Raw genomic sequence first — 53,932 nt, forward strand, 5'->3', positions numbered from 1 at the left:
GCCGACCGCGTCGGGCAGGCGCACGAGCCGTTCGGCGGGCAGCACGGTGTACTCCTGCGCGGTTCCGGATGCGGGGGAGTGGGCCGCGGCCAGCAGCACCCACACGCGGTCGCCCGGCGTGAACTCCGTGACACCCGGCCCGACGGCGTCGACCACCCCCGCGCCGTCCTGGTTGGGCACGGCTGGGCCCGCGAGCTCACCGGGGCCGCGGCGCGACTTCCAGTCCGTGGGGTTCACCGCCGACACCACGATCCGCACGCGGACCTCGCCGGTGCCCGGCTCCGGGACCTCCCGCTCCGACAGCGACAACACTTCCGGCCCGCCGTGGCGGGTGAACGTGACAGCCTTCATCTCTCGTGCAAGCCCCGGCCGCGCCCGCGTATTCCGGGTGGGCGCGCTGCGGGGTTTCGTGGGTACGGTAAGGGGCGTCCGGCTCGCTGACCTCGACCGGAGGGTGCCGTGGAACCTCCTCGCGCTCTGCTTGAGCTGATCCTGGACACCGTGCCCCAGCCGGTGTGGGTCGTCGACCACGCGGGTGTGATCGTCTTCGCCAACCCGGCGGCGGTCGCCGTGCTCGGGTACGACGACCTGGCCGAACTGCGGGGCCGGCCGAGCCACCAGACGGTGCACCACCACCGCCCCGACGGCTCGGAGTTCCCCGCGGCCGAGTGCCCGATGCTGCGCCCGCGCGTGACCGGCGAGACGCTGCACCGCGACGAGGACTGGCTGTTCCGGCGCGACGGCTCGAAGTTCCCGGTCGCGTGGCGCTCGGCGCCGGTGGACCTGCCGGACGGGCGGGGCGCGGTCCTCGCGTTCGTCGACACGACCGAACGCCGCGCGGCCGAGCGGGCGCTGCGCGAGCGCGACTCGGCAGAGATCCGCGCGGCCGCGTCGCGCGCCTCCGGTCGCCGCATCGTCGAGAGCACCACCGCGGCGCGGCGCCGGCTGGCCCGCAACCTGCACGACGGCGCGCAGCAGCAGCTCGTCAGCCTGCTGCTCGAACTGCGGGTCGCCCGCGCGGAGCTCGATACCGACCCGGTGCACGCCCGGCAGCTGCTCGACGAGGCCGTCGAACACACGCTCACCGCCCTCACCGAGCTGCGCGAGCTCGCCTCGGGCGTCCACCCGGCGATCCTGGCCTCGCGCGGCCTCCTCCCCGCGGTCCAGGTCCTCGCCGCGCGCGCCGCCCTGCCGGTCGTCGTGACCGGTGCGGTCGATGTCGAGCCCACCGAGGGCGTGGCGGCGTGCTCGTACTTCTTCGTCGCCGAAGCCCTCACCAACGCGGTGAAGCATTCGCACGCCTCCCAGGCCACCGTGACCATCACGGCCCACGCCCGCCACCTCACCGTCGAAGTCCGCGACGACGGCGTCGGCGGCGCCGCCCCCGGCGCGTCCGGCTCCGGCCTGGCGGGCCTCGCCGACCGCGTCAACGCCCTCGACGGCCACTTCACCCTCACCTCGCCTCCCGGCGGCCCGACCACGCTGAGAGCCGAGTTCTCCCTCTGAGCCGGGAACTCGCGCACATCTCGAACGCAGCGAGCACCCCAGCCCGGCTCTCGACCGAGTCGGGCTTCCCAACCGTGACCGCGAACCCCCTTGAACTCTGGCTAACGACGAGTTACCGTCCGCCTAACCAGTATTCACCTCCCGCAAAGAAGCAGGTGGCCCATGTCCGAAGTGGCGACCAACGCCCCGGCCGGCGTGGCCGGGTCCGCCTACACCCGAAGAGAGCGCGGTCTGATCATCGCGGCCGCGGTCAGCGGCTGGGGGATGGAGTACTTCGACCTCGTGATCCTGTCGCTGGTGGCCGGCGACGTGGGGAAGACGTTCGGCGTCTCCACGGCCGCCGTGGGCGCGGTCTTCACGGCGCAGCTCGCGGCCACGGCGATCGGCGGCATCCTGTTCGGCCCGCTGGCCGACCGGTTCGGCCGCCGTCGCGTGCTCACGTGGACGATCTGGGTGTTCGCGATCGGCACGGGGCTGGGCGCGCTCGCGCCGAGCTTCGGGCTGTTCGTGGTGTGCCGGATGATCGCCGGGATCGGGATCGGCGGCGAGTGGGCCATCGGCTTCGCGCTGCTGAACGAGGCGTGGTCGCCCAAGCGCCGCGGCCTCGCGGGCGGCATGGTGCAGGCCGCGATCTGGCCCGCGTACGCGATCGGCATCTTCGTCGCCGGGGCCGTGCCCAACTGGCGCTGGGCGTTCGCCATCGGCGCGTTGCCGGCGCTCGCCGCGGTCGCAATCCGGCTCGCCTGCCCGGAGTCGAAGCAGTGGCTGGAGCTGCAGCGGGCCAAGGCCGAAGGCCGGCAGGCCGGCACTGTCGTCGCACGGGAGTCCGCGACCGCCGGGCTCGCCATGCTGTTCAAGAAGAACGCGCTGAAGATGGTCGTGCTCGGCACCGTCGTGGTGTTCGGCGCGCAGTACTCCTACTACGTCTACTCGTCCTGGATGCCGACCTTCCTCAAGACCGGCCTGCACCTGGGCGCCGGACCGACGCAGACGGTGCTCTACGTCAGCGCCGCCATCTCGCTCGTCTCCTACATCGCGGCCGGCGCGCTCGGCGACCGCTGGGGCCGGCGCAAGGCGCTGCTCGCCTTCGCCTCGGTTCAGCTGGTCGCGTTCATCGCCTTCGCGGTGCTGATCGCCACCGGCGCCGCGACCGGGGCGGTGATCGCGATGTACTTCGTGATCTCGTTCGGGCTGGGCTACTTCGCCGTGTTCGGCACGTGGTTCGGCGAGCTGTTCGCCACGCCGATCCGGGCCACGGGCTCGAGCTTCTGTTACTCGGTGGGCCGCGGCATCGCGAGCTTCGGGCCCGGGATCGTCGGCCTGCTCGCCGCCCGCTACGGCCTCGGCGGCGGCATTTCGACCGGCCTGTTCGCCGTGGCCTTGATGATGATCACCGCGCTGTTCCTGGCCGACCGCTCCGGCCGGGCCATCACAGCCGTGGAATGAGTCGGGAATGAGGAAGGGGAACGACTTGCAGCACCTCTGGAGGGACCACGTCGACGAGCGCCTCGCGCTCGAGGCCCGCGAGTTCACGCGGGAGCACGTGGCCCCGGTCGCGGACGCCCTCGACCGCGACGACCGCTATCCGCTCGACCTCGTACGGCTCACCGCCGAACGCGGCTGGAACTCGATGACCCTCGACCCGCGCTACGGCGGCGAGGGCCGCCCGATGACCGACCTGCTCGCCGTGCTGGAGGAGCTCTCGGTCGCGAGCGCGATCCTGGGTATCTCGCTCATCACGATCTTCCAGAGCCAGCGCTGCATCGAGCTCTACGGCGAGGAGTCGCTCAAGGAGCGCTACCTGCCGCGCTACGCCGGTGGGCTGCCCGCGTCGTTCGCGCTGACCGAGGACGGGCACGGCAGCGACATCCGCACACTCGACACCAAGGCACACCGCACGGACAAGGGCTGGGTCCTCAACGGCGAGAAGGCCTTCATCACCTCCGGTGCGGCCGCGGAGCTGTTCGTGGTGCTCGCCGAGACCGACGTCGGCGTCTCGACGTTCGCGGTCACGAAGGACACCCCGGGCGTGTCCAGCTACCAGGGCCACGAGGCCGAGACGTTCGGGCTGCGCAACGGCCCGCACGTCAACCTGGTGCTGGAAGACGTCGAGGTGCCCGCCGACCACCTGATCGGCACCGAGGGCCGTGGCCTCAAGCAGGTGATGGTCACCCTCGCCAACTCGCGCACGCTCGCCGCCGGCATCAGCCTCGGCATCGCGCGCGCGGCGTTCGAGGGCGCGCTGCGGTACGTGGACAAGCGCTCCGCGTTCGGCACGAAGGTCCTGGATTTCCAAGGGATCCAGTGGTACTTCGCGGAGCTGGCCGCGCAGATCGACGCGACGCGGCTGCTCACCTACGAGGCCGCGCGCGATCTCGACGCGGGCCGCGACATCGCGCGCTCGTCCTCGTCGGCCAAGCTGCTGGCGGCCTCGCTCGCCACGAAGGTCGCCTCCACGGCGGTGCAGGTGTGCGGCGCCCACGGCACGCGCGAGACCCAGCCGTTCGGCCGGTACCTGCGTGACGCGAAGGCGTACGAGGTGGCCGGGGGATCGGCCGAGGTGCTCAAGAACACCGTCGCGAAGAGTCTGGTCAAGGCCGTCAGGGTGGAGGATCGGTAGATGTTCGCGGCAACACTGAAGCAACGGTGCGAGACCAGCGGCGACGCTCCGTTCCTGCTGCAGGACGACAAGGTGATCAGCTGGGCCGGGCTGCTCGACGTGGTCACCCGCACCGCGACGTTGCTGCAGAGCAACGGCGTGCGGGCCGGCGACCGTGTGCTGCTCGCCTGCGGCAACACGCCGACGTTCCCCTACCTGTGGTTCGCGCTGCGCTGGCTCGGCGCCACGTGCGTGCCGCTGCACAACCAGGCGACCGGCGCGCACATCCGCCAGGTGGTGGCCGACGCGGGCATCGAGTTCGCCGTCGGCGACACCCCGAGCATCGCGCGCCTGGTCGCCGACGCGGGCTTCGACCCCGGGCACACGCTGGGCTTCACCACGGCCGACGAGCTGGAGCACGCCGTGGCCGGCCTCGCGCCGCACCCGATGCACGAGGCGGAGCTCGACGCCGAGAGCAGCCTGCTCTACACCTCCGGCACCACCGGCCCGCCCAAGGGCGCGGTGCTGTCCGACGGCGCGTTCCTCGCCGGCGGCCGGGAACTGGCCGACGCGATCGGGATCCGCGCCGACGACCGGATCATGGTGGCGCTGCCGCTGTTCCACACCAACCCGCAGGTGTACGCGGTGATGACCGCCATCGCCACCGGCTGTTCCCTGGCGCTGCTGGAGAAGTTCGAGCCCGCGAAGTTCCTGGAACAGGCGATCCGGTACGAGGCCACGGGATTCACCTACGTCGGCACGATGCTGGCGATGCTCGTGCGCAAGCTGCCCGAGCACATCCCGCCGCACAAGCTGCGCTTCTGCACCGGTGGCGGCGCGCCGGTCGGGCTGTGGACCACGATCGAGGACCACGTGGGCGTCGAGGTCCACGAGCTCTACGGCATGACCGAGACCGGTGGCTGGGTCACGGCCAACCGCTCCGGGCAGCGCCGCCGCGGGACCTGCGGTACCGTCCGGCCCGACATGGACCTGGCGATCCTCGACGTGAACGACGTGCCCGTGGCACCCGGCGAGCCGGGGCAGATCTGCGTGCGCCCGCGTGAGGCCTTCGTGCTCTTCGACGGTTACCACGGCAAGGCCGAGCTGACGCTGCAGAAGTTCCGCAACCTGTGGTTCCACACCGGGGACATGGGCGCGGTCGACGACGAGGGCTACCTGGTCTTCCACGGCCGGGCCGACGACATGATCCGCCGAGCCGGCGAGAACGTGCGGCCCGCCGACGTCGAGGCGGCGATCGCCGAGCACCCGGCGGTGGACGAGGTGGCCGTGGTCGGCGTGCCCGACGAGGTCGTGGGCCAGGAGGTCCGCGCCGTCGTCGTGCCGCGCGGCGAGTTCGATCCGCTTGGGCTGCCCGCGTTCCTCGACGGCAAGCTGCCGAAGTTCGCCTGGCCGCGCTACATCTCGGTGCGTCCCGCACTGCCCAAGACGGCGACGCAGAAGGTCCGCTCGGCCCTGCTGCGCACGCACGAATCCGACGACGTCGACCTCCGCGGAGCCCGCCCATGACCGAACCCGTGCTGTTCGAGGTGACCGACGGCGTCGCCGTGCTCATCCTCAACGCCCCGCGCAAGCGCAACGCCATCGATGGCGAGCTGGCCGGCGCGCTGATCGACGCGTGCGAGCGCATCGACGCCGACCTCACCATCGGCTCGGCCGTGATCCAGGGCGCCGGCGGGTACTTCTGCTCGGGTGGCGACCGCGACGAGCTGGCGGCGATCTCGGCCGCACCGGCTTCGGACGAGGGAATCCGCGCCACGCAACGGATCTACGACGCGTTCCTCCGCTTCGGCGCGCTGAAGGTGCCGACGGTCGCCGCCGTGCGCGGCGGGGCCGTGGGCGCCGGGATGAACCTCGCGCTGGCCGCCGACGTGCGCGTCGTCGCCGAAGACGCGGTGCTCGCGTCCGGCTTCACGCGCCTGGGCGTGCACCCCGGTGGTGGGCACTACACGTTGTTGACGCGGGTCGTCACGCCGGAGGCCGCGACGGTGCTCGGCGTGCTGGGCGAGTCGGTGAACGGCCGCCGCGCCGTGGAGCTCGGGCTCGCCTACGAGGCGCGGCCCGACGAGGAGGTCGAGCCGCGCGCCCTCGCGCTCGCGGCTCGTGGTGGCGGCGACCCGGCCCTCACGCGGGCGGCGATCCGCAGCCTGCGGGCGGAGGTCGGCCCGCCGGCGTTGAGCTGGCAGGCGGCCGTGCCGCTGGAGCAGAGCGCGCAGCTGTGGTCGTTCGCGCGCAAGGGTTCCGACCGCTGGAAGGGCACCGAGCGCGCGAGCGACTGAGCCGCGCGCAGAACCTGTGGCCGCGGAACCGGACGGGCGCGGCCACCGGAGAAAGCCGAAGGGCGACCGGCTGAGAACACCGATGGCGGGGAAGGACTTCCGGAGGGGGAGGGTCCACCCCGCCATCGGTGTCCGTCCACGGTGTTCGTCCACTGTGTTCGTCCACTGTGGCTGTTCAAGACAGAGGGTCCGCGTCAGACCGCCACGCTCGTCAGTGCCGCCAGCGCGAGTCCGACCGTCCACTCGGGACGCTCCGGCACCGCTGCGAACCGCCTCGACCGCGCCACGGCGTCGATCAGCTCCATCACCGCGAGGCTCGCGGTCTCCGCCACCGCTTCCTCCACGCCCGGGTTCACCGCCAGCACCGCGCCCACCCAGTAGTCCAGGTAGCGCTTGCGGTCGCGGCGCACGGCCTCGCCGAGGTCTTCGGGCACGTGGTGCTCCTCGGTCATCCACACCGCGATCAGGTCGCTCTTCGCGATCGCCGTGCGGACGTGCGTGGTCACCAGCCGTTCGAGCACCTCGTGCGGGGTCCCGTCCGAGGCCATCGCCAGCGCGCCGCCCCAGCACAGCTCGTCGGCGATCTCCTCGACCACGGCGGTGAGCACGGCCGCCTTGCTGGGGAAGTGGCTGTAGATCGACGGGCCCGCGATGCCCACGCCCGCGGCGATGTCGTCGATGCCCACGGCGTGGTACCCGCGTTCGCGGAACAGTTTCGCCGCCTCGTCGAGGATCGCGCGGCTGCGCGTGTTCTCCGCCGCGGCCGGTGACTCCCGGTCCACCACGCGGATTTCCGGCAGGCTCTTCGGCGGTTCCGGCGCGAGCAACGTGGCCAGCAGCACGGTTTCCAGCGTCGCCGCGTGGGCCGAGAGGCGCCGCCGCGGCAGCGCGGGCACGCTGTTGAGCAGGCCCAGCGCGGCGCGGATCCGGAACTCCGCCTGGCTCGTGGTCAGTTCTGCCCGTGCGTCCACCAGCACCCGCAGCCACAGGCCGACCCCCTCGACGCGCACGGCCACCAGCTCTTCGCGGACCTCGCTCGTGAGGTAGTGGGCCTCCTGGTGCCACAGGCGCACCACGTCCGGGCGCTCCAGCACGACGCCGACCACCGACGTCGCCAGCCGCCGCAGCACGTCGTCGGTGTCGCCGCCCTGGGCCAGCGCGAGCACCTCGCGGTTGCGCCAGGTGAGCACCATCTCCCGGATGGGCTCGGCGAGCAGCGCGCGCTTGTCGGGGAAGTGCTTGTACACCGCGCCGGCGGTGATGCCGACCTGCTCGGCGATGTCCGCCACGGAGACCCCGCCGTAGCCGCGTTCGCGGAACAGCCGGGCCGCGGCCGCGAGCAGCTCGGCGCGGCGGTTGGGACGCGCGGACGGCGAGGACTGCCGCTTCGTCCCGCGAACTTCCGCCCGGCTCACTCGTTCTCCTCATCGCGTCAGCACCGTTCCCACCAGGTTAGCGGGCGCGCGCCGGGATGGCTTCCACAACCGGGCTTCGCCGAAGCGCCGCTACGGCTGCTGGTTCTGGAACTGGAACTGCACGCGCGGTAGCGGTAGCGGAAGGTCTGTCCCGGCGCAGCCGGCAGCGCGGTCTCCTCGATCCCCGGGCTGCGCAGGAACAGCCGCTCCTTCGTGTCCACGATCACGCTCGGCAGCTGGTCCAGCGAACGCGCCCGCGCCATCGCGAGCCCGCACCCCGACCACTGCGCGACCGTGGCCGTGGTCCAGAACAAGCTCACGGCGACGACCACCAGCACCAGGGCCGGCGACACGCGCCGCACGGCGGAGGCGGCCCGCGGGGCGCTGCGGTCCAGGCGGCGCGGGACGCGGAAGCCGTAGACCACCAGCACGCCGCCGGCGGCGATGAGCAGGGGAGTGACCATCAACCACGTTGAGTCCGAAGTGGACCCAGGGTCCCATGGTCACTTGCCGGTGAGCCGCTCCACGACCGGGGCGAACTCCTCGACGAACGCGCTGTTCACGGTGAAGTACGACACCCCGAGCTCGTCGCGGCGACGTTCGAGCTCGGCGGCCATGGTGTCGAGGTCACCGTTGAGCACGGTGAGCGAATCGCGCTCGATGAGGGTTTTCGCGTCGAGGCCGCCGAGGAACCGGCTGATCCACGGCGGAGCTTCGTCGCCCACCACGAAGATGTTGTGCGACAGCTCGAGGTCGTCGGCGCGCGTACCCGCGGCCGCGCGGATCTCCTCGACGTGGCCGGCCATCTCGGCGCGCGTGGTCAGCGCGCCGCCGGCGAGCGTGACGATGTCGGCCTTCGCCGCGGCCAGCCGGCGGGCCTTGGGGCCGCCGGCCGCGATCATCACCGGTGTGTGCGCGGCGCCGTCGAGGCGCCGGACGTGGTCGATGGTCTCGGACACCTGGTCGAGCCGGTCCTGGCCGGAGCCGTAGGGCAGGCCCAGCTCGTCGGCCGCCTGGCGCATCGTGGGCAGGCCGGTGCCGAGGCCGAGCTCGAAGCGGCCGTCGGTGAGCTGCGTGAGGCTGTGGGCCTCCCACGCGGCCGCGCGCGGCGTGCGCAGCGGACTGGCCAGCACGAACGACCCCACCCGCAACGTCGTGGTGACCGCCGCGGCGATCGCCAGCGACGCCGTCGGCGAGGGCAGGTTGAGGTTGTCGGGTGAGAGCAGTGTCGAGTAGCCCAGCTCCTCCGCACGCCGCGCCGTGGCCTGCCACTTCGCGCCGCTGCCGTCGGCCGCCGCGACCACTCCGAACCGGAACGCCTTGTTCGCCATGGAAACACCCCCGTAGTCGATGATCCCGATACAACCACCGCCGAGGGTGCGGGTGCCACCACGGCACGTCCTCGCCGGCTCTTGCCGAACCGGCGAGGACGCCGCGGTCAGCCGCGCTGGTACTCCTCCCAGGTCTTCTTCGGGTTCACCGCCGGGCCGTCGTCCGCGCCGCGTCCGGCCAGGCCGTTGAGGCCCAGGTAGTAGTCGCCCGTCTGGTGCTGGGCGCCCGAGGACAGGTCCGGGTCGGAGATCGCGACGGCGTGGATGTGGTAACCCCAGTCGGCCTGCTCCGGCGTGCGTAGCCACGCCGCGAACCCGACCTGGCGCAGGGTTTTGACCACGCTCGTGCGGGTCGCGGTGGACAGGCCCGACACCGAGACGTCGAACGTGCCGCCGCCGTCGTGGGTGCCGGCCGACGCGTCGACGCCGCCCGGGTTGTACGAGCCCTGCGTGAGGCTCAGCTGCCGCCCGAGCAGGCCTTCGGCGGCCACCAGCATGGCCTTGGTGCGGGTGTTGAGCGTGACGCCGTGGTAGGTCACGTGGCTGCCCGCGGCGATCACGGCGGTGACGGTGTAGCGGCCGGCGCCCAGCTTCTCCAGCGACGTGCGGCCGGGCAGGCCCGAGGCGTCGATCCCGGTGTAGCCCAGCGACTTCTGGTACTCCGAGTACCCCGTGATGGTCGTGGTGCCGAAGTACCCGTCCACGTACTTCGCGTCGAGCAACCCCTTGGCCTGAAGTGCCTGCTCGACCAGCAGCACGCTGTCGTGCGCGCCGGGGGTCTGCGTGCTGTCGGCGCGGCGCGGGTCGATCTGCGCGGCCTTGAGCACGGCCTCCATGCTCGCCGCGGGCAGCGCCTGTGTGGCCGCACCGGCCGAAACCGGTGCGGCCACGCCGAGCGCCACCGCCGCGAGCGCGGTCAGTGTGACGACCTTCCTGAGCATCCCTGGTCCTCTCGTCCGCGGATGAATCCGGGCAAAGAATCATGGAACGGGATACAAGGGACGTACAACTCGAAGGTCCAGGCCGGGTTCAGTCGGCGATCAGCAGCCGGTTGCGGGCGAGGGTGACGCCGCGCTCCTGCTGGCGGCGCACGAGCCACCGGCCCGGCGCCACGCCGCTGCCGCCGTGCTCGGGGTGGATCAGGTACGCGGGCGCGGTGTTCTCGAACACGACGATGCCCAGGCGCAGCGGGTCGTGCACCGAGATCCACCGGCAGGTGCCGGGATCGGCCACGAGCGTGTGCGGGTTGCGGCCGTCCACACCGCGCACCAGTTCGAAGCCGCTGGGCGGCACCGGCTGCCAGAGCGCCCAGCCGTTCAGCTCCACAGTGCGGGCCACGAGGGCATGCGGGATCACGATGAGGTCGCCCTGGGCCTGCGGCCCGTCGAGCACGGGGACGGCGACCTGGCGTTCGAGGTGGTCCAGCACGTCGAGGCCGGAGCGGTCGAGGAGATCGGCGAGGCTGATGGTCTGGGTGTCCATTGTGGATGTTTCAGTCATGGTGATCACCCTGGGGGGTCTCGAAGGGCTGGAATTTTGAAGTGCGTCAGGTGCGGCGCAGCAGGCCGGTGTACTGGGCTCCGGTGAGCCCGTAGGACCAGCCCGCGGCGTCGACGGGGTCGTCGAACCACGGCGGCACGGAAAGTCCGTAGCGGCGGCGCGTGCCGTCGCGTTCCACGGATCCGTTGACGGTGAGCAGCAGCCGGCGCGCGATCGTGCCCGGCGCCCGGGGCACGTCGTAGAGCAGCAGTTCGGCGTCCCCGTTGCCCGGGTCGGGTGCTCGCGCGACGAACGTGAGGCCGGCCCGTTCGATGTAGCCGTCCCAGCCCAGGCGCTCGACGGCGCAGCGTCGGATTTCGACGTTGCGTTCGGTGTTGATGGCTTCGGCTGTCACGTCTTCGATCACCCACGCCGGCACCGGCGTGCCGTGCCACGCATACGCGCGCCAGCCGTCGGGATAGGCGATGGCCGGTCCGTCGGCGGCGTGCGCCCGCACCTCGCCGTACTCCGAGCCGGGCACGGGTTCGGTGCGGACGACGACCGGGCGTTCGGTGAGTACGCAGACGTCGTCGAGGGGCCACCACCAGCCGCACGAGCGCACGGTTTCCGCCCACAGGTCCAGCTGTCGTTCGACTTCGTGTCCGAAGTGGACACCGATCCGGCGGTGGGCGTCGTAGTGCGCCACCCAGTGGGCTTCGTGCTGGCCGTACCAGCCGATCCCGGTCGGTGCACGCAGTTCGGCCTTGATCGTGCCGGCGACGGAATCGAGGATGCTGCGCCGCACCGACCGTCGGACGCCGGAGGCCAGCAACGAGTCGAGGGAGCCACGATCGAGCGCTTCCTGGGGTTCTTCGGGCCAGGTCGGCCGTGGCCACGCATTCTCGGAGAAGCCGATCCTGCGGTTGAACCGGGCACGCAGATCCGAAAGCGACCCGGCCAACCGGTTTTCCAGCCGGGTCATTGACGCGAGGGACAACGCGGGGCTCGGTAGTACGACTTTCGTTGCCGCACCAGGGGAATCGACCCACACGAACGTCGGGGGAGGCTGGTCGACGAGCTCGTAGAGCGCACTGATCGCCGCTTCCGCGGCCGGCCGGTCGGCAGGCTCGCAGGACAGGGCGTGGCCGAGCCATTCCGCTCGGGCGGCCTCGGCGAGCTGCCACCGGGACCGTTGCGGATCAAGGAATTCGGGAGGTGCGGGAACGCGGGCTCCGGGCCCGCCGGGCGCGGTCAACGCGCGAGGGCGAGCACGCCCTTTCCATCAGACATACCGCGATCATGACAGCAATCGTGGTGACCGCGCAAGCGTTTTGGCCGCCACCGCGTCCTTGGGCGCGCGGCAGCGGCCGGCCGGCGTCACTCTTTCCAGTCGGAGTTCTCGATCACGTCGACGAAGTCGGTGTGCTTGAAGCCGGGCACGAAATGCTCCAGTACGTCGGCGTTCACGGTGCCGAAGGTCGAGTCGGGACGGTGGGCGAACCCGTCCTTGAACGCCTGCAGGATCTGCCGCTTGAAGTCCGGCCGCGGGTGCGCCGCGGTCACGGCCGCGCGGTCGTCGGCGGAAATGCGGTCGAGGTTCAGGCCGAGCACGTCGGTCTCGACGCCCGCGGTGGTCGCGGCGATCTCGGGCGCCATCCGGTAGGGCACCTCGGGCGTGGTGTGCAGCGCGATCGACGTCCACACGAGGTCGGCGTCGGCGGCCGAACGGCCGTGCGCGAGCAGGAACTCCCGGGCCTGGTCGGCGCCGTCGATCTCGAAGCGCTGCTGCTCGCTGCGCCACGGCGGCACTAACCCCGTGTCGTGGAACAGCGCGGCCACGTACAGCAGCTCCGGGTCGGGGTCGATGCCGAGGGCGCGCGCCTGCAGGCTGCCGAACAGGAACACGCGGCGCGAGTGGTTGAACAGCAGCTCGGTGGACTTCTCGCGGATCAGCGATGTCACCTCGGCGACGAGCTGAGTGTCCGGCACGGTGATCCCGGCGATCGTCTCGGTCATCACGACTCCTTGTTTGAAAGCGGCGTTGAGAAACGGTGTGGTCCTCACAGCCTGTCGCGCGAGGGCCGCTGCGCGCTGTGGCCGGACCGGCCACGAACCCCACCGATAGGGACATCGCTCAGGCGTGCGCGATCCTCCGCAGCACGTCGGTGAACGCCGTGCGCTGCTCCGTGCTCAGCCCACCCAGCAACGTGTCCTCGGTCTCGGCGACCAGCGGCGCGACCCGGCGCAGCACCCCGGCCCCGTCCTCGGTGACCCGCAACAGCTTGCGGCGGCGGTTGCCCGGGTCGACGCGCCGCACGACGTAGCCGCGCTCCTCGAGCCGGGCGAGCAACGGGGTGAGCGTGGCCGTGTCGATGCGCGTCGCCTCGGCGAGCGCCGCCTGGTCGAGATCGGGGGAGGACCGCAACACCCGCAAGGCGACGTACTGCGGCGGCGTCAGCTCGCGCACGGTCTCCTGCCAGCGCGCGGTGTAGGTGCGCAGCGCCTGGCGCAGCAGGTACAGCGGAGCGTCGTCGAGCGGACGTTCGCCGCTCTCGGTGTCGTGGTCCGATCCGGTGTCCATGGGTCAAGGCTGCCTCATGCGGCGCGGGCGTACGCGGGTGCCAGGGCGAGGTCCACGGTCGCGCCGCCACTGGCCGGCACCGTCAGCGCCCGCGTCTGCGGCAGGAACCCTTCGGCGACGGCGGTCAGCGTCACGTCGCCGGGGGCCAGGCCGGTCAGGTGGAACCGGCCGCGGCCGTCGGTGTCCGATCGCGCGGTGACGGCGCCCTGCGGATCCGTCACGACGAGGACCGCCGGGGCGCTGACGCGACCCGAGATCTCCCCGGCCGGCCCGGCCTGTTCTGCTTCATCGGCCCCGGTACGGCTGCGTTCCCGCACGTGGATCAGGAAAGCGGCACCCGCGGACCACGCCAGCAGCGTGAGAACGGGCACGAGCAGGTGGGCGCCGTGGAAGTAGTCGAGGTCCGACAGCGCGCGCACCGCGGCGCCCGGTGGCAGCACGGCCGACACCCACCGCGCCGGCTCGGGCAGGAGGTTCACCCCGAGCACGCCGCCGCTGGTCGAGTTGCCGATGGTGAGCAGCAGCAGCGTCGACATCGGGATGCCGATCGCGCCGAACCACGTGCCCAGGGCCTTGGTCGCCAGTGCCGTCGCGGCCGAGAGCAGGCCGAGGGTCAGCGCCAGCGGCACGAACGGCGCGGGCAGCGCGCCGAGCACCGGCCCGGCCAGCGTGGCCGCGACGATCCCGGACAGCACCGCGAACCCCGCGAGCGCCGCCATGCGGTGGCGCAGCCGGACGCGCCGCGCGGCCGCGAGGAGGTTCTGCGCCAGCGCGAACGACGCCAGCGTGACGCCGAAGGCCACGTAGAAGCCCGACATCCCCTTGGTGTCGAACGCCGAGAGCGGCAGCACGTCCGTGATCACCAGCGGTTGCCCCCGGTGCTGCGCGAACGCGCTCACCAGCTTCTCGGCCGCGGACACGGTCGTGGCGCCGCTCGCGCCGGCGACGTCCAGCCGCAAGTGCCCGGCCTGGTCCGTCAGCGTCGCGACGGCGTCGCCGTGGCGCAGCAGCGCGTCACCCGCCGCCTGGTCGGCGACGGGCACGACGGCCACGGCCTGCCCGGCCGCCCCGGCGAGCTGCGTCTGCAGCTGGGTCCCGGCCACCGCGACGGGCACCTGGTAGGGCCGCGGGCTGCGCTGGAACCCGACGTAGAGGCCGATGAACACGAGCACCAGCAGCAGCGAGATCCTGTGGCCGCCCCGCACCACCAGCGGTGCCGGGCGAGCACGGAAGTCTTCATGTTCGGCTCAACTATTCGTGCACGAATAGTATTCCGGTCGGGTGGTGGCGGTGACCGCGCGCACACCTCTTCCCGTAGTGAAAACTACCATGTACTGTCACCTGTCATGAACGCTACAAAGAGGTTGGACGGTCCACAGTGGACGCGGTGACCGTCACCGACTACCACGCGGCGGGGGAGCCCTTCCGCATCGTCACCGGTGGGGCGCCGGAGATCCCCGGCACGACGGTGCTGGAGCGGCGTGAAGCCGCGCGGTCGACGCCGGGCATCGACGCGGTGCGCGAGCTGCTCGTGCGCGAGCCGCGCGGGCATTCGGCGATGTACGGCTGTTTCCTGGTGCCGCCGCAAACCGAGGGGTCATTGTTCGGCGTGCTGTTCTGGCACCGCGAGGGTTACTCCACCGCCTGCGGGCACGGCACGATCGCGCTCGGCGCGTGGGCCGTGCGCACCGGCCGCGTCGAAGCAGTGGCCGACGGCGTGACCGAGGTGCCGATGGACGTCCCGTCGGGCCGCGTCATCGCCGCTGTGACGTGCGAAGGCGGCGAGGTGCGGAAGGTGGCATTCCGCAACGTCGACACGACCGTGCTCGGCCGCGGCGTCGAGGTGGCCACGAAAAGCGGGCCGGTCAAGGTCGATCTCGCTTACAGCGGCGCGATCTACGCGTGCGTGCCGGCTTCGGCGTTCGGCCTCGAAGTGGTCCCCGAGCACCACACCGAGCTCGTGGCGGCCGGCCGCGAGGTCAAGGCCGCGCTCAGCGGCACCGAATGGGCGCGGTACTCCGGAGACAGCCGGCTCAGCGGTGTCTACGGCGTGATCCTCTACGACGACCTCGGCGACACCGCGACCGGGCCGCACCAGCGCAACGTGACCGTGTTCGCCGACGGTCAGGTCGACCGTTCCCCTTGTGGCTCAGGAACTTCCGCTCGGCTGGCGCTGCTCGCGGCCGAGGGCAGGCTTCGCGAGGGCGACGTGCTCACCCACGGCTCGATCATCGGCACCACCTTCACCGGCCGGATCTTGCCGACCGGCGTCAACGGCACTGCCGGCGGCGTCGCCACGGAGATCGAAGGCACCGCACACCTGGCCGGTGAGAGCGTGTTCACGCTCGACCCGGCCGACGAACTGGGAACGGGGTTCACCCTGCGATGACGAAACTGGCCATCATCGGCGGCGGCAACATGGGCGAGGCGCTGCTCGCCGGACTGCTCGCCGGCACCGAACCGAGGTTCACGGCGGCCGAGGTCGTCGTGGTCGAGCTCGCCGAGGAGCGCGCGGCGTACCTGCGCGAGCGCTACGGCGTGGCCACCACGGCGGAAGCCGGGCCCGCAATCCGCACGGCGGAAACCGTGCTGCTCACGGTGAAGCCGTACCACGTCGACGACCTGTTCGCCGCGGTCGCGGACGACGTGAACGACAACCAGCTCTTCGTCTCGGCCGTCGGCGGCGTGCGCATCGCGCGCCTCGAAGCGCTGCTGCCGGGCAAGCCGCCGGTCGTGCGCTGCATGCCCAACACGCCCGTCTCCGTCGGCCGCGGGGTGGTGGCGATCAGCGCGGGCACGTACGCGGGCGACGCCGAGCTCGACTACGCGCAGTCGCTGTTCGACCCGGTGGGCAAGGTCGTGCGGGTCGAGGAAACCCGCATGGACGCCATCACCGCGCTGTCGGGCAGCGGGCCGGCGTACTACTTCTTCCTCACCGAAGCGCTGATCGAAGCCGGGATCCTGCTCGGCCTGCCGCGCCCGCTGGCCGAGGAGCTCGTGAAGGCCAACGCCGCCGGCGCCGCCGAGATGCTCCAGGTCCCGGACGCCGACGCGGTGCGCATGCGCGCGGCCGTGACCAGCCCGGGCGGGGCGACGATCGCCGCGATCCGGCAGTTCGAGGAACGCGGGGTGCGCGCGGCGGTGATGGCGGCGATCGAGGCGGCCCGCGACCGGGCGGCCGAGATGGGACGCTGAGCCCAGGTCACTCGCGGCCGGCCCGGCGCGCTCGCATGTCGCGGGGCACCAGGGCGGTGCGCAAGGCGGTCAGCAGGTCGGTGTTGTCCGAAACGGCCGCCGGGTCCTTGCGCGCCAGCCCGGCCAGCAGGCAGTCGACGACCAGCGTCGCCCCGAGTCCCTCGTGCGTCAGGCCGCTCACGGAGTGCACGGCCGTGAGGACGACGTCGACCTGGTCGCCGAGCGTGGGCCGCAAGGAGTTGGTCACGAGCAGCACGCGCGCGCTGACCGAGCGCGCGTGCTCGACGAGCGTCTTGACGTCGTGCAGGAGCCGGTCGGGCACGCACAGCACCACGACGTCGTTCTCCTTGAGGCGCAACAGGTCGTCGGCGAGCCGGAACCCCGTGGCCGACGTGCTCCAGGCCCGCCGGCCGAGCCGGTGCAGGCGGGTCACCAGGTACTGCATCGGCAGCTCGGAAGGGCCGAGGCCGTACCCGAGCACCTCGGCCGCGGAGTCCAGCAGGTCGACGGCCGCGGTGAACTCGGGGTCGGCCAGCAGCCGGCGCGTCTCCGTGAGGCGCTCGACCGACTCGGTCAGCACCTGGTCGAGCAGGGCGTCGGTGTCGCCGCCGGTCCGCTCGATGCGCTCGCGCAGGCGCGTGGCCGGGTTGGTGTCGCCGACGACGTAGCGGCCCACCACGCGCTTGAGCTCCGGCAGGCCGGAGTAGCCGAGGGCCTTGACCGCGCGGACGACGGTCGCATCACTCGTGCCGCTGAGCACGCCGAGGTCGCCGGCCGTGGACAGCAGGATCGCCTGCTGGTGGCTGCGCAGGTACTCGGCCACGCGCTGCTCGGCCGGCGACAGCCCGGCGAGCCGTTCCTCGACACGAGCGCTGAGCGAGTCGGTCTGGTCGTCGTGGGCGGTCACGACCCGACAGCCTACCGAGCAGCGGTTTCGATCCGCCGCACCGGACGGTCAGTGCACAGTGGACGGTGGCGGGTGCTGAATTTTCAGTGTCGCGTTCAGGCGAGCGGCCGGCTGCCCAACGCGGCCCGTACGGCGCGCTCGACCAGGATCGGCACGAACGCCTGGATCGGCGCGTCGGTGAAGCGGGCTCGTTCGCGCTCCACGAGGTCGTGCACGGACTCGGCGCCGACGGTCGCGAAGTCGCGGGTGAGGCGGTCTTCCAGGTGCCCGAAGTGGGTGTCCGGCGTCAGGGCTCCGAGGGTCTGCGTGCTCATGAAGCCTCCTGCTGTCACCCGATGGAGGTTTCATTGCAGTACACCCAGGTAAACGAAAGGTAAACGAAGGCCGTCGCCACGGTGTCGGCCGTCGGTGTCATCCCGGGGGTGTCATCCCGCGGTGGCGGCCGGCAGGTCCAGCAGCGTGTCGAGCTGCTCGGAGGTGAGCAGGCCGGCGTCGACCACGAGCTCGTGGATCGAGCGGCCGGTGGCCGAAGCCTGCTTCGCCAGCGCGCTCGCCGCTTCGTAGCCGATCACCGGATTCAGCGCCGTGACGAGGCCGATGGACTCGCGGACCTGCCGGCGCAGGTACTCGGTGTTGGCCGTGATGCCGGTGACACAGCGGCGCGCCAGCGTCTGCGCGCCCGTACGCAGGTGGTGCAGCGACTTCAGCAGCGAGTGGGCGATGATCGGCTCGAACGCGTTGAGCTGCAGCTGCCCGGCCTCGGCGGCGAGCGTGACGGTGGTGTCGTTGCCGATCACCTCGAACGCGATCTGGTTGACCACCTCGGGGATCACGGGGTTGACCTTGCCCGGCATGATGCTCGACCCGGCCTGCACCTTCGGCAGCCGAAGCTCGTTGAACCCGGCCTGCGGACCCGAGGACAGCAGGCGAAGATCGTTGCAGGTCTTGGAAAGTTTCACCGCCACGCGCTTGAGCACGCCGGACAGCTGCACGAACACCCCGACGTCGGCCGTCGCCTCCACGAGGTCGGTGGCAGTGACGAGCGGCGTGCCGGTGAGCCGCGAGAGGTGCTCGCACGCCAGGCGCGCGTAGTCGGGGTGCGCGTTGAGCCCCGTGCCGATCGCGGTGCCGCCGAGGTTGATCTCCGTCAGCAGCGTCAGTGCTTCGGCCAGCCGCTGCTCGTCCTCGCCGAGCGTCACGGCGAACGCGGTGAACTCGCGGCCCAGCGTCATCGGCACGGCGTCCTGCAGCTGGGTGCGCCCGATCTTCACGACGTCGCTGAACTCGCGGCCTTTCTCGTGCAGCGCGCCGCGCAGCTCGGCCATGGCGCCGAGCAGCTCGGTCGCGGCCGCGTGCACCGCGAGCTTCACGGCGGTGGGGTAGACGTCGTTGGTGGACTGGCCGAGGTTCACGTCGTCGATCGGGTGCAGCCGCGCGTAGTCCCCGCGCGAGTGCCCGAGGAGCTCCAGCGCCCGGTTCGTCACGACCTCGTTCACGTTCATGTTCGACGACGTGCCCGCGCCGCCCTGGATCACGTCCACGGTGAACTGCTCGTGCAGCCGGCCGGCCTCGATCTCCTCGCACGCGGCGACGATCGCGGCGGTCTTGTCGTCGGACAGCAGGCCGACGTCGTGGTTGGCCAGCGCGGCCGCGTGCTTCACGCGGGCCAGCGCGACCACGAGCTCGGGGTGCGTCGAGAGCGGCAGGCCGCTGATCGGGAAGTTGGCCATGGCGCGGCGGGTGTGCACGCCGTAATACGCGTCGGCGGGCACGGCCAGCTCGCCGAGCAGGTCTGCTTCGGTGCGGGTGGTGGTCATCGGGCACTCCTGGTGAACAACGCGCCGCGGTCGGCGGTCACGGCGCCGGCGACGACCGTCGCCACGGGCCGGTGGGTGAAGGACAGGCCCCCGAACGGGGTGTTGTGCGAACGGCCCGCGGTGTCGGCGGGGTCGACCGACCAGTCGGCCCGCGGGTCGACGAGGGTGAACGTGGCCGGCTCGCCGACGGCGATCGGGCGGCCGGCGGACGCGGCGATGCCGCCGATGCGCGCCGGGGCGTGGGCCATGCGGTCGGCCACGAGCGCCCAGTCGACGCCGCGGCTGGTGTGCAGCACCTCGGACACCACGGCCAGTGCCGTCTCCAGCCCGGTCATCCCGAACGGCGCCCCGCACCAGTCGGCGGCTTTCGCCTCGGCCGGGTGCGGCGCGTGGTCGGTGGCGACGGCGTCGATCGTGCCGTCGAGCAAGGCGGCCCGCAGCGCCCGGACGTCGCCGGGGGAGCGCAGGGGCGGGTTGACCTTGAATTTCGGGTCCGCGCTCGCGGCCTCGCCGTCGGTGAGCAGCAGGTGGTGCGGCGTGACCTCGGCGGTCACGGCCCAGCCCTGCTCCTTGGCCCACCGCACGAGCGCGACCGAGCGCGCCGTCGACACGTGGCAGACGTGCAGCGGCGCCCCGGCGTCGGCGGCGAGCACGATGTCGCGCGCCACCACGGTTTCCTCGCCCGTGGCCGGCCACGGCGGCAGCCCGGTCCGCTCGGCCGCGCGGCCCGCGTTGATCTGGCCGGCGCCGGCGAGCGGGCCCGACTGGGCGTGCTGGGCGAGCACCGTGCCGGTCCGCTTGGTCAGCTCGAGGGCGTCGCGCACCAGCACGGGATCGTCGACGCAGCGGCCGTCGTCGGAGAACAGGCGCGCGCCGGCCGCGGCCATGGCTTCCAGCGGTGCGAGGCGGTGCCCGGCAAGGCCTTCGGTGATCGCTCCGACGGCGTGCACGCGGCAGGACGCGGTGCGCTCGGCCAGGTCGAGCACGTGACGGATCCGCTCGGGCGAGTCGGTGACCGGGCTGCAGTTGGCCATGGCGAACACGTCGGAGTACCCGCCGGCCGCCGCCGCGGCGGTGCCGGTGGCGATGGTCTCGGCGTCCTCGCCGCCGGGCTCGCGCAGGTGCGTGTGCAGGTCGACGAACGCGGGCAGCAGCACGAGACCGTCGGCGTCGAACCGGTTCGGCTCGTCGGCGCTGCCGCGGGGCCGCAGCTCGGCGATGCGGCCGTCGCGCACCACGAGATCGATCGGGGTGCCGCCGAACGGGGCCACGCCGGTGAGCACCGCGTGGCCGAGCGGGGCCTGCGTGAGCGGGCTCATGCCGGCACCTGCAGCAGGAACACGGGCCCGTCCTTGCAGATCAACGGTGATTCCTCGGGCCCGCCGCGGGTTCCGGTGGCGCAGCCGTGGCAGTAGCCGAGACCGCACGCCATGTGTGCTTCCAGCGACACCTGCACCTCGGCGCCCCAGCGGTCGGCCAGCTCGCGGCACAGCCACGCCAGCCGGTCGGAGCCGCACGTGAGGATCCGCTGCGGCGGCGCACTGTCCAAAGTGGAGGTCAACTCCGTCCGCAGGCGCGCGATCTCGCTGGTGCCCTGAGCGTCGGTCACGGTGAGCACGCGCTCGGCGCCGCACTCGTGGTAGAAGTCAGCGCCGATCACGGCTTCCGGCGTCCGTCCACTCGCGACGGCGACCAGCTCGGTGCCGCTGCCCGCGAGGTCCTGCGCGACGGTGGTGAGCGAGCAGGTGCCGATGCCACGCCCGACCAGCAGCACGCGCGTGGTGTCGGCGGGCACGTGGAACCCGCGGCCGAGCGGACCGACCACGAGCATCGTCTCGCCGGCGGAGAACGTGGTGAGCTTGCGCGTGCCGTCGCCGACCACGCCGTAGACGACCTCGATCGTGCCGGCGTCGGCGTCGCGGCGGTAGATCGCCATGGGCCGGGGCAGCACGGGCCCGCTTTCTCCTTGGCGCGCGGCGGTGAGCATCACGAACTGCCCGGCCGTCGCGGCCCGCGCGATGCTCGGCGCGTGCAGGCGCAGGTACTGGTAGCGGTCGGCTTCCGGACGGTGCTCCAGCACTTCCGCGTGGTGCCACGTCGGGGTCGGGAGGACGGCGCCGGTCGCCGGCAGGGGCGTCACGTGGTCGCGGACGGCCCGGGTTTCGGTGGTGGTCATGACTGCTCCGATTCCGCGACGGGGAACGCGGTGTCGAGCCGGACGAGGCTGTGGGCGAGCACTTCGGTGCCGACGACGAGGTCGGCGAGGTCGGTCCACTCGTCGGGGCTGTGGCTCACGCCGTCGCGGCTGGGCACGAAGAGCATGCCGGTCGGCGTGACGTGGTTGACCATCTGCGCGTCGTGGCTGGCGCCGCTGGGCAGCACGCGGTGCGCGAAGCCGAGCTCGGCGCAGGTGGCCGCGACGACGTCGGTGACCCGGCGGGGCAGCAGCACGGGGGACGCGTCGGCGAGGGTCTGGGCGCTGAAACCGATTCCGCGGCGCGCGGCGAGGGCGTGGGCGCGCTCGACGATCTCCGCGGCGGTCTGGCGCTGGCGGTCGCTGTCGACGTCTCGGACATCGACGTGCAGCTGCGCCTGTCCGGCGATTGTCGTGATGGACCCGGGGGCGGAGTCGAGCCGGCCGACGGTCGCGCGGGTGCCGTGGTGGCGGCTGTCGGTGGCGATGGCTTCGATCAGCAGCACGATTTCGGCCGCCGCGGCCAGCGCGTCGGCGCGCTGGTGCATGGGCGTGCCGCCCGTGTGTGACGCGCGGCCGGTGAGGTCGAGGCGCAGCCGGGTGCTGCCGGCGATGAGGTCGACGACGCCGAGCGGCAGACCCGTCGACTCGAGCACACTGCCCTGCTCGATGTGCAGCTCCAGGAACGCGGCCCAGTCCGCGGGGTGCCAGCGCGCGCCGGCCGCGCCCGCCGGGTCGAGGCCGACCGAGCGCATCGCGTCGGCGAGGCTCGTGCCCCGGGCGTCGAACTTGGTCTCCAGGTCCGCGGCGCCGGTGAGCCCGGCGACGACCCGGCTGCCGGTGCACGCCTGGCCGAAGCGCGCGCCCTCCTCCGCGGCGAACACGACGAACCGCACAGGGTGGGCCAGGCGCACGTCGTGCTCGGTGTAGAGCCGCGCGGTCTCCATGGCCGCGACCACGCCGGCGATGCCGTCGAACGCGCCGGCGTTGGGCACGCTGTCGAGGTGCGAGCCGGTGCCGAGCGCGGGCGCGTTCGCCACGGTGCCGGGGAGCTCCGCGATCGTGTTGCCCGCGGCGTCGGTGCGCACGTCGAGGCCGAGCCCGCTGACGTGCTCGGCGAACAGCGCGTGCGCGCGGCGTTCGAGCGGGGTGTGCGCGAGCCGGGTCACGCCCGGTCCGGAGTCCGGTTCGGACAGTGCGGCGAACGTGTCGAGCCAGTGCGCGATCCGGTCCGGGTCGGCGCGCAGCCGCGTGTCCACAGTGGACTCCGATGACGCGGTGGACGCGGTCATCGTGGACCACCCGGCAGCTCGGTCAGCAGCGCCGCCGTCGGCGTGCCCGTCACCTCGGCGAGCGCGGGCGTGGCCAGCACCGCCGCCACCGCGACGACTTCGGCGCGTGTGGTCGCGGCGAGGTTGAGCAGCGTCCTCAGCCGAGCGGGTTCCCACGCGGTGCCGACCAGCGCGATCCGCGTGCCGGCGGTGACCGGCGGGTGGAAGCCGACCACGCCTTCGAGCTCGGACGCGCGGGTCACCGTGGCGCCCAGCTGCCGGGCGACGACGTGGGCGAGCACGGCGTCGTCGGCACCGTGCCACACCGCGACCTGGTCGAGGGTGTGCTTGGCGAGCAGCTCCGCCAGCGCCGAGCCGACCACTTCGGTGGCGGCGGGATCGGTGGGCGTGTCGAGCGAAGGGCCATAGGTGTCGGGGCTGACGCCGAGCGTGCGCACCGCGGCGCCGACGTCCTGGACGGGAGTGGTCATGACTGGTTCTCCGAAGGGGTTCGAGTGCCCGCGAGGGTTGGGGTGCCGTCGGCCGCGAGCACGCTGAGCAGGACGACGGGCTCGGCGCCCGCCGCGCGTACGCGGTCGGCCAGCGCGGCGGCGGTGGCGTCGGCCGGGGTCTCGGCCGGGTCGTCGGCGATCGGCGTCACGACGGCGACGCGGTCGCCCCGGTGCACCTCGCCGGCGTCGACCGCGAACGGCAGACCGGTGTGCAACGCCAGCGCCGTGGTGACCGCGACGGCGTCGGCCGTGCCCGTGGTGACCAGCCGATCGGTCGCCGTCGGCAGTTCCTCGGCGAGCAGCGCCGCCGCCCGGCGCAGGATCGACGGCCGCGTGGTGAACGCGGCGCCGATCGCCGCGAGATCCGCGCGCAGCTCGCCGCGCCGCCGCTCGGCGTCGAGGAACACCGTGGTGGTGTCGGTGGCCGTGGCCAGGTCGTCCTCGAGGCTCATCGGGCGCTCCTCGCCGGTCCGCCGACCGCCGTGGTGGGTTCGGCGCCGGCGAAACCGAGCTCTGCGGACAGTTCACGCGCGGCGGTGAGGACGGCGTCCGTCGCCACCGTGCGCGCGGTGCCCTCGCGCATGCGGTTGCCGGCCGCGGCCAGCGTGACGCTCGCGGCCACCGCGCCCGTGGAGGTGAAAATCGGGGCGGCCACGGCCCAGACGCCGCGGTCGAGCTCGTCGTCGCAGATGTCGTACCCGCGGGCTCGCACGAGGGCGAGGTGCTCCACGAGTTCGTCCACTGTGGTCGGCGTGTCCGGCGTGAACGCGTCGAGCGACTGGGTTTCGAGCACCCGCCGGGCCGCGGGTTCCGGCAGGTAGGCCAGCAGCGAACGGCTCGACGCCGCGGCGTGCAGCGGCATCTCCTGTCCGATGCGCACGAACAGCCGCAGCGGGTGGCGGCCCTCCACCAGCGCGACGCACACCGCGCGGGCGCCGATGAGCTCGGTGAGGAACACCGTCTCGCCACTGGCTTCCGCGGCGTCGACCACCGCCTGGTGCGGGTTGGCCAGCAGTGCCGTCCGGTGCGGCGCCGGCTCGCCGAGCTGACGCGCGGCCGGGCCGAGGAAGTAGCGCTTGTTGGTGGGGGAGCGGGTCACGAAGTTCTCCTCCATCAGCGTGGTGAGCACGCGGTGCGCGCTGCCCACGGGGATGTCGAGCTCCTCGTGCAGCTCCTGGAGCGTGGCGCCCTTGCCCTTCGTCGCGAGGGCCCGCAGCACGGACAAGGCGCGGATGACGACCTGCATGGTTCTCCTGTCGATTGAGCGCGCGGCTCAGGCGAGCTGCTCGGCGCGACGATCGGGGATGAAGATCATCGCGACCATGTCGAGCAGGTAGATCACGGACAGCACGCCGATGGCGAAGCCGAAGCCGTAGCTCGCGGCGACGAGCGCGACCACGATCGGCGCGAACCCGCCGACCGCGCGGCCGAGGTTGAACAGCACGTTCTGCGCCGTGGACCGGATCGCCGTGGGGTAGAGCTCGGCCATCAGCGCGCCGTAGCCGCCGATCATGCCGTTGGCGAACGCGCCCATGATCGCGCCGCCCACCATCAGCGCCCACGGCGACGACAGCTGGCTGTACCCGAGGACTGAGAGGGCGGCGCCGGCCTGGAAGAGCCAGAAGGCCTTGCGGCGCCCCAGTTTGTCGGCGACCTCGCCGAACGCCAGGATCCCGACGCCCATGCCCACCACGGTCACGGCGGTCCACACCCCGGATTTCGTGAGGCTGTAGCCGAACTGCGTGGACAGGTAGGTGGGCAGCCAGATCATGATGCCGAAGTACCCGAAGTTCTGCACCGACGTGAGCACGAGGACGCCGATCGTTGCGCGGGTGGTGGGCGCGTCGGCCACGAGCAGCTTCAGCGGCACCTTCGGCTTGCCCTGCTGGAGCGCGCGGTGGCGCGTGAACTGCTCGGGCTCGTGCAGCCGCGAGCGGAACACGATGGCGACGATCGCGGGGAACGCGCCGAGCAGGAACAGCCCGCGCCAGCCCCACGCGTTGAGCACCGGAGCGGAGACCAGCGCCGCGAGCAGCACCCCGGCCTGCCAGCCGAGCCCGACCAGCGACGTCGCCCGTGCGCGCTTCTTCGCCGGCCACGCTTCGGCCGCCAGCGTCATGCCGATGCCGAACTCGCCGCCGATGCCGACGCCCGCGAGGAACCGGAAGACCGCGATCTCCCAGTAGCTCGTGGAAATCGCGGTGAGCCCGGTGAACACGGCGAAGAAGATCACCGAGTACGTCAGCACCTTCACCCGGCCGATGCGGTCGGACAGGATCCCGAACGCGATCCCGCCGACCACGGCGCCGATCAGCGTGATGGTGGCCAGCGATCCGGCTTCGGCGCCGCCCAGCCCGAGGTCACCGGAGATGGCGGAGAGCGCGAACCCGAGGATCAGCAGGTCGAAGCCGTCCATCGCGTAGCCGAGCGAAGACGCGAACACCGCCTTGCGGGCGTAACGCGTGGTGGCTTTGGTGGCCGGGGTGTCTTCGGACGTGGCGGGTGGTGCGGTGCTGCCGGCCAGCGTTTCGTCGGACATGGTGTGGAGCACTCCTCACAGCGTTGGGGGAAGGGGGACGGGGCTGGGGGAACGGGGCTGGGGGATAGGGGAAGGGCTTCAGGCGCGCAGGGTTCCGATGAGCTCGTGGACGGCGCCCGCCCCGAGCTCGGCGCAGTGGCGGGCGAGGTCGCGCACGATCTCGGCCATCGCGTAGGGGCGGGTGAACGTCGCGGTGCCGACCTGCACGGCGGTGGCGCCGGCGATGAGGAACTCGACGACGTCGCGGGCACTGCTGATGCCGCCGCAGCCGACGACCGGGATGTCGACGGCACTCGCGGCCTGCCACACCAGCCGCAGCGCGAGCGGTTTCACGGCCGGGCCGGACAGGCCGCCCACGCCGTTGCCCAGCACCGCGCGCCGCGAGCGCACATCGACGGCCAGGGCGGGGAAGGTGTTGCTCACGGTCACGGCGGTCGCGCCCGCCCGCTCGGCGGCGCGGGCGATCTCGCCGATGTCGGTGACGCCGGGCGTGAGCTTCACGAGCACCGGCAGTTCCGTCCGCGCCACCACACCGGCGACGACGGCCTCGACCGCCGCGGGGTCGGCGCCGATGGCGAGCCCGCCGTGTTCGAGGTTGGGACAGGACACGTTGACCTCGAAGGCCGCGCACTCCGCGCCGGCCAGCTCGTCGGCGACCTGCCAGTACTCGTCCACGGTCAGCCCGCCGACGCTGGCGATCACCGGGACGCCGAACTCGCGGTAGCGCGGCAGCACGTCGTGCACGAACCGGCTCGTGCCCGGGCTGGGAATGCCGACGCTGTTGAGCATGCCGAGCGCGCTTTCCGTCAGCCGGTGAGACGGGTTGCCGGAGCGGCGCTGCGCGAACACGGTCTTCGTCACGACGGCGCCGAGCTCCCGCACCGGCAGCAGGGGACCGAGCTCGGGCCCGAAGCAGCCGGACGCGGGCATCACCGGGTTGGCGAGCGTGAGCGGGCCCAGGGGAACCGACAGGTCGACGGCCGATCCGGGCGCGGTGGCGAACAGCCGGTCGCGGTCGTCGCGGCCGGTCGTCCGGTCCAGCACCTCCGTCATGCGGAATCACACCCTCCATCGAACGGAAACGAGAGAAGTGAGGATGAGTCCGGCCCAGCGTGGTGTCAAGGCAGCGGCGGCCCCGCCTGTCGACGGTGGTCAGAGCCGGTTTTCACGACACGGCGGCGCGAGTGCGGAGTGTTTCCGCGAGGTGGAAACGTGCCCTCCGCGATGCCGGAGGGTTCCGCAGGTCAGCGCCGGATTCGGCGATTTCGGCGGCCGGGTGCGAACCGCGCCGACAAATGTGCGAATGCGAACGCGGGTGCGGAGCCTCTGCGCCGTCGTGGGTGGACAGTGTCTACTCGAGCCACTCCGTCACGAACCGGTCGTTCTCGTGGATGTGCACGGCTTCGTAGCGCTCGGGCCCGAGAACCACGAACTTGTGCGCGACCCCGGCGGGGACCGCGAGCACGTCGCCCGCCCGGCCTTCCCGCTCGGTGTCGCCGATGGTGAACAGGGCGCGGCCGCGCTGGATCACGAACGTCTCGCGGTAGGGGTGGCGGTGCAGGCGCGGGCCGGACCCGGCGACGTCGGTGCTCTCGCGGATGATGGACACGCTCGCACCGACCTCGTGCCCCTCGACGTTGCGCGTCAGCGCGCCGGTCTGGTCTTCGGTGCTGGTCGAATCGGTCATTCCCACCACGGTAGCCCTGAGCCCGCGAAGTCGGGACCGGATTCGGTCTGTTCCGCCGTCCGCCGGTGGTCGTAGGGCCAGAACATCCGTGAAGGGAGCAAGCTGTGGATCTTGTGGAGCAGTTTTTCGTGGCGCAGGACGGCTTCGGCAAGGTGGTGGCCGAGGTGCCGGCGCATCGATGGGACGCATCGTCGCCGTGCGCGGCGTGGACGGTGCGGGACATCGTGGGCCACGTGCTGTGGGGCCGCCACCGGCTGTCGGCCTGGGTGACCGGGGCCGACTACCCTGAGACCGCGGGGGAACCCGGCGCACCGAACCCCGGTGTGCTCTGCGCCGGGGATCCGGCGCAGGAGTGGCGCGTGGCGTTCGAGGCGACCGCCCCGGGTCTGACCCGTGACGGGCTCGCGCGGGCCATGTCGACCGACGACGCCGGGGGTGTGCCGCTCACGACGCTGCTGCCGGCGTTCGTCTCCGACGCGCTCGTCCACACCTGGGACATCGCGCACGCTGTCGGCCTGACTGTCACGCTCGACCCGGCGGTGGTGAAGGCGACGGGCGAGTGGGTCCGGTCGATTCCGTTGCAGCGTCCGGAGTTCTTCGGGCCCGAGCTCACGCCGCCGGCAGACGCCGACGAGACCACGCGGCTGCTGGCGTTCCTGGGCCGCGCGGCCTGAGTGCCGGCGAGGTCAGGCGGGCGGCTGCGGCCCCCGCTTGGCCTGCCACGGCCACGCGCCGGAGATCTCGACCTCGAGCGCGAAGCTCAGCACGGTCCGGATCAGCACGATCAAGCCGAGGACCAGCACGTTCTCCAGTGACGCGTCGACGATCACGGTCCGGATGATGTCGCCGGCGATCAGGATCTCGAGCCCGAGCAGGATGACGCGGCCGAGGTGCACCCGCAGCTGATCGTAGCTGCCGCGGCGCCGGGTGGCGTCGACGACGAAGCGCACCAGCACCACCACGAGGCCGATGGCCATGATGCCGACGCCGAGGCCTTCGATCACGGAGGCGACGGTCTCGAACGACTCGGTGAAACTCATCCGCGAGTCCCCTCTCCGAGGCGGACGTCGGGGAAGGTCCGCGGCTCCCCGCCGGAACGTACGAACCGCCTCGACGGACTGTCAAGGCCCTGGCGGCGGCGGTCGTTCACGGGGAACTGCCGGTGATCTGCGGTTTTCGGATTCGGTGGGGACGTTTCCGGCGAGCGTGCGGCGGATCTGCGAAAATGGCCGCACGACTTCGCCGGATCAGTTTTAGGCCTTGGCCTTTGTGCGACCACCGCGGGCGCGCGACTTCGAGCCCGAGGCGCGGCTGTTTTCGTAGGCGGTGACCACGTCGGTGGGAATGCGGCCGCGTTCGGAAATGCTCCAGCCGTTGTCCGCTGCCCACGCGCGGATGCTGCGCGAGCGTTCGCGGTCCTCGGGCGTCGGCGTGCCCGAACCGGTGCCACGGCGGACCTTGCGGCCGCCGGTCCGGCGCGAGGCGGCGATGTAGCGGGCGAACTCTTCACGCAGAGTTCCCGCGTTCTTGTCGGAGAGATCGATTTCGTACTGGACGCCGTCGAGGCCGAAGGGCACGGTCTGGTGCGCGACCCCGCCGTCGATGTCGTCCACCATCTGGACCAGGACCTTGTGCGCCATGGCGGGTGAATCCTCCTCGAACGTTTCCGGCAGCCGCGTTTTCCGTGGCCTGTGAAGAACTGTAACATCGATCCACAGTGGAACGCAGTATTGGGAGTGACCGGAATCCCGTGTCGGTCCCGATTATTTTCCGACATTTCCCCTCGGATGCGGGGAATGGTCAGCGGTGGTACCCGGGCGCGCGGGCGGTGGTGGCGCGCACGACGAGCCGCGTCGGCAGTTCCGTGACCACCCGGCCGGCCGGGTCGGCGGCAGAATGGGCCAGCAGCAGATCCACCGCCCGGCTTCCGGCCTCGGCCAGCGGCATGGCGACGGTGGTGAGCGGGGGAGCGGACACCGCCGCGTAGACGAGGTCGTCGAAGCCGGTCACGCTCAGCTCGCCCGGCACGTCGACCCCGCGCTCGCGCAGGCGCGCCAGCACGCCGAGCGCCATCACGTCGTTGTAGGCGAGCACCGCGGTGACTTCGGCGGCGAGCGCCTGGTCGGCGGCGGGCGCGCCGTCCTCGTACCGCGGGGCGAACGGCCCGAGCTCCACGATCTCGATGCCGTGCTCCGCGGCGGCCGGACGCAGGCCGCGCAGCCGTTCGTGGTTGGACCACGAGCTGTCCGGGCCGTTGAGGTAGGCGCAGCGGCGGTGCCCGAGCCCGGCCAGGTGCGCCACGACCTCGCGCATCCCGCCGGCGCTGTCCATCACCGTGGCGCCGATCCCGGCCACGCGGCGGTTGAGCAGCGCCAGGGACGTGAGGCCGTCGAGCTCGGTGATGGTGGCGTCGTCGATCCCCGGCGAGCACAGCAGCACGCCGTCGGCCTGCTTCGCCAGCGTGCGCACCAGCTCCTGCTCGGTGGCCGGGTCCTCGTCGCTGTCGCCGACCAGCACGGCATGGCCGGTTTCGCGCGCCCGCGCCTGGACGCTCTTGAGCACGCCGGTGAAGAACGGGTTCCCCAGATCCGGCACCACGATGGCGATCGCGCCGGTCTTGCCGGTGATGAGGCTGCGCGCCGCCGGGCTCGGCCGGTAGCCGAGCTCCCGCACGACCGCGAGCACCCGGTCGCGCGTGGCTTCGCTGACGCGGTCGGGCGAGCCGAGCGCCCGCGACACCGTGGCCACCGACACCTCTGCCCGCCGTGCGACATCCCGGATCGTGATCCGCACGGTTCTCCTCCGCCCACCGCCGCGGCGCGGCTGGCCCCGATTGTAGGGCCCGGCCCGCCGCGCCCGGCTGTGACGTGCACCCTTGTGGCTCCCGCTCTCGTCGACCGGCTCACGTCGCGATAGTCATCCGATGAATCGATGAAGAGGCCCTAGCTCTTCTCGTGGCTCATGGTGCTCCAGTCGGGTTGCCTTGCCACGAACTTGGGCAGAGGTCTCGACAACAGATGTCAGACATCCTATGTTTTGGCCGACCGCCGCCGCCACTGACCTGGAGGTCGCAGACATGGACGTCTCCCGCAGAACAGTCCTCGGCGGCGCGCTCGCCGGGATCGCGGCGAGCGCGGCGGGCCTGGGCCCGGCCGTCGCCTCGGCCGCGAGCCACCCGCCGCCGGGCGGCGACGACTTCGACTGGGCCGCCTTCCTCGCGGCCGCGGACCTGCGGTGGCAGCGGATGCCGGCCGCATGGACAGAGGGGCCGTTCCTCGGCAACGGTTTCCTCGGCTCGGGCATCTACGCCGAGCCGGGCAAGAACGCGGTGCGCTTCAACGTGCAGCACAGCGAGGTGCAGGACCACCGGCCGCAGTACGGCTCGCTGTTCGGCCTCGCCCGGCTGCCGATCGGGTATTTCACGCTCGAACCCGTCGGCGCGATCACCGGCGTCGACTGGCGTCTGGACCTGTGGAACGCCGAGCTCACCGGCACGATCACCACGGCCGCGGGCAGCCTCGCGCTGCGCGCGATCGTCCACACCGGACAGCCGGTGCTCGCGGTCGAGGTGCGTCCGACCGAGGGCGAACGCGGGTTCCGCTGGGTCTTCCACCCGGCCGAGGCCGTGAGCCCGCGCGCCGACCCCGTCTGGAAGAAGGCGCCGCCCGAGGGCTACGTCGCGAACCCGCCGGCGACGGTCCGCGCCGTCGGCGACAGCCACGTCGCCGAGCAGCCGCTGCTCGCGGGTGGCGAGCACGTCACCGCCTGGCGGGAGGTCACCCGCGGCGGCGCGCGGACGCTCTACTCGTCGGTCGCCTGGTCCTACCCCGACCGCACGTCCACCGCGCGGGCGCTGTGGTCCGTGCGCACGGCGGCCGGGTTCGGCGAGCTCACGCGCGAGCACCGCCGCTGGTGGCATGACTACTACCGGCGCAGCTTCGTGTCTATTCCGGACACCCGGCTGCAGAGCTTCTACTGGATCCAGCTGTACAAGCTCGCCTCGGCCGCGCGGCGCGAGGCACCGGTGATGGCGACCTCTGGCCCGTGGCTGGAGAACACGCCGTGGCCGGCCACGTGGTGGAACCTCAACGTGCAGCTCGAGTACTGGCCCATCCACGGCTCCAACCACCTGGAGCTCGACGCCGTGAGCCGGGCGCTGGACCAGTACCGCGGGCACCTGTCGAGCCAGGTCGGCGCGCCGTACCAGAGCGACTCGGCCGGCATCCCGCGCACCACCGACATGACCCTGTTCAACGGCGTCTCCGACGCGAACAGCGGCTTCCCCGTGGGCGTGCCCGGCCAGGACACCCCGACCCCGGAGGTCGGCGACCTCACGTGGGCGCTGCACAACGTGTGGCTGTCCTACCGGCACACGCTGGATCGCCGCCTGCTGCGCGACACGCTGTTCCCGTTGCTGCGCAAGGCGATCAACTACTACCTGCACTTCCTGGCGCCGGGCCCGGACGGGAAGCTGCACCTGCCGCCCACGTTCTCGCCCGAGTACGGCGTGAACGCTCCCGACTGCACCTACGACCTCGCGCTCGTGCGCTGGGGCTGCCGCACCCTGCTCGACACGGCGCGCGAGCTGCGCGTCGCCGACCCGCTCGTGTCGCGCTGGCAGCAGGTGCTGGCGACGCTCGCGCCCTACGCCGTGGACGGGAACGGCTACATGATCGGCGCCGGCGTGCCCTTCGCGAAGTCGCACCGGCACTACTCGCACCTGCTGCAGGTCTACCCCTTGTACGAGATCACCTGGGAGCAGCCGGAGAACCGCGCCCTGATCGAGAAGTCGCTGGCGCACTGGGTCGGTTTCGAGGGCGCGCTGCAGGGCTACACCTTCACCGGCGCCGCGTCGATCTCGGCTTCGATGCGACGCGGCGACCAGGCGGCGGCCTACCTCGACCAGCTGCAGAGCCGGTTCATCCAGCCCAACACGATGTACGAGGAGTCCGGCCCCGTGATCGAGACGCCGCTCTCGGCGGTGAAGTCGATGCAGGACATGCTGGTGCAGAGCTGGGGCGGTGTCCTGCGGCTGTTCCCCGCTGTCCCCGCGACGTGGGGCGACATCTCCGTGCGCGACTTCCGCACCGAAGGCGCGTTCCTGCTCAGCGCCGCCCGCGAAGGCGGCAAAACGCGCTGGCTGAAGGTCCACAGCGAAGCCGGCGCCCCCTGCATCCTGCGCCCGGGCATCGACGGCGCGCTCGAGGTGACCGACGCGCAGGGCCGGGCGAAGCGATGGCGCACCCTGCCCGACGGCGACGTGCGGGTCGAGCTCGCGCGCGGCGAGGAGGCCTTCGTGTACCGCGCGGGCGACCGGCCGGACTTCGCGGTGCGGCCGGTGGCTTCGAACGGACCGAGCACTCCGTGGGGGCTGCCGGCCTGACCCGGGCGCCGCTGGTGGGTCTCGGGCAGGATGGGTTCCGAGTCCGACGACGCCGACCACGAGAGGGCACAGTGGACACTCGCAGGACCGCCGTCGTGACCGGGGCCGGGCGTGGGATCGGGGCCGCCGTCGCGGAGCGGCTGCACGGGCTCGGCCACCGGGTGGCGCTGCTCGACATCGACGCCGGCAGCTCGGCTGCGAAAGCGCGGGAGCTCGACGCCTCCGGCACCACGGCAGCGCCATTTGCCGTCGACGTGCGGGACCCGGCGGCCGTGCGGGCCGTCGCCGAGGAGGTGCGGCGGGCCTTCGGCGAGCCGGAGATCCTCGTGAACAACGCGGCCCGCACGCGGAGCCGGTCGGTGTGGGACATCGAGGTGACCGAGTGGGACGACGTGCTGGCGACCAACCTGCGCAGCGTTTTCCTGCTCACGCGCGAGCTCGCGCCGGCGATGCGCGAGCGAGGGTGGGGCCGCGTGGTCAACCTGGCGTCGCTGGCCGGGCAACAGGGTGGGCTGGTCGCGGGCGCGCACTACGCGGCGTCGAAGGCGGGAGTCCTGGTGCTCACCAAGGTGTTCGCGAAGGAGCTCGCCGCCTCGGGCGTCACGGTGAACGCCGTCGCCCCGGCGGCCACGCGGACACCGGTGATGGACGAGATGGACGCCGAACGGCTCGAAGCCGCCGAGGCCGCCATCCCCGTGGGGCGGTTCGGGCGCGCCGAGGAGGTCGCGGACCTCGTCGCCTACCTGTGCGGCGAGACCACCGGGTACATCACCGGGGCCACGTTCGACATCAACGGCGGCCTGTTCATGCGGTGACTCACATGCTGCGCAGCACCGACACGACCGTGCCGAGCACCACGGCACGGTCGCCGTCGATCACGTCGTAGGCCGGGTTGCGGGGCTCGAGGTACACGTGGCCGTTGCGGCGCCGGTAGACCTTCACCGTCGCCTCCTCGTCGATCATCGCGGCGACGATCTGGCCCGAGTGCGCCTCGGACTGCTGGCGCACCACCACGATGTCGCCGTCGCAGATCGCGGCGTCGATCATCGAGTCGCCGCGCACGCGCAGGCCGAAGACGTTGCCGCGGCCGGTGAGCCCGCGCGGCAGCTGCAGCATCTCGTCGAGGTGCTCCTCGGCCGAGATCGGCGTGCCGGCGGCGATGTGGCCGACGACCGGCACCGCCACGGAGTCCTCACCGTGCTGCGGCTCGGCCGTGCCGAGGAACGCGCGCACGTCGATCGGCCGCGACATCGAGCTGCTGCGCCGCAGGTAACCCTTGTCCTCCAGGCTCGCCAGGTGCTTCGACACCGACGAGGACGACCGCAGCCCCACGGCCTCGCCGAGCTCGCGGCTGCTCGGCGCGTACCCGTGGCGGACCACCCAGTCCCGGATCGTGACCAGGATCTGCTGCTGGCGAAGCGGCAGGGACGAGGCGTCGAGATGGTCGAAGGTGTCGTCGTAGGTGGTCACCCGCCGAATCGTAGAGGTAGGCGCCGCTCGCGCCGGGGACCGGTCCGGTGCGTCGGCGAAGTTCGCCCGGCCGGGGACGGCCGTGCCCGCGGTCGCGTCGGAGAAGGGGATCGACGGCGTCGTGACGAACGCCAAGACCGGCGCTCCGGTGCGCAGCGCGTGGTGACCGGCCGCGAAACGGGCGGGATCGACCCGCGTGTACCTGCGGTTTCGTGACGCTCGTGGCCGCGGACCGGGCTCGGCTGGTCCCCGGCCACGAGGTCGTCGAAAATCTTCCCGATCGGTTTGTCGAATCGCGAGCGGGGCCGTTCGACGCGTCGGTGTGGGCCGGTCAGCGCTTCCGGGAAGAATCCGGATCCCGGCCCGAGGGACAAAGGAGCGGACATGCGGTTTCTCATGATGCACCGGCTGTCGGAGACGCACTCGTCGTGGAACCCCAGCCAGGAGTTCATCGCGAAGATGGGCGAGTTCATCCAGGACTCGGCCGAGAAGGGCATCTTGATCACGGCGGAGGGCGTCCACCCGTCGGAGAAGGGCGCGCTCGTGCGCAAGACGCGCGGCGGTGCCATCAAGGCCACCGACGGCCCCTTCACCGAGGCCAAGGAGGTCATCGGGGGCTTCGCGCTGCTGAACTTCGCGAACCGCGAGGAGGCCGTGGAGTACGCGAAGACCTACGCGGCGCTCTTCGACGACGAGATCGAGGTCGAGGTGCGCCAGGTCGTCGAGTTCGACGAGCTCCCCACCGCGTGACGCCCCGGCCGGTCCGCCCGCCGCGGGCGGACCGGCAGGGTCACCGGTACGAGGGAGCGAACACCGGCACCAGCGCCGGGTCGTTGAACGACGTGATGCGCGCGATGCGCCCGCCACGCACGGTCAGCACCTGCACGCCGTATGGCTCGTCGGCCGTGTCGTCGGTGCGGTGGTGCACGACGAGGGCCGGCTGGCCGTTGGCGCGCGTGGGCGTCATCCGCCAGCGGCCCGGACGCAGCACGCGCGCCGCGAGGAACCCCGTGACGGCGTCTCGGCCGGTGAACCACGTCGGGATCGGCGGCATCTCCAGCTCGACATCGGCGCGCAGGAGACGGACCAGCGCTTCGGCGTCGGCGCGGGTGAACGCGTCCACGTAGTTCTCGAGCAGCGCCCGGTCGGTCTCGCCGGTCGGTTCGGTCATCTCGTCCTCGATCGGTCCGGCCTCGGCGAGGTGCGTCCGCGCGCGGCGCAGGGCACTGTCGACGGCCGCCGCGGTCGTGTCGAGCAGCTCCGCGACCTCGGCCGTCGGGAAGGCCAGCACGTCGCGCAGCGTCAGCACGGCCCGCTGCCGAGCCGGCAGCAGCTGCAGCGCGGCGATGAACGCGAGCCGCACCCCGGCCCGCGCCGCGGCGGCCACGGCCGGGTCCCCGGCGCCGAACTCGGGGGCCGGCTGGAGCCAGGCGACCGACGGCTCACGCGAGGCCACCGGCACCCGGTGGTCGTCGGCCGGCGCGCCCAGGCCCGACGGCAGCGGCCGCCGAGCCCGGGTCGCCAGCGCCGTCAAACAGGTGGTGGTGGCGATCTTGTACAGCCAGCGCCGCACCGACGACCGGCCCTCGAATCCGCCGAACCCGCGCCAGGCCCGCAGATACGTCTCCTGCACGAGGTCCTCGGCGTCGTGGATCGAGCCCAGCAGCCGATAGCAGTGCGCGAGCAGCTCCGGCCGGAACGGCTCGGTCAGCGCGCTGAACTCGGCGTTCGACGGCATGGCTTCTCCCGTGGTGCGCAGGAGTCCACTGTAGAGGCCGCTCACGGCAGCGGGCGCACGCCGGCACCGCCGACGACCTGCTCCGGCGCGGCGGTCTCGTCGGCCGCCAGCTCCAGCACGGCCTTCGCCACCTGCTCCGGCGTGAGCACCGGCTGCAGACCCTCGATGAACGCGTCGCGGGCCACGCCCTGGCGGGCCGCGTAGGCGGTGACACCGGCCGAGCCCACGCCGGCCGTCGGCGTGAGCTGGGGGAGCAGCGTGAGGAAACGCAGGCCCAGCCCGGCGCGCTCGGCTTCGTCGGCCGCGTAGCCGCGCAGGTAGCGGACCGCGGCCTTGGCGCTCGCGTAACCGCCGCTGAGCGGCGACCCGGCCAGCGCCGCACCGCTCGACATCGACACGACCACGCCGCCGGGCGCGAGCGGCTCACGCAGCGCCGCGCGGGTCCACTCGAAGACGTGCCGCGTGTCGGTGTGCCAGTTCCGGCTGAAGGTTTCCCAGGTCTGGTCCTGCACCGGCGCCATGTGCGGCGTCGCGCCGGCGTTGAGCACGAGCAGATCGGGCCGGTAGTCGCGGAGCACGGCCGCGGCCAGCGTTTCGTCGGTCGCGTCGGCGGCCAGGGGCGTGAAGAGCTCGCCGGCCTCGTCCCGGACGGCGAGCAGATCCTCTTCACTGCGCGCGATCCCGACGACGCGCGTGCCGGCGGCCACGAGCGCGACGGCGATCGCGCGCCCGAACCCACGGCCGGCTCCGGTGACTACGGCGGTCTGGAAAGACATCGGACACTCCCGGGTGGTGAGGGAAATCGGTCCGCATCAAGACCGCCCGGCGCCGCGAAAACCGTCGGCCTGCCGCTGTGTCTTGGGTCACAGCAGGCTCAGCGGTGCAGATTCCGCGCTTCCCTGACAATCGTCTTCTCGAGGCCGGTCACCGGATCGTATAACGACCTATACGGAGTCCTTTGTGGACACCCGCGCTCCACCGTCGTTCTCCCAGTCGTAGACGACCGTCGTCCGGAGGACGACGTCCTGCAGGGACCGGCGGTGGGGGCTCACGATCACCCACAGCAGCCCGATCGGGAAGACCACGCAGAACAGCGCTCGGGCCGCGGCGCGGACCCAGCCCAGGCGCCGGCCGCGGCCCAGGACGCGGAGGCCGAGCAGTGCCCCGCCGTAGCTGCGGCCGATGGTGGCCCAGCTGACCGTGAGGTACACGATCGCGACGGCCGCGGAGATCCCGCCGGCCAGTGCCGGCGGTGCCGCGGGCCACCGGAACGACAGCGGCGAGGCCGCGAACAGCGCCGCCACCACCGCGAAGTAGCCGCCGAACGTGAGCAGCCCGGTCACGGCCGCGTCGAGCAGGGCGGCGACCAGGCGCGTGACGATGCCCGCCGGCCCCTCAGGCGGGCCGGTCACCACGGCGCCGCAGCACGCGGCCGACCACGCGGGCCACGGCGTCGTCGGCGTTCACCCCGGCACCCCGCACGCCCCGGATCGCTTCGCCCGCAACGGTTCCGCTCGACTGCCGCACGACTTCAGGCAGGTCCATCGCGGCCACGAGGTCACCGAAGTCCAGTGTGGACACCACGGCCGCCACGTCGACCTCGGCGAGCACTGCGTCGAGGTCCACGTGCTCACCGACCAGCTTCGGCAGGTCGACCGCGTCGAGCACGGCCGCGGCGGCCGCGGTCACCACGTCCCGCACCGCGCGGCGCGCCACGTCCTCGGGTACGGCGGTCGTCAGCACGGCCCAGCCCGCCCGCCGCAGCGGGGTGGACGCCCACCAGCCGGCCTTGAGCGCCACCGCGCCCAGCCCCAGCACCGCGCCGACGTGGTCGGGCTCGTCGTTCACGGCGTCCCCCTTCAGCCGGTCGCCGCCGGCCGGTCGCCGGGGACGTCGAGGAACTGGATCACGGCGAGGACCACCAGCAGAACGAGGGCGATCAGCAGCACCGCGAGCCCGCTCGGCCGATCGAGGAACAGGAACACGAGCACGGCGATCGCGACGGCACCGGCGCGCAGGGCCACGCGGTAGGAGTGCACCCACTTGCCGAGGCCGGTGGCGCGCAGGCCGCTGCGCGAGCGCAGCCACGTCAGTCCCTTGACCACGCCTTGGCGGATGTGGACGGCGGTGGACGAAGGACCGGCGAGGAAGGCCCCGAGCGCCACCACGATCCCGACCGCGAACAGGGTTCTCAGACCGTCGCGCAGGAACCGCAGCACAATGTCGAACGCCGCCGAGACCGGTGCCGCCGAGCGGCTCGGGACCGCGTCGACGACGATGGTGCGCCCGATCGCGAGCCCGATCGCGAGGACCAGCATGCTGAACGCGAACCCGAGCGCGGCGCCGATGAGCGCACGTCGTTTGTGCCGGGCGATGTAGACGCCCGCGGCGAGCAGCACGATCGCGATCCACGGCAGCCACGTCGCGAGCCGGTCCAAGGTGGTGTACCACGAGCGCGCTTTCACCAGGCCGGCCGCGTCGGCGACCTCGATCGTCGGGTGGACCTCGGGGATGCGGTTCACGATGGTGAGCCCGTCGGCGGCGAGCTGCTGCTTCGCGTCGTCGATGAACGGCGCGAGGTCGAGCACGACCTTGTCGCCCTGGATCGCGATGGCCGACGCCGACCCGTCGAGCACGGCGACCGCCTGCTGGTGGGCTGTGCGGATCACACGGTCCCAGGTCTGCGCGATCCGGTCGCTGGCGACGAGGGTCGCGACACGGCCGTGCACGAAGCTCTGCACGCCCGACGCGAGCGGACCGGTCAGGGCCTCCAGCCGGTCGGTGACGGCCGGCGGGACGCCCTGGGCCGCGAGCGCGCCGACGGCGTCGGTCGCGATGGCCTGCACGTTGATGTTCGTGAAGATGGTCTCGGTGACCCGGTCGGTCACGGCCGCCTGCACCGCCGGGTCGCGGATCAGCGGGCTCATCGTGGCGGTGAACCGGTCGGTGTCGGAGATCTGGTTGTTCACCCACACCGACGCGAGCGCGAGCGGCGCGAGGATGCAGCCGAGCACGATGAGGATCGAGGACACGATCGGCCGCCAGCTGAGGTGGCGGCGTTCGCGGGTGGCCCGCAGCCGGGCCACTTCGAGCCGCAGTTGTTCCAGCTCGGCCCGCTCGTCCGCGGTCGGCTCGATGAGGTGGTCCGTGCTATCCGACATGACCGGTCCGATCCGATCAGCTCGACATCATTTCCCGCAGCGCGGCTTCCTGCTCCGCGGACAGGTTGGACTGCAGCAGCTCCGGCTTGTGGCCGCCGGCCTCGATCGCGGCCTTCACCTTGTCGACCACTGCGTCGCTGGACATCAGGAACAGGGCCGAGGTGCCGGGGGTGACCTTGTCGCGCACGGACTTGATGAAGTCGTCGTCGATGCCGACGTCGGTCAGCGATCCGGCGAGCGCACCGGTGGCCGCGCCGATGGCGGCGCCGATGAGCGGCATCAGGAAGATCAGGCCGAACAGCATGCCCCAGAACATCCCGCTCATCGCGCCGCCGGCGGTGAGGTTGCGCAGCTGCCGGGTCTTCGGCTTCTTGGCGTCAGGTTTCCACGACACGGTGGCCGCGTCGTGGATCGAGATCAGTTCCTGCTTGGCCAGGCTCCGGAGGGTGTCCACCGCGTTGTCGGCTCCGTCGGGGCTGTCGAACTTCCACACCGTCAGCGTCGTCATCGTGCTCTCCTGTCGGGTTCGCGGGCCGCGCCGACGCCACCGTCGCCCGGCGCGGCCCCGTCCGCCTCGCCCCTGCGGGGTGAGACCCGCCGCCGCACCGCCGCGGCACCCAGCCGCAGCTCGGTGCGCCGCACCGCGTCGTGCCGGGCGGCCTGTGCGCCGGCGTCGAGCGCGCGCACGAGGGGTGAGCCGGAGCCGTGGCGGGCGCGGATGCCGGCGATGCGCTCGGCGAAGTCGGTCGGGCCGCCGTCCGGGGTCGTGCGCATGTCGCAGAACCACAGGGCGTCGCGCAGCACGGTGCGCTCGTCCGGGTAGCGGGCGAGTTCGGCCCCGAGCCCGCGCTCCTCGGCGATGAACTGGGCGGCCGAGTGCTGGGCCACGAGGTTGACCAGCCGGGGCGGTGCCGACACCGCGACGAGGAACCGGGCGCCGTCGAGCGGGTGGTAGCCGGACACGACGAGCCCGGCCGCGTAGCCGATGTCGTGCAGGAGCGCGGCCGCCACGAGCAGCTCTTCCTCGCCGGCGTGCAGCAGACTCGGCCCGATCTGCCGCCCGCACTTCGCGACTCCCTGCACGTGCTGCCACCGCCGGGGCAGTTCGCGCGAAAGATGGCGCTGCGCGAGGCTCCAGGCCCACGCGATCAGCGCGCCGCGAGGGTGCGTCGCCGGTTCAGCGACGGCTGGGGCGGGTTCGGAGTGCGTCGGGGGCATGTGCGACCAGCGCCCAGATGACCAGCACGTCGAGGGTGAGCACGACCAGCGCCCAGAACGGCGCGGCGGGCAGGAAAGTCAGGTGCGCCAAGGCGCTGAGCCCGGCGATCGCGACGCCGGGGTAACGCGCCCAGCTCGCCCGCGCGAACAGCCCGAGCGCCGTGAGCACCGCGGCCGCGCCCAGCACGAGGTGCACCCAGCCCCAGCCGGTGAGGTCGAACAGCAGGGTCCCGTGCGGGGTCACGGCGTAGTACTGCGGGTCGAGCAGCGCCGTGAGCCCTTCGACCAGGGTGAAACTGCCGAGCAGGAACATCATCGTGGCACCGAAGAAGATCCAGCTGGCCCAGCCGGACTCCTCGGCAGCGGCCTCGGGTGCGGCCGGGCGCACAGCGTGATGGCTCATGGTCGGGTCCCTTCTCCTGGCCGCGGACATCTTCGACGGCCGGGCTCACGGGCGCTTCGCCCGGTGCGGATGAAAGCGTTCTTTCCGGACGTCAGCGGGCCGGCCGTCCGGCGAGCACGCGGAACACCACGCGCAGCGCCTCGCCCATGCCCTTGGGCGAGGCCGCCGCGGGGGCGACGCCGGGCGCGTCCAGCGGCACGCGCACGCGCAGCGCGCCGGGCAGCGTGCGGAACCGCAGCGGTGGTTCCAGCTGAAGGGCTTCGCCGTCGACGCCGATGTCCACAAGGGACTGTCCCGAGCTCACCACGAACTCCTCGGCCTGCCACTCCCGGTAGCCGGGGTAGCGGGCGAGCTGGCCGGTGAGCTCCGCGGTGACCAGCGCCGGCAGGTCGCGCGCCCGGTCGACGCTCACGGTGACGATGCCGAGGGAGCCGCTGTCGAGCCGTTCGCGCGAGCCGAAGCCGCTGAGGCGGTCGAGGCGGTAGGCGCCGTTGGACACGAGCACGATGTCGGCCGGCGGGCGATCGTCCTCGCCGGGCACGCGGTACTGGAGGTCGAAGTGCTCGGAGTCGGGGCCCAGCAGCTGCGGCAGCTGCCCGGCCACCGTCGACACCTTGGCGTCGCGGTAGCCCGGCGACTGGACCACCGTGGCGTAGACGCCGAGCGAAGCGTTGTTCACGAACACCCGGTCGCCGATCAGCGCGAGGTCGATGCGGTGCTCGGCCGCTTCGCCGTACGCGTCGAGGGCGGCGGTCACGTTCTCGCGGTCGAGCCCGAGGTCGAGGGCGAAGTGGTTGCGCGTGCCGGCGGGCACGCACACATACGGCAGCCCGTGGCGGCGCGCGACGTCGGCGACCAGCGCCTGGGAGCCGTCGCCGCCGGCCATCCCGAGCACGTCCGCGTGGTTGGCGGCCTCTTCGGCGAGCTCCCGCAGGTCGTCGCCGCGGCGCAGCACGACGGGGGTGATGCCACGTTTGCGCGCCTCGCGTTCGAGGTCGAACTGCGCCACCTTCCCGCCGCCGGAGCGGGGGTTCATCAGCAGCACGCCGTGGCGCGCGGGGCCGACGCGGTCGGCCCGGACGCGCCGGGCCAGGTCGTGGCCGATCGCCACCCGGGCGGCCAGCGCCGCGAGCACCATCAGCCCGAGGACCAGCGGCAGCACCACAAACGTGCGCAGGTCCGGCAGCAGGACGATCGCGGCGAGCGCGAGGACCGCCACGACGGCGAGCACGATCCGCGCGAGCCCATGGCGGACCAGCGCGGCCCAGGCCGCGATCGTGGCAATCACCAGCAGCACCACGGCGAGCACCAGCTGCACCGGGCTGCTGACCGCGGCGATGACCGCCACGACGATCGCGGCGGCCAGCGCGAGAAGGGCGCCCAGAGCGCACGCGCGCCGGGCGAGCGACGGAGCAGGGCCGGTCATGCGCCGACCCTGCGTGGGCGGGCGGCCCCGTGTCGTCACCCCGTCCGGATGATGCCTCGTCTCACCCCGTGCGGGGGAGGAAAGGCGCTCGCCGGCGGGTGAAGCTGCCTCGATGGTGCTCACCTCACGACGTTCGACGGTCGAATCCCGGGAAGACCGGATCGCCCGGGGCAAGGCGGCCCGTGCGGCCGCTCCGCGGTCGAGCCACGCAGGGTTCACGCGCGCACGCGGCCGCCCCGATCCGCTGGAACTGCTCGCCCGCCAGGACGAAACGCGGGTCAAGGAACTGCTGCCGATCCGCTACGGGCGCATGGCGGTGTCGCCGTTCACCTACTTCCGCGGCGCCGCGCTGCCGATGGCGAGTGACCTGTCAGGGACGCCGGTGAGCGGGCTTCGGGTGCAGGCGTGCGGCGACGCGCACCTGATCAACTTCGGCGTGTTCGCCTCGCCGGAACGCAAGCTCGTGTTCGACATCAACGACTTCGACGAGACCCTGCCCGGCCCGTGGGAGTGGGACGTGAAGCGCCTCGCGGCGAGCCTCGAGATCGCGAGCCGGCACAACGGGTTCTCCGCCCGCCAGTGCCGCGGCGTGGTGGCCGCGACGGTCGCGCAGTACCGCGAGGCGATGCGGGGATTCGGCGAGCGCACCGCGCTCGACGTCTGGTACGCCCACGCCGATGTCGATCAGGTGAAGGCCCTGTATGCCGACCGCTTGGGCGGGCACCGGCGCCGGATGATCGAGAAGGGCATGGCCTCGGCTCAGGCGCACGACAACCTCGGCGCCCTGCGCCGTTTCACGTCCGTCGCCGACGGCACGGTGCACATCAAGCCCGACCCGCCGATCGTGCTGCCCATCGAGGAGCTCGGGCACACCAAGACGGCCGTCGAGGAGGTGCGCATGCAGCTGGGCTCGATCCTGGAGGCCTACCGTGCCACGCTGGAACCCGAGCGGCGTGTGCTGCTGGACCGCTACCGGATCGTGGACATGGCGCACAAAGTCGTGGGCGTCGGCAGCGTCGGCACGCGGTGCTGGATGGTCCTGCTGCTCGGCAACGACGACCGCGACCCCTTGTTCCTGCAGGCGAAGGAAGCCGGCCCGTCGGTGCTGGAGGAGTTCGCCGGGCCCAGCGACTACGACAACGCGGGGCGCCGCGTGGTCGTGGGCCAGCGGCTGATGCAGACGGTGAGCGACATCTTCCTCGGCTGGGTCCACGTGACCGGCGTCGACGGCCGCCCGCGCGACTTCTACCTGCGCCAGCTGCGCGACTGGAAGGGCTCGGCCGACGTCGAGACGATGGACCCGCGCGACCTGCGCACCTACGGCATGCTGTGCGCCTGGACGCTCGCGCGCGCCCACGCCCGCACCGGCGACAGCGTCGCGATCGGCGCCTACGTCGGTTCCGGTGACTCGTTCGACCAGGCGATCGCCGAGTTCACGCGCGACTACGCCGACCAGAACGAGAAGGACCACGCGGCGTTGGCCAAGGCCATCAAGACGGGTGCGGTCAAGGCCGAGTCCGGGCGGTGAAGGCGCGGCAGCTGCTCGGCCCGGGTGTGCTGCGCCCTGTGCTGACGGTGGCGACGCTCATCGCCGTGTACTACCTGCTCCCGTTGGACCGGCAGCTCGACGTGTGGACGATCGTGGGGCTCGTCGTCGGGGTCACGCTGGTCGCGGTCCTGGTGGTGGTCGAGGCGCGCGCGATCCTGCGCTCCACGCGCCCGGCGTTGCAGGGGATCCAGGCGCTGGCGCTGGTGGTGCCGCTGTTCCTGCTGGTGTTCGCCAACGTCTACTACGTGCTGGACTACAACGTGCCCCAGAGCTTCGACGTGCCGCTGAACCGCACCGACTCGCTGTACTTCGTGGTCACGGTGTTCGCGACGGTCGGGTTCGGTGACATCGTGCCCGTGACGCAGGCCGCGCGCCTGCTGGTCACGGCGCAGATGATCGCGAACCTGCTGGTGGTCGGCGTCGCGTTGCGAGTGATCCTGACGGCCGTGCAGCACAGCCGTTCGCGGTTACCGCTTGGCGTGCTTCGGGATCAGCAGCGCCGTGACCACCCCGACGAGGGCGAGGCACACGAGCATGATCAGGGCGATGCCGAACGGCCCGTTGCCCGGGACGGCCGCGCCGGCGAGCACGGAGCCGACCAGCGCGGTGCCCAGTGACGAGCCGAGGTTCGACACGCTGCGCGACACACCCGAGATGTCGCCCTGCGCCTCTTCCGGCGAGCTGGACTGCACGAGGTTGACCGACGCCGTCAGCATCACGCCGATCCCGATGCCCATCAGCAACAGCCCGGGCGCGAACGTCCAGACGCTCGAGTCTTCCCGGACGAGCACCAGCATCAGCACGAGGCCCAGCGTGGTGGAGCTGAAGCCGGCCCGGATCAGCCTGCGCAACGAGTGGCGCCGCGACATCCGTCCCGCGAGGGCCGACGCGGCGAGGATGCCGATGGTGGCGGGCACGAGCACCAGCCCCGTCTCGATCGCGTTGAAGCCGCGGATCTGCTGCAGGAACACCGACGTCACGAAGAACGCGCCCTGCATGACCAGCCACTGCAGCACCTGGGTGACGAGCCCGAGGTTCGACGCCTTGCTGCGGAAGATCTTCAGCGAGAACAGCGGGGCGCGCCCCGCGTGCTCCACTCGCCGCAGATGCAGGAAGAAGATCGCCAGCAGCACGACCCCGATCGCGACGTAGATCCACACCGGCGACATGCCGCCCTGGGGGATCACCACCGTGCCACCGATCGTGAAGTCCTCACGCGACTTGAGCCACCCGTAGGTGGAGCTCTGCAGCACGCCGAAGACCACGAAGAACAGCCCGGCCGCCGACAGCACCGCGCCCCACACGTCGAAGTGCGGCGGGCGCTCGGCCAGCGGCGGGTCGACGATGCGCAAGGCGAGGACGATGATCAGCACGATCACGGCCACCTGGAAGAGGAACGACGCCCGCCAGCCGAGGTAGCTCGTGATCAGACCGCCCAGCAGCGGCCCCGCCGCCGCCCCGAGCCCCGCCGCCCCGCTCACGATCCCGAAGTTGCGGGCGCGGGCGCTCACGTCTTCGAACACCACCGTGACGAGGATGTAGATCGGCGGGATCAGCAGCGCCGACCCGATGCCCTCCAGCAGCGAGTACCCCACGATCAGCAGCCCGATGCCCTGCGCGAACGACGAGAGCAGCGCGCCCGAGCCGTAGATCACGAGGCCCGCGATGAAGCAGACCTTGCGGCCGAGGAAGTCCGTGAGCTTGCTGCCGGGGATCATCAGCGCGGCCATCGTGAGCGTGAACAGCGTGATCGCCGTCTGGATGCTGATGACCGACGTGCCGAGGTCGTCGGCGATCGTGCTGATCGCCACGTTCATGTTCGTCGCCGCGTAGCTCGCGATGAACTGCCCGAGCGCGAGTGGCAGTACGACGGCGGAAGCGGAGACGCTCTTCGATCCCGTGGCCATCGGGGCCCCTCTCCTCGATGCCCCACCTTGCGAACCCGCGGCGTCGACGGCATCACCTGCTGCGGATGACCCGCCGGAGCCCCGTCGCTGTCCACTTCGGACGCGATGGAGACCGAGCTCGTGAAAGGTCGGCGCACGGGCCCGCGCCGAGGGCTCAGGGTGTGAAGACGATCCGCTCGCGGGGGTCGGACGGCGTCGTCCAGGTGCTCTTGACGTCGGTGAGCGGGACGGCTTTCGCGGCGGTGGTGAAGGTGCCGGCGGCGAGTTCGTCGAGCAGCGACGGCAGTTCGGCGACGATGCCGGCGGCGGTCAGCGAACCCTGACCGCTGCCCATGATCCGCTGACTAGGCGTCCGAGAGTTCTTCCCGGCCGCGTTCGGTGAGCAGGTAGCAGTGCGGACGAAGCGGATCGGACTTGGGCCATTCGTCGGTGATCCAGCCACGCTGCCGCATCTGCTGCAGCAGGGGATACAGGCGCGCGTTGTGTACGCCGACCGCGGCGCGCAGATCCGCAGCCGAGAAGCGTGCGCCGTGACCGCCGCCGAGGAACGCCGACGCCAGCTTGTCCATTTCCCGGGCTGTCCGCATGACCAAATGGTAACCGGAGCATGCGCACGCCGTCAGTCTTCGCCGTCCTGCGCCGGCGGGTCCGGACGCCACCGGAACCGGCTGGACCGGTAGCCGCCACCCGGGCGTGTGGGCCCGGTCGGCTGCCGAGGCGGCCCACTTTCCAACGGCCCGAACACCCAGTTGCCCTCCCGTCCTCCGGCAAGGCAGCTGCGGGTGTCGCGCGGCCGATTCGGTGGCTCGGTCACCGCTTCGGCCTGTCGTCCGGCGGCGGTGGCTGGATCGGTCGGGGCTGTGGGGCGGAGTTGTTCTCCGTCGGTCGGGTCGTTCGGTGGTTCTTGCCCGATACCGGCAGGGTCGGTCCGGTGCCGGCGGTATTTCGTTCCTTTGCCATCTGCTGTCCTCTTTCGGTGTTGTCGAAAAATGGGCAGGTGGAACCCGGCCGCCGCGCGGGGTCGGGGCACAGCGCGGCGGCCGGAGATCGGGTGGTTCAGGTGGACCGCTCGGCGATCACTTGTCGTCTTCGATCACGGTGCCGGTGTCGGGATCGGTCAGGACCTCGGTGCCGTCGTCTTGGATCCAGACGCCCATCAGCGCGGCCGCGGGAGCGCTCGTGGCCGGCGGTGCAGACCTGGATGGTTCGCCGGTATGGACCAGCCGAGGGCGCGGCGGTAGGCCACATCGCAGTACGGGCACTGGGTCGGCACACCATGTGCCGTGCGTTGCTTGAGCGGCTCGAACTCGGCGGCCGCCGACTCGCCGCACAGCATCGTGATGCCGTCGCCCGGGGCCGGAATGGCCGTTAGCGTGGTGCGGTGCCACACGCCGTCTATCACGGGGTGGATCGCCGTCGGGTCGATGTAGATCAACGCCGTCATGCAGTAAGTATTTCCGAGAGTAATTGTTTGGAACACAGCCAGTAACAATCATTTCGGGGCGAGGAGTCGCGCGAACTAGGCGCGAATGGCATAGATCAGGTCCTGCGGCGCGGCGCCTGTACCCTCCGGGCGTGGACCTCCTCCCGTTCGACGAATACGTGCGCTCGCTCAACCGGAAGCGGATGTCCGCGGGAACCCTGATCCGCGACGCCGCCGACCGCGTTCTCCTCGTCGAGCCGTCGTACAAGGAGCACTGGGACATCCCAGGCGGCGCCTGCGAGGAAGGCGAACCGCCCTGGCGAACTGCGCGCCGCGAACGCGCCGAGGAAGTCGGTATCGACCGGCCCCTCGGCCCGCTGTTGGTCATCGACTACATCTCGGCCAACGACCGGATGCCCGAGGGCATGGCGTTCATATTCGACGGTGGGATCATCACCGAGGACGAGGCTGCTCAGCTCAAGCTGACCGATCCGGAGATCCTCTCGGTGGAGCTGCTGCCCATCGACGAGGCCGCCGACCGGGTGAAACCGGTGCTCGCACGGCGGATTCGGGCAGCGCTCGAATCCGCGCGGGCCGGAGGAAGCTTCGTGTTCTGCGAGAATGGCTTGCCGATCACGGACTAGGGGCGGTCGGTTCCCGGGGGAGGGCACCATGGCTGGCGCACCAATCGCCGACAACCTCGCACGGCTGCGCGTCGCGCGGGACCTCTCGCAGGAGCAGCTCGCCGAAGCGGCCGGTGTCGGTTCCGACACCGTTGCACGCATCGAGCAAGGCAAGCGGACCCAGAGCCGCCCGGCCACCTTGCGGAAGCTCGCCGGCGCGCTCGGCGTGAGCGTGGACGCGTTGCTCGGCCAGGCGCCCGCGCCCCACTCGCTCGACGTTGACGTGGTTCCGCTGCGACGCGCCATCAACCACGACGCGCAGATCCCCGGCCTCGACGACCTCGCCGACACCCGTGACCTGCTTACCCTGCCGGAGCTGACGGATACCGCACACCAGGCCTGGCGCGCCTACGTCGACGGCCGTCACACCGAGCTGCTCCACGCGCTCCCGCTCGTGCTCGCCGACGCGCGCCGAGTCGTCCGCGACGCGCGCGACGACGAACGCGCCGGCGGCTACCGCGTGCTGTCCACCGCCTACCGGCTCGGAGCCGGCATCGCCGGCCGGATCGGGCTCGACGACCTCGCCTACACCGCGGCCGCGCGCGCGGTCCAGGTTGCCGGCGAATCCGAGCCCCGGATGTGGAACGAGCGATCTCGCTCCGCTACCTCGCCTGGACTCTGGTTCGCCAGGGACTGTCCGAAGACGCCGAGCGCGTCGCGACCGAGGCTGCCGCGGTGATCGAACCCCGCATGCTCGACCGTGACCCCACTCGCGCCGGCGTGTTCGGCAACCTCCTCTTCAACGCCGCGACCGCAGCGCTCAACAACGGCAGCAGGGGCCGCGCCGACGACCTCCTCGCAGCGGCGCACGCGGCCGCCGTCCGATCGCGCGGGGACACCGCGACTGAAGCTGCGATCTTCGGCCCCGTGTCGCCGCGCTGCAACGCGTAGATTTCACTGTCCGCGCTGGCGACCCGGAACGTGCCCTCGTGCTCGCGGGCACAGTGCCGGAGGTGGACGGCAGCGACGTGCCCGCGTTCTGGGAGGCCGGACACCGGCTGTTCCTTGCCGCTGCGGCGGCTGTGCTCCGACGAGACCAAGCGGCTCTCGGCTGGCTCGGCGAGGCGCGCGACCTCGCGCCCGACTGGGTCCGCTACCAGCCACTCGGCAAGCGCACCATGCTTCAGCTCGTCCAGCGGGCGACGCGTCGACGCGGGCCGAAGTTCGCCAGCCTCGCCAAGCACTACGGCGCCGTCGCGGACAACTAGGGTTCGCGGTCAGCAGCGGAAAGCCCCGGCCACAGCATGGGGGACCGGCGCACGGGCCCGCGCCGAGGGCTCAGGGTGTGAAGACGATCCGCTCGCGGGGGTCGGACGGCGTCGTCCAGGTGCTCTTGACGTCGGTGAGCGGGACGGCTTTCGCGGCGGTGGTGAAGGTGCCGGCGGCGAGTTCGTCGAGCAGCGACGGCAGTTCGGCGACGATGCCGGCGGCGGTCAGCGAACCCTGACCGCTGCCCATGATCCGCAGGTTCGCCGCGCGCAGCAGGGCCGAGGGCAGCGTGACGTCGGCGCCGGCGGGGGAGCCGATCTGCACCCAGGCCAGTGGTTTGCTGCGCTCGGCGCGGTGGGTGACGAGCGCCCGCATCGCCAGCTCGGCCGGGGCGCCCCAGGTGTAGTCGAGCACGACGTCGACGTCCGCGGCGAGCTTGTCCGCGTCCGCGGTTGAAACGACGTGGGTCGCACCGAGCGTGGTGAGCAGCTCCAGCCGCCGCGGATCCCGCCCGACCGCGATGACCTCGCCGGCCCCGAGGTGCCGCGCGACCTCCACCGCCAGCCGCCCGGCGTTGCCCGTCGCGCCGAGCACCAGCACGCTCTGCCCCGGCTCGAACTCGACCCGCCGCCGCAACGCCACCCACGACGACATCGCCGGGTTCATCGCGGCCGCGACCACCACGGCGTCGGCTCCGGCGGGCAGCTCCACCGCGCGCCGTGGATCGACCACCGCGCGCTCGGCCATCGTCCCGGGCACGTCGTCGCCGGCGACGAAGTACACGCGCCGCCCGTCGGGCAGCCGGCCGACCCCGTCGACACCCGGGACCATCGGCAGGCGCCCGTCACTGGTGTAGTGCGTGCCGCCCGCGCCGGACCGCACGCGCGGGTGCAGGCCGGCCGCGGGCACCTCCGTGAGCAGGTGCCCGCCGGCGGCTTCGGGCGTCTCGAACTCTTCGTAGCGGGGCGGCCGTTCGAACGACCGCGCGACAGCTGCGTACGCGGCGGTTCTCCTTCGGTTTAGTACGTGGCACAAACCAAATTAGTTTGTGTCACGTACTACGTCAAGTACGCTGTCGCCCATGGAGCAACCACCGGACCTGGGCATCGTCGACGGCCTGGCGCAGCTGTCCTTCCTGGTCCAGGGCGAGCTCGCCCACGTCGCCGCCGAGCACGGCCAGTCGCTCGTGCAGCTGCGCCTGCTGGGCATCCTGCGCGACCGCACGCCGGGCATGCAGGAGCTCGCGCGGCACCTCGAGCTCGACAAGTCGAGCACCACGGGCCTCGTCACCCGCGCCGAACGCCGCGGTCTGGTCCAGCGCACCCCGGCCCCGCATGACGGCCGCGGCGTGCTCGTGTCGCTCACCCCCGAGGGGCACGCACTGGCGCGCGAGGGTGAGGCGGAGGTGGGGCGCCGGCTGGTGGCGCTGACCGCCGGACTTACCGAGGTGCAACGTTCCCGATTGGCTCAGCTGGCCAGTTTCGTGGTCGCCGCGGCGGAGTGATGCTCAGGCGCCGATGCCCTCGAGCACCGTCGCCACCACGTCGTCGACCGACGGTGCCGCGGTCGGGCCCGCGTGGGGGACCAGCGCGGAGAACACCGTCTCGTGGCACGCGCCGACGAGCAGGGCCGCGGCGGCGTCGAGGTGGGCGGCGGGGGAGAGCCGGCCCAGGTCGCGTTCCGCGTGGAGGTAGGTCAGGAGGCGGTCGCGCCATTCGGTGCCCGTGGGGGTGAGGGACGCGAAGCGCGAGAGCACCGCCTGGTGGGCGAGCAGGCCGGCGAATGTGGGCAGGATGGCGCGGTGCAGGGCGAGCCCGTAGGTGAGGTGCGCGCGGAGATTGGCCTCGACCGTGCCTTCTCCGGGAGTCGGCAGGTCGCCCAGCTCGCGTTCGGCGTCGCGGACGTGGGCGCGCAGCGCGTGCGCCAGGAGTTCTTCCTTGTCGGCGAAGTGGTTGTACAACACGCCGTCCGCGACGCCGGCGCGGCGGGCGATCGCGCGGACCGTCAGCTTCGCCGCGCCTTCCTCGGCCATGAGCGCGCCGGCCGTCGCGATGAGGTGCTCGCGCAGGCTGCGGTCCCCGTAGCGCAGGGCGGCTGCTGTTCTCGGTGACATCGCCGCCATCGTATTCACCGGCTGGCGGTGACGAGCCACGCCGCGCCCTGCAGCCGCACGGCGCCGGGTTCGGCGAACGGTCGCAATGCCTCCGCCAGGGCGGTTTCGGCGTCCCGCGCGTGGTGCCGGACCGGGCCCCAGCCGGCGATGAACTCCGCCGCGTCGGCCACGTCGCGGCCCCAGACCTGATCGGCCTCGACCCGCGTGCACGTGACGTCGCGGAACCCCGCCTCCGCCAGTACCGAGCGCGTGTGCGCGGGATCGGCGAGCGACGTCGGCCCGCTGCCCGAAGGCAGTGGGGCCAGTGCGCCGAACACGGTCCCGAGGTCGGTTCCTGCCAGCTCGGTCAGGCACACGAACGCGAGCCGCCCACCCGGCCGAAGCGCGTGGCGCACCCCGGCGAACGCCGCCACCGGATCCGCGTAGAACATCACCCCGAACCGGCTCAACGCGACGTCGAACGACCCCTCGGCGAACGGATGAACCTGCACGTCACCCTGCTCGAACACCACGTTCGCCGCACTCCGGGCCCGTGCCGTCGCCAGCATCGGCCCGGACAGGTCGACGCCCAGCACCCGGCCGGACCCGGACCGCTCCGCCGCGAGCCGCGTCAGCTGCCCCGTGCCGCACCCGAGGTCGACCACGTCGTCGCCCGGACCGACCGCGGCCAGCAGAAACGGGTTGAACCCGCTGTTCACCGCGTCGTAGCGATCGGCGTGCTCCGCCCAGTGCCCACCCTCGTAGCCGTTCCACGCCTCCGCCTGCGCCGTGTTGACGATCCCGGTCATGAGCTCCTCCTCGAGTGTAGTGAACACATGTTCATGAACAGGTGTTCATAATGACTCGCAGCGCCGGAGACTGTCAACCGATCCGATGTGGACGGTCATGATCACGTCAGCGATTCGTAAGGCTCCGCCACCTCGGCCTCCGAGCTGATCTTGGTTACCGTCGGCCGGACATCCGATCACGACGAAGGGGGAGCCCGTGGCTTCTCGGGTCACACTGGGACGACGCGTCGAGGCCGTGGGCGGGCTCGTCGTGCGCCACGGGCTCGTGCTGGTCGTCGCGTGGATCGCGGTGCTCAAGCTGACGGCTTCGGAAGCCACGCGCATCCAGCAGTACGTCTCGCACAGCCCGTTCCTGAGCTGGACGAACCACGTCCTGGACCCGCAAGCCCTCGCGATCGTCCTCGGCGCGGTCGAGTTCGGCGCCGCCGTTCTCATCGCCGCCGGCCCGTGGGCGCCCCGGGTGTCCGCTGTGGGCAGTGCGCTCGGGGTCCTGATTTTCCTGACCACGCTCAGCTTTTTCCTCACGACCCCCGGCGTCGGCGACGCGGCGGCGGGCGGCTTCCCCGCGTTGTCGCCGGTCGGCCAGTTCCTGCTCAAGGACGTGGTGCTGCTCGGCGCGTCGATCTGGACCCTGGGCCGCTCGCTGAACCGCGAAGAGTCCTAAGTGGACGAGTAGTTCCGCCCCTTCCACCCGGCACCACGGCCGGCGAAGTGCCGGCGCGCCGAATCGAGCGTCATCAACGTGTACAGCAACGCCGTCACCGGCAGCAGCGCGCCGAGCACCGGCCACTGCCGGTAGTAGCGCGCGATCGGCACGAACGTCGCCGCCATCAGCACCCACGCCGCCAGCGCCGGCCAAGACGGGCCGGCGAACGTCAGTACCGGGGGAGCGAGGAACACCAGAGCCAGGCCGACCACGGTGCCCGCCAGCACGAGCGGTGAGTGCCGCAACTGCGTGTACGCCGTGCGCGCCACCATCTGCCACAGATCGGAAAGCCGCGGGTACGGCCGGACACTGTGGACGTTCGTCGCGAACCCCAGCCACGTCCGTCCACCCGTCGCGGACACCGCGCGGGCCAGGGCGACGTCGTCGATCACGGCGCCGCGGACGGCCGCGAGGCCACCGGCGCGTTCGAGGGCGCCGCGGCGCACAAGCACGCAGCCGCCGGCGGCCGCGGCCACCCGCGAGCGCGGGTTGTTCACGCGCCGGAACGGGTAGAGCATCGCGAAGAAGTACACGAACGCCGGCACGATCAGCCGTTCCCACGGCGTTTCGGTGCGCAGCACGGCCATCTGCGACACGAGGTCGTGCTCACCGCACGCCGCCACGAGGGTTTCGAGCGAACCCGGTCCGTGCTCGATGTCCGCGTCGGTCAGCAGCACGAACTCCGCCGTGCCCGCCTCGGCGATGCCACGCGCGGCCGCCCACAGCTTGCCCGTCCAGCCCGCCGGCAACGGATCCGGCGTCACCACGGTCAGCGGCAGCGCGTCGGGCGCGCCCCCGAGCCGCCGGGCGAGGCCGCCGGTGCCGTCGCTGCTGTCGTCGTCGACGAGGATCACGCGTGCCTCGCCCGGATACCGTTGCGCGAGCAGGGCGGGCAACGTCGTCGGGAGCACGGCCGCCTCGTCGCGCGCGGGTACCACCACGATCGCCACCGACGGCCACTCGCCCGGCCGCGCCGACGGCGGCAACCGCTGGTCCGTTCGCCAGAACCAGCCGTGGCCGAAGGCGAGTCCCAGCCACACTACGAGCGTGAGCCACCCGAGCACCGTCAGCACTTCGCGGATCCTAGCGCTGCGATCAGGTCCTGGCTCGACGACAGCATCGGTCCAGACCCATCGGACGACTGACCTTTCTCGTGGTGGAAACTCAGCCCCGAGTGAACGGCGTCAACCAGGCACGAACACAGATTCCCCGGGAAGACAGGGAACGGACAGCCCTGTGCGCCTCCCCCGAGTAGGTCTAGACATCCGATGGATCACGCACCTAGTGTGCTGGGCGATCCACCAGCTCGTCGCCGGCCGCCACCGGGGCACGCGGCCGCGCGGACCCGTCAGGAGGAGCACGTGCCGATCTCGACGCGCCGGAACGCCGTTCTGGCCGCACTGTTTTCCCTCGCCGTGGCCGGAT

At 72.0% G+C, this 53,932-nt stretch carries 63 protein-coding genes and 1 pseudogene (2 of these 64 only partly in view); 21 read left to right on the forward strand and 43 right to left on the reverse strand.

The genetic code is table 11. The features are described 5' to 3' along the window. Positions 1-351 carry the 5' portion of an NADPH:quinone reductase gene (locus tag K1T34_RS36720; protein ID WP_220239313.1) on the reverse strand. It extends 675 nt beyond the left edge of the window, so only the first 351 of its 1,026 coding nucleotides appear in the window; its start codon is at positions 349-351; its stop codon lies off the left edge, out of view. Between the two features lie 108 nt (positions 352-459). On the opposite strand from K1T34_RS36720, the gene K1T34_RS36725 reads away from it, so the two are divergent. The 5 genes from K1T34_RS36725 (at position 460) to K1T34_RS36745 (ending at position 6,402) form a co-directional block, all read left to right on the forward strand. Then, positions 460-1,506 carry a PAS domain S-box protein gene (locus tag K1T34_RS36725; protein ID WP_220239314.1) on the forward strand — a complete coding sequence of 349 codons (1,047 nt, stop codon included), beginning with the start codon at positions 460-462 and terminating at the stop codon, positions 1,504-1,506. 162 nt (positions 1,507-1,668) lie between these two features. Continuing rightward, positions 1,669-2,952 (forward strand): MFS transporter, encoded by a 1,284-nt coding sequence (locus tag K1T34_RS36730; RefSeq protein WP_220239315.1) that lies wholly within the window; start codon positions 1,669-1,671, stop codon positions 2,950-2,952. A gap of 7 nt (positions 2,953-2,959) precedes the next feature. Next, positions 2,960-4,126 (forward strand): acyl-CoA dehydrogenase family protein, encoded by a 1,167-nt coding sequence (locus K1T34_RS36735; RefSeq protein ID WP_220239316.1) that lies wholly within the window; start codon positions 2,960-2,962, stop codon positions 4,124-4,126. Continuing rightward, on the forward strand, positions 4,127-5,632 hold the full coding sequence (locus K1T34_RS36740) for a class I adenylate-forming enzyme family protein (RefSeq protein ID WP_220239317.1): 1,506 nt from the start codon (positions 4,127-4,129) through the stop codon (positions 5,630-5,632). It abuts the gene before it with no gap. Then, positions 5,629-6,402 carry an enoyl-CoA hydratase/isomerase family protein gene (locus K1T34_RS36745; RefSeq protein WP_220239318.1) on the forward strand — a complete coding sequence of 258 codons (774 nt, stop codon included), beginning with the start codon at positions 5,629-5,631 and terminating at the stop codon, positions 6,400-6,402. The genes K1T34_RS36740 and K1T34_RS36745 overlap by 4 nt, the downstream gene beginning before the upstream one ends. 194 nt (positions 6,403-6,596) lie before the next feature. Here K1T34_RS36745 and K1T34_RS36750 read toward each other — a convergent pair whose 3' ends face one another. The 9 genes from K1T34_RS36750 to K1T34_RS36790 all read right to left on the reverse strand — a co-directional run bounded on the left by K1T34_RS36750 (position 6,597) and on the right by K1T34_RS36790 (position 14,416). Further along, positions 6,597-7,817: a TetR/AcrR family transcriptional regulator gene (locus tag K1T34_RS36750; RefSeq protein WP_220239319.1), complete on the reverse strand. Its 1,221-nt coding sequence runs from the start codon at positions 7,815-7,817 to the stop codon at positions 6,597-6,599. Positions 7,818-7,834: 17 nt separating this feature from the next. Then, complete coding sequence (locus K1T34_RS36755; protein ID WP_220239320.1) at positions 7,835-8,281, reverse strand: hypothetical protein; 447 nt, start codon at positions 8,279-8,281, stop codon at positions 7,835-7,837. 39 nt (positions 8,282-8,320) lie between these two features. Further along, positions 8,321-9,148: an LLM class flavin-dependent oxidoreductase gene (locus K1T34_RS36760; protein WP_220239321.1), complete on the reverse strand. Its 828-nt coding sequence runs from the start codon at positions 9,146-9,148 to the stop codon at positions 8,321-8,323. Positions 9,149-9,255: 107 nt separating this feature from the next. After that, entirely contained in the window at positions 9,256-10,089 is an 834-nt protein-coding gene (locus tag K1T34_RS36765) for a peptidoglycan-binding protein (protein WP_220239322.1), read from the reverse strand. 88 nt (positions 10,090-10,177) lie between these two features. Beyond that, positions 10,178-10,648, reverse strand: coding sequence for a hypothetical protein (locus K1T34_RS36770; protein ID WP_255637812.1), 471 nt, complete (start codon positions 10,646-10,648; stop codon positions 10,178-10,180). A gap of 46 nt (positions 10,649-10,694) precedes the next feature. After that, entirely contained in the window at positions 10,695-11,609 is a 915-nt protein-coding gene (locus K1T34_RS36775; RefSeq protein WP_220239323.1) for a DUF6745 domain-containing protein, read from the reverse strand. A gap of 395 nt (positions 11,610-12,004) precedes the next feature. Continuing rightward, on the reverse strand, positions 12,005-12,643 hold the full coding sequence (locus K1T34_RS36780; RefSeq protein WP_220239324.1) for an HD domain-containing protein: 639 nt from the start codon (positions 12,641-12,643) through the stop codon (positions 12,005-12,007). Between the two features lie 118 nt (positions 12,644-12,761). Continuing rightward, positions 12,762-13,208: a MarR family winged helix-turn-helix transcriptional regulator gene (locus tag K1T34_RS36785; protein ID WP_220239325.1), complete on the reverse strand. Its 447-nt coding sequence runs from the start codon at positions 13,206-13,208 to the stop codon at positions 12,762-12,764. Positions 13,209-13,222: 14 nt separating this feature from the next. Then, the gene (locus tag K1T34_RS36790) at positions 13,223-14,416 is read right to left on the reverse strand and encodes a carboxypeptidase-like regulatory domain-containing protein (RefSeq protein ID WP_220239326.1); all 1,194 of its coding nucleotides are present in this window, start codon (positions 14,414-14,416) and stop codon (positions 13,223-13,225) included. 179 nt (positions 14,417-14,595) lie between these two features. Between K1T34_RS36790 and K1T34_RS36795 the strand changes: the two genes are divergently transcribed. Beyond that, positions 14,596-15,597 (forward strand): proline racemase family protein, encoded by a 1,002-nt coding sequence (locus tag K1T34_RS36795; protein WP_255637813.1) that lies wholly within the window; start codon positions 14,596-14,598, stop codon positions 15,595-15,597. Continuing rightward, the gene (gene proC / locus K1T34_RS36800) at positions 15,594-16,403 is read left to right on the forward strand and encodes a pyrroline-5-carboxylate reductase (protein ID WP_220239328.1); all 810 of its coding nucleotides are present in this window, start codon (positions 15,594-15,596) and stop codon (positions 16,401-16,403) included. The genes K1T34_RS36795 and proC overlap by 4 nt, the downstream gene beginning before the upstream one ends. 7 nt (positions 16,404-16,410) lie before the next feature. Here proC and K1T34_RS36805 read toward each other — a convergent pair whose 3' ends face one another. The 12 genes from K1T34_RS36805 to K1T34_RS36860 form a co-directional block, all read right to left on the reverse strand. Then, the gene (locus K1T34_RS36805; protein WP_220239329.1) at positions 16,411-17,310 is read right to left on the reverse strand and encodes a MurR/RpiR family transcriptional regulator; all 900 of its coding nucleotides are present in this window, start codon (positions 17,308-17,310) and stop codon (positions 16,411-16,413) included. A gap of 95 nt (positions 17,311-17,405) precedes the next feature. Next, positions 17,406-17,624, reverse strand: a complete 219-nt coding sequence (locus tag K1T34_RS36810) for a three-helix bundle dimerization domain-containing protein (RefSeq protein ID WP_220239330.1) — start codon at positions 17,622-17,624, stop codon at positions 17,406-17,408. A gap of 111 nt (positions 17,625-17,735) precedes the next feature. Continuing rightward, on the reverse strand, positions 17,736-19,127 hold the full coding sequence (locus tag K1T34_RS36815; RefSeq protein WP_220239331.1) for an aspartate ammonia-lyase: 1,392 nt from the start codon (positions 19,125-19,127) through the stop codon (positions 17,736-17,738). Next, positions 19,124-20,446 (reverse strand): dihydroorotase, encoded by a 1,323-nt coding sequence (locus K1T34_RS36820; protein WP_220239332.1) that lies wholly within the window; start codon positions 20,444-20,446, stop codon positions 19,124-19,126. The genes K1T34_RS36815 and K1T34_RS36820 overlap by 4 nt, the downstream gene beginning before the upstream one ends. Then, positions 20,443-21,303: a dihydroorotate oxidase electron transfer subunit gene (locus tag K1T34_RS36825; protein WP_220239333.1), complete on the reverse strand. Its 861-nt coding sequence runs from the start codon at positions 21,301-21,303 to the stop codon at positions 20,443-20,445. The genes K1T34_RS36820 and K1T34_RS36825 overlap by 4 nt, the downstream gene beginning before the upstream one ends. Beyond that, positions 21,300-22,613 (reverse strand): Zn-dependent hydrolase, encoded by a 1,314-nt coding sequence (locus K1T34_RS36830; protein ID WP_220239334.1) that lies wholly within the window; start codon positions 22,611-22,613, stop codon positions 21,300-21,302. Before K1T34_RS36830 ends, K1T34_RS36825 begins: the two co-directional genes overlap by 4 nt. Further along, positions 22,610-23,083 carry a hypothetical protein gene (locus tag K1T34_RS36835; protein WP_220239335.1) on the reverse strand — a complete coding sequence of 158 codons (474 nt, stop codon included), beginning with the start codon at positions 23,081-23,083 and terminating at the stop codon, positions 22,610-22,612. Before K1T34_RS36835 ends, K1T34_RS36830 begins: the two co-directional genes overlap by 4 nt. After that, on the reverse strand, positions 23,080-23,556 hold the full coding sequence (locus tag K1T34_RS36840) for a hypothetical protein (protein WP_220239336.1): 477 nt from the start codon (positions 23,554-23,556) through the stop codon (positions 23,080-23,082). The genes K1T34_RS36835 and K1T34_RS36840 overlap by 4 nt, the downstream gene beginning before the upstream one ends. Then, positions 23,553-24,350 (reverse strand): IclR family transcriptional regulator, encoded by a 798-nt coding sequence (locus K1T34_RS36845; protein WP_220239337.1) that lies wholly within the window; start codon positions 24,348-24,350, stop codon positions 23,553-23,555. Before K1T34_RS36845 ends, K1T34_RS36840 begins: the two co-directional genes overlap by 4 nt. Before the next feature lie 27 nt (positions 24,351-24,377). Then, entirely contained in the window at positions 24,378-25,643 is a 1,266-nt protein-coding gene (locus tag K1T34_RS36850) for an MFS transporter (protein ID WP_220239338.1), read from the reverse strand. A gap of 78 nt (positions 25,644-25,721) precedes the next feature. After that, complete coding sequence (locus K1T34_RS36855; RefSeq protein WP_220239339.1) at positions 25,722-26,696, reverse strand: dihydroorotate dehydrogenase; 975 nt, start codon at positions 26,694-26,696, stop codon at positions 25,722-25,724. A 298-nt stretch (positions 26,697-26,994) separates the two neighbouring features. Continuing rightward, the gene (locus tag K1T34_RS36860) at positions 26,995-27,330 is read right to left on the reverse strand and encodes a cupin domain-containing protein (protein WP_220239340.1); all 336 of its coding nucleotides are present in this window, start codon (positions 27,328-27,330) and stop codon (positions 26,995-26,997) included. Between the two features lie 104 nt (positions 27,331-27,434). Here K1T34_RS36860 and K1T34_RS36865 point away from each other — a divergent pair, with 104 nt between their 5' ends. Then, positions 27,435-28,004 (forward strand): TIGR03086 family metal-binding protein, encoded by a 570-nt coding sequence (locus tag K1T34_RS36865; protein ID WP_220239341.1) that lies wholly within the window; start codon positions 27,435-27,437, stop codon positions 28,002-28,004. Between the two features lie 12 nt (positions 28,005-28,016). Here K1T34_RS36865 and K1T34_RS36870 read toward each other — a convergent pair whose 3' ends face one another. The 3 genes from K1T34_RS36870 to K1T34_RS36880 all read right to left on the reverse strand — a co-directional run bounded on the left by K1T34_RS36870 (position 28,017) and on the right by K1T34_RS36880 (position 30,123). Next, positions 28,017-28,370, reverse strand: a complete 354-nt coding sequence (locus K1T34_RS36870) for a DUF1622 domain-containing protein (protein ID WP_220239342.1) — start codon at positions 28,368-28,370, stop codon at positions 28,017-28,019. A gap of 213 nt (positions 28,371-28,583) precedes the next feature. Beyond that, the gene (locus K1T34_RS36875; RefSeq protein WP_220239343.1) at positions 28,584-28,970 is read right to left on the reverse strand and encodes an Lsr2 family protein; all 387 of its coding nucleotides are present in this window, start codon (positions 28,968-28,970) and stop codon (positions 28,584-28,586) included. Between the two features lie 160 nt (positions 28,971-29,130). Further along, positions 29,131-30,123, reverse strand: a complete 993-nt coding sequence (locus tag K1T34_RS36880; RefSeq protein WP_220239344.1) for a LacI family DNA-binding transcriptional regulator — start codon at positions 30,121-30,123, stop codon at positions 29,131-29,133. Positions 30,124-30,406: 283 nt separating this feature from the next. On the opposite strand from K1T34_RS36880, the gene K1T34_RS36885 reads away from it, so the two are divergent. Next, entirely contained in the window at positions 30,407-32,713 is a 2,307-nt protein-coding gene (locus K1T34_RS36885; protein WP_220239345.1) for a Tat pathway signal sequence domain protein, read from the forward strand. A 71-nt stretch (positions 32,714-32,784) separates the two neighbouring features. After that, positions 32,785-33,528, forward strand: a complete 744-nt coding sequence (locus K1T34_RS36890; protein ID WP_220239346.1) for an SDR family NAD(P)-dependent oxidoreductase — start codon at positions 32,785-32,787, stop codon at positions 33,526-33,528. A 1-nt stretch (position 33,529) separates the two neighbouring features. Here K1T34_RS36890 and lexA read toward each other — a convergent pair whose 3' ends face one another. Then, positions 33,530-34,183 carry a transcriptional repressor LexA gene (lexA, locus tag K1T34_RS36895; RefSeq protein ID WP_220239347.1) on the reverse strand — a complete coding sequence of 218 codons (654 nt, stop codon included), beginning with the start codon at positions 34,181-34,183 and terminating at the stop codon, positions 33,530-33,532. Between lexA and K1T34_RS36900 the strand changes: the two genes are divergently transcribed. Together K1T34_RS36900 and K1T34_RS36905 are read left to right on the forward strand one after the other, a co-directional pair. Continuing rightward, positions 34,176-34,349 (forward strand): hypothetical protein, encoded by a 174-nt coding sequence (locus K1T34_RS36900; protein WP_220239348.1) that lies wholly within the window; start codon positions 34,176-34,178, stop codon positions 34,347-34,349. The two genes, lexA and K1T34_RS36900, sit on opposite strands and share 8 nt — an antisense overlap. Before the next feature lie 218 nt (positions 34,350-34,567). Beyond that, positions 34,568-34,933 (forward strand): YciI family protein, encoded by a 366-nt coding sequence (locus K1T34_RS36905; RefSeq protein WP_220239349.1) that lies wholly within the window; start codon positions 34,568-34,570, stop codon positions 34,931-34,933. A 40-nt stretch (positions 34,934-34,973) separates the two neighbouring features. Here K1T34_RS36905 and K1T34_RS36910 read toward each other — a convergent pair whose 3' ends face one another. From K1T34_RS36910 to K1T34_RS36950, 9 genes are all read right to left on the reverse strand, one after another. After that, on the reverse strand, positions 34,974-35,921 hold the full coding sequence (locus K1T34_RS36910) for an RNA polymerase subunit sigma-70 (RefSeq protein ID WP_220247594.1): 948 nt from the start codon (positions 35,919-35,921) through the stop codon (positions 34,974-34,976). A gap of 41 nt (positions 35,922-35,962) precedes the next feature. Beyond that, positions 35,963-36,697, reverse strand: coding sequence for an SDR family NAD(P)-dependent oxidoreductase (locus K1T34_RS36915; RefSeq protein ID WP_220239350.1), 735 nt, complete (start codon positions 36,695-36,697; stop codon positions 35,963-35,965). 168 nt (positions 36,698-36,865) lie between these two features. Continuing rightward, positions 36,866-37,333, reverse strand: coding sequence for an RDD family protein (locus K1T34_RS36920; protein ID WP_220239351.1), 468 nt, complete (start codon positions 37,331-37,333; stop codon positions 36,866-36,868). After that, positions 37,317-37,769 carry a hypothetical protein gene (locus tag K1T34_RS36925; RefSeq protein ID WP_220239352.1) on the reverse strand — a complete coding sequence of 151 codons (453 nt, stop codon included), beginning with the start codon at positions 37,767-37,769 and terminating at the stop codon, positions 37,317-37,319. The genes K1T34_RS36920 and K1T34_RS36925 overlap by 17 nt, the downstream gene beginning before the upstream one ends. Positions 37,770-37,780: 11 nt before the next feature. Further along, complete coding sequence (locus K1T34_RS36930; RefSeq protein WP_220239353.1) at positions 37,781-39,082, reverse strand: hypothetical protein; 1,302 nt, start codon at positions 39,080-39,082, stop codon at positions 37,781-37,783. 16 nt (positions 39,083-39,098) lie between these two features. Next, positions 39,099-39,590 (reverse strand): DUF1269 domain-containing protein, encoded by a 492-nt coding sequence (locus K1T34_RS36935; protein ID WP_220239354.1) that lies wholly within the window; start codon positions 39,588-39,590, stop codon positions 39,099-39,101. Beyond that, a complete protein-coding gene (locus K1T34_RS36940) occupies positions 39,587-40,300 on the reverse strand; it encodes an HD domain-containing protein (RefSeq protein WP_220239355.1) in 714 nt (237 codons plus the stop codon). Before K1T34_RS36940 ends, K1T34_RS36935 begins: the two co-directional genes overlap by 4 nt. Next, on the reverse strand, positions 40,260-40,703 hold the full coding sequence (locus K1T34_RS36945; protein WP_220239356.1) for a hypothetical protein: 444 nt from the start codon (positions 40,701-40,703) through the stop codon (positions 40,260-40,262). Before K1T34_RS36945 ends, K1T34_RS36940 begins: the two co-directional genes overlap by 41 nt. 91 nt (positions 40,704-40,794) lie before the next feature. Next, positions 40,795-42,129 carry a diacylglycerol kinase family protein gene (locus K1T34_RS36950; protein ID WP_220239357.1) on the reverse strand — a complete coding sequence of 445 codons (1,335 nt, stop codon included), beginning with the start codon at positions 42,127-42,129 and terminating at the stop codon, positions 40,795-40,797. Positions 42,130-42,241: 112 nt separating this feature from the next. Here K1T34_RS36950 and K1T34_RS36955 point away from each other — a divergent pair, with 112 nt between their 5' ends. After that, positions 42,242-43,657, forward strand: a complete 1,416-nt coding sequence (locus K1T34_RS36955; RefSeq protein ID WP_220239358.1) for a DUF2252 domain-containing protein — start codon at positions 42,242-42,244, stop codon at positions 43,655-43,657. 245 nt (positions 43,658-43,902) lie between these two features. Then, positions 43,903-44,118, forward strand: a pseudogene (locus tag K1T34_RS54775) (potassium channel family protein); the annotation flags it as partial. Positions 44,119-44,145: 27 nt separating this feature from the next. On the opposite strand, the gene K1T34_RS36960 reads toward K1T34_RS54775, so the two are convergent. The 4 genes from K1T34_RS36960 to K1T34_RS36975 form a co-directional block, all read right to left on the reverse strand. Next, positions 44,146-45,585, reverse strand: a complete 1,440-nt coding sequence (locus tag K1T34_RS36960) for an MFS transporter (protein ID WP_220239359.1) — start codon at positions 45,583-45,585, stop codon at positions 44,146-44,148. Positions 45,586-45,739: 154 nt separating this feature from the next. Next, the gene (locus tag K1T34_RS36965; RefSeq protein WP_220239360.1) at positions 45,740-45,919 is read right to left on the reverse strand and encodes a hypothetical protein; all 180 of its coding nucleotides are present in this window, start codon (positions 45,917-45,919) and stop codon (positions 45,740-45,742) included. 10 nt (positions 45,920-45,929) lie between these two features. Next, entirely contained in the window at positions 45,930-46,172 is a 243-nt protein-coding gene (locus K1T34_RS36970) for a PadR family transcriptional regulator (RefSeq protein ID WP_220239361.1), read from the reverse strand. A gap of 569 nt (positions 46,173-46,741) precedes the next feature. Beyond that, positions 46,742-47,029, reverse strand: a complete 288-nt coding sequence (locus K1T34_RS36975; protein ID WP_220239362.1) for a hypothetical protein — start codon at positions 47,027-47,029, stop codon at positions 46,742-46,744. Between the two features lie 131 nt (positions 47,030-47,160). Here K1T34_RS36975 and K1T34_RS36980 point away from each other — a divergent pair, with 131 nt between their 5' ends. Genes K1T34_RS36980 through K1T34_RS53735 form a run of 4 tightly spaced genes read left to right on the forward strand, consistent with a single transcriptional unit; the run spans position 47,161 to position 48,899 of the window. Next, positions 47,161-47,652 carry an NUDIX hydrolase gene (locus tag K1T34_RS36980; protein WP_220239363.1) on the forward strand — a complete coding sequence of 164 codons (492 nt, stop codon included), beginning with the start codon at positions 47,161-47,163 and terminating at the stop codon, positions 47,650-47,652. A gap of 28 nt (positions 47,653-47,680) precedes the next feature. Continuing rightward, a complete protein-coding gene (locus K1T34_RS53725) occupies positions 47,681-48,370 on the forward strand; it encodes a helix-turn-helix domain-containing protein (RefSeq protein ID WP_255637814.1) in 690 nt (229 codons plus the stop codon). Next, the gene (locus K1T34_RS53730) at positions 48,367-48,582 is read left to right on the forward strand and encodes a hypothetical protein (protein ID WP_255637815.1); all 216 of its coding nucleotides are present in this window, start codon (positions 48,367-48,369) and stop codon (positions 48,580-48,582) included. The genes K1T34_RS53725 and K1T34_RS53730 overlap by 4 nt, the downstream gene beginning before the upstream one ends. 38 nt (positions 48,583-48,620) lie before the next feature. Further along, positions 48,621-48,899 (forward strand): hypothetical protein, encoded by a 279-nt coding sequence (locus K1T34_RS53735; protein WP_255637816.1) that lies wholly within the window; start codon positions 48,621-48,623, stop codon positions 48,897-48,899. A gap of 70 nt (positions 48,900-48,969) precedes the next feature. On the opposite strand, the gene K1T34_RS36990 is transcribed toward K1T34_RS53735, so the two are convergent. Continuing rightward, positions 48,970-49,935, reverse strand: a complete 966-nt coding sequence (locus tag K1T34_RS36990) for a zinc-binding alcohol dehydrogenase family protein (RefSeq protein WP_220239364.1) — start codon at positions 49,933-49,935, stop codon at positions 48,970-48,972. 46 nt (positions 49,936-49,981) lie between these two features. Here K1T34_RS36990 and K1T34_RS36995 point away from each other — a divergent pair, with 46 nt between their 5' ends. Continuing rightward, positions 49,982-50,404 (forward strand): MarR family winged helix-turn-helix transcriptional regulator, encoded by a 423-nt coding sequence (locus K1T34_RS36995; RefSeq protein ID WP_220239365.1) that lies wholly within the window; start codon positions 49,982-49,984, stop codon positions 50,402-50,404. Between the two features lie 3 nt (positions 50,405-50,407). Here K1T34_RS36995 and K1T34_RS37000 read toward each other — a convergent pair whose 3' ends face one another. Both K1T34_RS37000 and K1T34_RS37005 read right to left on the reverse strand, forming a co-directional pair. Then, positions 50,408-51,013: a TetR/AcrR family transcriptional regulator gene (locus K1T34_RS37000; protein WP_220239366.1), complete on the reverse strand. Its 606-nt coding sequence runs from the start codon at positions 51,011-51,013 to the stop codon at positions 50,408-50,410. Positions 51,014-51,027: 14 nt separating this feature from the next. Next, positions 51,028-51,801: a class I SAM-dependent methyltransferase gene (locus K1T34_RS37005; RefSeq protein WP_220239367.1), complete on the reverse strand. Its 774-nt coding sequence runs from the start codon at positions 51,799-51,801 to the stop codon at positions 51,028-51,030. Between the two features lie 196 nt (positions 51,802-51,997). Between K1T34_RS37005 and K1T34_RS37010 the strand changes: the two genes are divergently transcribed. After that, positions 51,998-52,465 carry a YkgB family protein gene (locus K1T34_RS37010; protein ID WP_220239368.1) on the forward strand — a complete coding sequence of 156 codons (468 nt, stop codon included), beginning with the start codon at positions 51,998-52,000 and terminating at the stop codon, positions 52,463-52,465. On the opposite strand, the gene K1T34_RS37015 is transcribed toward K1T34_RS37010, so the two are convergent. Beyond that, the gene (locus K1T34_RS37015) at positions 52,462-53,580 is read right to left on the reverse strand and encodes a glycosyltransferase (protein ID WP_220239369.1); all 1,119 of its coding nucleotides are present in this window, start codon (positions 53,578-53,580) and stop codon (positions 52,462-52,464) included. The genes K1T34_RS37010 and K1T34_RS37015 overlap by 4 nt on opposite strands. 288 nt (positions 53,581-53,868) lie before the next feature. On the opposite strand from K1T34_RS37015, the gene K1T34_RS37020 reads away from it, so the two are divergent. Then, positions 53,869-53,932: the beginning of an alpha-L-fucosidase gene (locus K1T34_RS37020; RefSeq protein ID WP_220239370.1), read on the forward strand. It continues 1,814 nt past the right edge of the window; only the first 64 of its 1,878 coding nucleotides appear in the window; the start codon lies at positions 53,869-53,871; its stop codon lies beyond the right edge, outside the window.

The sequence above is a fragment of the Amycolatopsis sp. DSM 110486 genome (assembly GCF_019468465.1).
GTDB lineage: Bacteria > Actinomycetota > Actinomycetes > Mycobacteriales > Pseudonocardiaceae > Amycolatopsis.

Bases quoted from the DNA above. Each gene is read 5' to 3' on its own strand.
- K1T34_RS36730 (WP_220239315.1), top strand. From the start codon at position 1,669: ATGTCCGAAGTGGCGACCAACGCCCCGGCCGGCGTGGCCGGGTCCGCC.
- K1T34_RS36735 (WP_220239316.1), top strand. From the start codon at position 2,960: ATGAGGAAGGGGAACGACTTGCAGCACCTCTGGAGGGACCACGTCGAC.
- K1T34_RS36740 (WP_220239317.1), top strand. From the start codon at position 4,127: ATGTTCGCGGCAACACTGAAGCAACGGTGCGAGACCAGCGGCGACGCT.
- K1T34_RS36745 (WP_220239318.1), top strand. From the start codon at position 5,629: ATGACCGAACCCGTGCTGTTCGAGGTGACCGACGGCGTCGCCGTGCTC.
- K1T34_RS36755 (WP_220239320.1), bottom strand. From the start codon at position 8,281: ATGGTCACTCCCCTGCTCATCGCCGCCGGCGGCGTGCTGGTGGTCTAC.
- K1T34_RS36760 (WP_220239321.1), bottom strand. From the start codon at position 9,148: ATGGCGAACAAGGCGTTCCGGTTCGGAGTGGTCGCGGCGGCCGACGGC.
- K1T34_RS36765 (WP_220239322.1), bottom strand. From the start codon at position 10,089: ATGCTCAGGAAGGTCGTCACACTGACCGCGCTCGCGGCGGTGGCGCTC.
- K1T34_RS36770 (WP_255637812.1), bottom strand. From the start codon at position 10,648: ATGACTGAAACATCCACAATGGACACCCAGACCATCAGCCTCGCCGAT.
- K1T34_RS36775 (WP_220239323.1), bottom strand. From the start codon at position 11,609: ATGACCCGGCTGGAAAACCGGTTGGCCGGGTCGCTTTCGGATCTGCGT.
- K1T34_RS36780 (WP_220239324.1), bottom strand. From the start codon at position 12,643: ATGACCGAGACGATCGCCGGGATCACCGTGCCGGACACTCAGCTCGTC.
- K1T34_RS36785 (WP_220239325.1), bottom strand. From the start codon at position 13,208: ATGGACACCGGATCGGACCACGACACCGAGAGCGGCGAACGTCCGCTC.
- proC (WP_220239328.1), top strand. From the start codon at position 15,594: ATGACGAAACTGGCCATCATCGGCGGCGGCAACATGGGCGAGGCGCTG.
- K1T34_RS36810 (WP_220239330.1), bottom strand. From the start codon at position 17,624: ATGAGCACGCAGACCCTCGGAGCCCTGACGCCGGACACCCACTTCGGG.
- K1T34_RS36815 (WP_220239331.1), bottom strand. From the start codon at position 19,127: ATGACCACCACCCGCACCGAAGCAGACCTGCTCGGCGAGCTGGCCGTG.
- K1T34_RS36820 (WP_220239332.1), bottom strand. From the start codon at position 20,446: ATGAGCCCGCTCACGCAGGCCCCGCTCGGCCACGCGGTGCTCACCGGC.
- K1T34_RS36825 (WP_220239333.1), bottom strand. From the start codon at position 21,303: ATGACCACCACCGAAACCCGGGCCGTCCGCGACCACGTGACGCCCCTG.
- K1T34_RS36830 (WP_220239334.1), bottom strand. From the start codon at position 22,613: ATGACCGCGTCCACCGCGTCATCGGAGTCCACTGTGGACACGCGGCTG.
- K1T34_RS36835 (WP_220239335.1), bottom strand. From the start codon at position 23,083: ATGACCACTCCCGTCCAGGACGTCGGCGCCGCGGTGCGCACGCTCGGC.
- K1T34_RS36840 (WP_220239336.1), bottom strand. From the start codon at position 23,556: ATGAGCCTCGAGGACGACCTGGCCACGGCCACCGACACCACCACGGTG.
- K1T34_RS36845 (WP_220239337.1), bottom strand. From the start codon at position 24,350: ATGCAGGTCGTCATCCGCGCCTTGTCCGTGCTGCGGGCCCTCGCGACG.
- K1T34_RS36850 (WP_220239338.1), bottom strand. From the start codon at position 25,643: ATGTCCGACGAAACGCTGGCCGGCAGCACCGCACCACCCGCCACGTCC.
- K1T34_RS36855 (WP_220239339.1), bottom strand. From the start codon at position 26,696: ATGACGGAGGTGCTGGACCGGACGACCGGCCGCGACGACCGCGACCGG.
- K1T34_RS36860 (WP_220239340.1), bottom strand. From the start codon at position 27,330: ATGACCGATTCGACCAGCACCGAAGACCAGACCGGCGCGCTGACGCGC.
- K1T34_RS36870 (WP_220239342.1), bottom strand. From the start codon at position 28,370: ATGAGTTTCACCGAGTCGTTCGAGACCGTCGCCTCCGTGATCGAAGGC.
- K1T34_RS36875 (WP_220239343.1), bottom strand. From the start codon at position 28,970: ATGGCGCACAAGGTCCTGGTCCAGATGGTGGACGACATCGACGGCGGG.
- K1T34_RS36885 (WP_220239345.1), top strand. From the start codon at position 30,407: ATGGACGTCTCCCGCAGAACAGTCCTCGGCGGCGCGCTCGCCGGGATC.
- K1T34_RS36905 (WP_220239349.1), top strand. From the start codon at position 34,568: ATGCGGTTTCTCATGATGCACCGGCTGTCGGAGACGCACTCGTCGTGG.
- K1T34_RS36910 (WP_220247594.1), bottom strand. From the start codon at position 35,921: ATGCCGTCGAACGCCGAGTTCAGCGCGCTGACCGAGCCGTTCCGGCCG.
- K1T34_RS36915 (WP_220239350.1), bottom strand. From the start codon at position 36,697: ATGTCTTTCCAGACCGCCGTAGTCACCGGAGCCGGCCGTGGGTTCGGG.
- K1T34_RS36930 (WP_220239353.1), bottom strand. From the start codon at position 39,082: ATGTCGGATAGCACGGACCACCTCATCGAGCCGACCGCGGACGAGCGG.
- K1T34_RS36935 (WP_220239354.1), bottom strand. From the start codon at position 39,590: ATGACGACGCTGACGGTGTGGAAGTTCGACAGCCCCGACGGAGCCGAC.
- K1T34_RS36940 (WP_220239355.1), bottom strand. From the start codon at position 40,300: ATGCCCCCGACGCACTCCGAACCCGCCCCAGCCGTCGCTGAACCGGCG.
- K1T34_RS36945 (WP_220239356.1), bottom strand. From the start codon at position 40,703: ATGAGCCATCACGCTGTGCGCCCGGCCGCACCCGAGGCCGCTGCCGAG.
- K1T34_RS36950 (WP_220239357.1), bottom strand. From the start codon at position 42,129: ATGACCGGCCCTGCTCCGTCGCTCGCCCGGCGCGCGTGCGCTCTGGGC.
- K1T34_RS36955 (WP_220239358.1), top strand. From the start codon at position 42,242: ATGGTGCTCACCTCACGACGTTCGACGGTCGAATCCCGGGAAGACCGG.
- K1T34_RS36960 (WP_220239359.1), bottom strand. From the start codon at position 45,585: ATGGCCACGGGATCGAAGAGCGTCTCCGCTTCCGCCGTCGTACTGCCA.
- K1T34_RS36965 (WP_220239360.1), bottom strand. From the start codon at position 45,919: ATGGGCAGCGGTCAGGGTTCGCTGACCGCCGCCGGCATCGTCGCCGAA.
- K1T34_RS36970 (WP_220239361.1), bottom strand. From the start codon at position 46,172: ATGCGGACAGCCCGGGAAATGGACAAGCTGGCGTCGGCGTTCCTCGGC.
- K1T34_RS36975 (WP_220239362.1), bottom strand. From the start codon at position 47,029: ATGACGGCGTTGATCTACATCGACCCGACGGCGATCCACCCCGTGATA.
- K1T34_RS53725 (WP_255637814.1), top strand. From the start codon at position 47,681: ATGGCTGGCGCACCAATCGCCGACAACCTCGCACGGCTGCGCGTCGCG.
- K1T34_RS36995 (WP_220239365.1), top strand. From the start codon at position 49,982: ATGGAGCAACCACCGGACCTGGGCATCGTCGACGGCCTGGCGCAGCTG.
- K1T34_RS37000 (WP_220239366.1), bottom strand. From the start codon at position 51,013: ATGTCACCGAGAACAGCAGCCGCCCTGCGCTACGGGGACCGCAGCCTG.
- K1T34_RS37005 (WP_220239367.1), bottom strand. From the start codon at position 51,801: ATGACCGGGATCGTCAACACGGCGCAGGCGGAGGCGTGGAACGGCTAC.